Origin of the sequence: Methanofollis sp. W23 (genome assembly GCF_017875325.1) — an archaeon.
GTDB lineage: Archaea > Halobacteriota > Methanomicrobia > Methanomicrobiales > Methanofollaceae > Methanofollis.
In genome coordinates this window covers 922,744-980,414 of the sequence record NZ_JAGGMN010000001.1, presented here as the reverse complement: position 1 = coordinate 980,414, position 57,671 = coordinate 922,744, and the positions used below count along the sequence as shown (strand labels likewise).

Annotated in this window: 37 protein-coding genes (3 of these 37 cut by a window edge); 15 read left to right on the top strand and 22 right to left on the bottom strand. The window is 56.3% G+C overall.

Annotated features, from left to right (window positions below; all coding sequences use genetic code 11):
• Positions 1-18, bottom strand: the start of a protein-coding gene (locus tag J2129_RS04045) for a helicase-related protein (RefSeq protein WP_209629649.1). The gene continues 2,565 nt to the left of window position 1, outside the view; the window shows 18 of its 2,583 coding nt (coding positions 1-18); it begins with the start codon at positions 16-18; its stop codon lies off the left edge, out of view.
• Positions 1-2,617, bottom strand: the 5' portion of a protein-coding gene (locus J2129_RS04040; protein WP_209629648.1) for a DNA methyltransferase. The gene continues 23 nt to the left of window position 1, outside the view; the window shows 2,617 of its 2,640 coding nt (coding positions 1-2,617); it begins with the start codon at positions 2,615-2,617; its stop codon lies off the left edge, out of view. Before J2129_RS04040 ends, J2129_RS04045 begins: the two co-directional genes overlap by 41 nt.
• 1 nt (position 2,618) lies before the next feature.
• A complete protein-coding gene (locus tag J2129_RS04035) occupies positions 2,619-6,296 on the bottom strand; it encodes a DUF6079 family protein (RefSeq protein WP_209629647.1) in 3,678 nt (1,225 codons plus the stop codon).
• A gap of 1,387 nt (positions 6,297-7,683) precedes the next feature.
• On the opposite strand from J2129_RS04035, the gene J2129_RS04025 reads away from it, so the two are divergent.
• Genes J2129_RS04025 through J2129_RS04010 form a run of 4 tightly spaced genes read left to right on the top strand, consistent with a single transcriptional unit; the run spans position 7,684 to position 15,423 of the window.
• Positions 7,684-8,778, top strand: coding sequence for a Wadjet anti-phage system protein JetD domain-containing protein (locus J2129_RS04025; RefSeq protein WP_209629645.1), 1,095 nt, complete (start codon positions 7,684-7,686; stop codon positions 8,776-8,778).
• Positions 8,756-10,300: a hypothetical protein gene (locus J2129_RS04020; RefSeq protein WP_209629644.1), complete on the top strand. Its 1,545-nt coding sequence runs from the start codon at positions 8,756-8,758 to the stop codon at positions 10,298-10,300. The genes J2129_RS04025 and J2129_RS04020 overlap by 23 nt, the downstream gene beginning before the upstream one ends.
• The gene (locus J2129_RS04015; RefSeq protein ID WP_209629643.1) at positions 10,290-11,039 is read left to right on the top strand and encodes a DUF6063 family protein; all 750 of its coding nucleotides are present in this window, start codon (positions 10,290-10,292) and stop codon (positions 11,037-11,039) included. The genes J2129_RS04020 and J2129_RS04015 overlap by 11 nt, the downstream gene beginning before the upstream one ends.
• A complete protein-coding gene (locus tag J2129_RS04010) occupies positions 11,032-15,423 on the top strand; it encodes a hypothetical protein (protein WP_209629642.1) in 4,392 nt (1,463 codons plus the stop codon). The genes J2129_RS04015 and J2129_RS04010 overlap by 8 nt, the downstream gene beginning before the upstream one ends.
• Positions 15,424-15,769: 346 nt before the next feature.
• Here J2129_RS04010 and J2129_RS04005 read toward each other — a convergent pair whose 3' ends face one another.
• From J2129_RS04005 to J2129_RS03995, 3 genes are all read right to left on the bottom strand, one after another.
• Positions 15,770-20,218, bottom strand: coding sequence for a hypothetical protein (locus tag J2129_RS04005; protein ID WP_209629641.1), 4,449 nt, complete (start codon positions 20,216-20,218; stop codon positions 15,770-15,772).
• A gap of 112 nt (positions 20,219-20,330) precedes the next feature.
• Positions 20,331-23,927, bottom strand: coding sequence for a helicase-related protein (locus J2129_RS04000; RefSeq protein WP_209629640.1), 3,597 nt, complete (start codon positions 23,925-23,927; stop codon positions 20,331-20,333).
• 721 nt (positions 23,928-24,648) lie between these two features.
• A complete protein-coding gene (locus J2129_RS03995) occupies positions 24,649-25,512 on the bottom strand; it encodes a hypothetical protein (RefSeq protein ID WP_209629639.1) in 864 nt (287 codons plus the stop codon).
• 124 nt (positions 25,513-25,636) lie between these two features.
• Between J2129_RS03995 and J2129_RS03990 the strand changes: the two genes are divergently transcribed.
• Entirely contained in the window at positions 25,637-26,620 is a 984-nt protein-coding gene (locus J2129_RS03990) for a hypothetical protein (protein WP_209629638.1), read from the top strand.
• A 48-nt stretch (positions 26,621-26,668) separates the two neighbouring features.
• Here the strand turns inward: J2129_RS03990 and J2129_RS03985 are convergent, their stop codons facing one another.
• A complete protein-coding gene (locus tag J2129_RS03985; protein ID WP_209629637.1) occupies positions 26,669-29,371 on the bottom strand; it encodes a HEAT repeat domain-containing protein in 2,703 nt (900 codons plus the stop codon).
• Positions 29,372-30,647: 1,276 nt separating this feature from the next.
• Here J2129_RS03985 and J2129_RS03980 point away from each other — a divergent pair.
• The 5 genes from J2129_RS03980 to J2129_RS03960 all read left to right on the top strand — a co-directional run bounded on the left by J2129_RS03980 (position 30,648) and on the right by J2129_RS03960 (position 36,120).
• Positions 30,648-31,502, top strand: a complete 855-nt coding sequence (locus J2129_RS03980; RefSeq protein ID WP_209629636.1) for a hypothetical protein — start codon at positions 30,648-30,650, stop codon at positions 31,500-31,502.
• Positions 31,503-32,354: 852 nt separating this feature from the next.
• Positions 32,355-32,840 (top strand): hypothetical protein, encoded by a 486-nt coding sequence (locus J2129_RS03975; protein ID WP_209629635.1) that lies wholly within the window; start codon positions 32,355-32,357, stop codon positions 32,838-32,840.
• Positions 32,837-34,327 carry an N-6 DNA methylase gene (locus J2129_RS03970; RefSeq protein WP_209629634.1) on the top strand — a complete coding sequence of 497 codons (1,491 nt, stop codon included), beginning with the start codon at positions 32,837-32,839 and terminating at the stop codon, positions 34,325-34,327. The genes J2129_RS03975 and J2129_RS03970 overlap by 4 nt, the downstream gene beginning before the upstream one ends.
• A gap of 203 nt (positions 34,328-34,530) precedes the next feature.
• Complete coding sequence (locus J2129_RS03965; RefSeq protein WP_209629633.1) at positions 34,531-35,151, top strand: HAMP domain-containing sensor histidine kinase; 621 nt, start codon at positions 34,531-34,533, stop codon at positions 35,149-35,151.
• A 171-nt stretch (positions 35,152-35,322) separates the two neighbouring features.
• Positions 35,323-36,120 carry a hypothetical protein gene (locus tag J2129_RS03960; protein ID WP_209629632.1) on the top strand — a complete coding sequence of 266 codons (798 nt, stop codon included), beginning with the start codon at positions 35,323-35,325 and terminating at the stop codon, positions 36,118-36,120.
• Positions 36,121-36,494: 374 nt separating this feature from the next.
• On the opposite strand, the gene J2129_RS03955 is transcribed toward J2129_RS03960, so the two are convergent.
• From J2129_RS03955 to J2129_RS03940, 4 genes are all read right to left on the bottom strand, one after another.
• Entirely contained in the window at positions 36,495-37,352 is an 858-nt protein-coding gene (locus J2129_RS03955; protein ID WP_209629631.1) for a hypothetical protein, read from the bottom strand.
• Positions 37,352-38,452, bottom strand: coding sequence for a hypothetical protein (locus J2129_RS03950; RefSeq protein ID WP_209629630.1), 1,101 nt, complete (start codon positions 38,450-38,452; stop codon positions 37,352-37,354). Before J2129_RS03950 ends, J2129_RS03955 begins: the two co-directional genes overlap by 1 nt.
• Positions 38,453-38,703: 251 nt before the next feature.
• Positions 38,704-39,924, bottom strand: a complete 1,221-nt coding sequence (locus tag J2129_RS03945; RefSeq protein ID WP_209629629.1) for a hypothetical protein — start codon at positions 39,922-39,924, stop codon at positions 38,704-38,706.
• A gap of 108 nt (positions 39,925-40,032) precedes the next feature.
• Positions 40,033-41,244, bottom strand: coding sequence for a hypothetical protein (locus J2129_RS03940; protein ID WP_209629628.1), 1,212 nt, complete (start codon positions 41,242-41,244; stop codon positions 40,033-40,035).
• A 196-nt stretch (positions 41,245-41,440) separates the two neighbouring features.
• On the opposite strand from J2129_RS03940, the gene J2129_RS03935 reads away from it, so the two are divergent.
• On the top strand, positions 41,441-41,671 hold the full coding sequence (locus J2129_RS03935) for a hypothetical protein (protein WP_209629627.1): 231 nt from the start codon (positions 41,441-41,443) through the stop codon (positions 41,669-41,671).
• Positions 41,668-41,940, top strand: coding sequence for a type II toxin-antitoxin system RelE/ParE family toxin (locus tag J2129_RS03930; RefSeq protein WP_209629626.1), 273 nt, complete (start codon positions 41,668-41,670; stop codon positions 41,938-41,940). Before J2129_RS03935 ends, J2129_RS03930 begins: the two co-directional genes overlap by 4 nt.
• 398 nt (positions 41,941-42,338) lie before the next feature.
• Here J2129_RS03930 and J2129_RS03925 read toward each other — a convergent pair whose 3' ends face one another.
• The 9 genes from J2129_RS03925 to J2129_RS03885 form a co-directional block, all read right to left on the bottom strand.
• Complete coding sequence (locus J2129_RS03925) at positions 42,339-43,082, bottom strand: class I SAM-dependent methyltransferase (protein WP_209629625.1); 744 nt, start codon at positions 43,080-43,082, stop codon at positions 42,339-42,341.
• Positions 43,083-43,119: 37 nt separating this feature from the next.
• The gene (locus J2129_RS03920) at positions 43,120-44,058 is read right to left on the bottom strand and encodes a hypothetical protein (RefSeq protein WP_209629624.1); all 939 of its coding nucleotides are present in this window, start codon (positions 44,056-44,058) and stop codon (positions 43,120-43,122) included.
• A 461-nt stretch (positions 44,059-44,519) separates the two neighbouring features.
• Positions 44,520-46,265 carry an ABC transporter ATP-binding protein gene (locus tag J2129_RS03915; protein WP_209629623.1) on the bottom strand — a complete coding sequence of 582 codons (1,746 nt, stop codon included), beginning with the start codon at positions 46,263-46,265 and terminating at the stop codon, positions 44,520-44,522.
• A complete protein-coding gene (locus J2129_RS03910) occupies positions 46,258-48,048 on the bottom strand; it encodes an ABC transporter ATP-binding protein (protein WP_348632285.1) in 1,791 nt (596 codons plus the stop codon). The genes J2129_RS03915 and J2129_RS03910 overlap by 8 nt, the downstream gene beginning before the upstream one ends.
• Before the next feature lie 190 nt (positions 48,049-48,238).
• Positions 48,239-48,652 (bottom strand): hypothetical protein, encoded by a 414-nt coding sequence (locus J2129_RS03905; protein ID WP_209629622.1) that lies wholly within the window; start codon positions 48,650-48,652, stop codon positions 48,239-48,241.
• A gap of 169 nt (positions 48,653-48,821) precedes the next feature.
• On the bottom strand, positions 48,822-48,992 hold the full coding sequence (locus J2129_RS03900; protein WP_209629621.1) for a hypothetical protein: 171 nt from the start codon (positions 48,990-48,992) through the stop codon (positions 48,822-48,824).
• The gene (locus tag J2129_RS03895; RefSeq protein WP_209629620.1) at positions 48,989-49,795 is read right to left on the bottom strand and encodes a hypothetical protein; all 807 of its coding nucleotides are present in this window, start codon (positions 49,793-49,795) and stop codon (positions 48,989-48,991) included. The genes J2129_RS03900 and J2129_RS03895 overlap by 4 nt, the downstream gene beginning before the upstream one ends.
• A gap of 25 nt (positions 49,796-49,820) precedes the next feature.
• Positions 49,821-50,708: a PepSY domain-containing protein gene (locus J2129_RS03890; protein ID WP_209629619.1), complete on the bottom strand. Its 888-nt coding sequence runs from the start codon at positions 50,706-50,708 to the stop codon at positions 49,821-49,823.
• Positions 50,709-50,727: 19 nt separating this feature from the next.
• Positions 50,728-52,017: a hypothetical protein gene (locus J2129_RS03885; protein WP_209629618.1), complete on the bottom strand. Its 1,290-nt coding sequence runs from the start codon at positions 52,015-52,017 to the stop codon at positions 50,728-50,730.
• Positions 52,018-52,448: 431 nt separating this feature from the next.
• Here J2129_RS03885 and J2129_RS03880 point away from each other — a divergent pair, with 431 nt between their 5' ends.
• From J2129_RS03880 to J2129_RS03870, 3 genes are read left to right on the top strand one after another with little or no spacing between them, the layout of a single operon-like run.
• Positions 52,449-53,795, top strand: coding sequence for an acetyl ornithine aminotransferase family protein (locus J2129_RS03880; protein ID WP_245320604.1), 1,347 nt, complete (start codon positions 52,449-52,451; stop codon positions 53,793-53,795).
• A 13-nt stretch (positions 53,796-53,808) separates the two neighbouring features.
• The gene (locus tag J2129_RS03875; protein ID WP_245320603.1) at positions 53,809-55,377 is read left to right on the top strand and encodes an aldehyde dehydrogenase family protein; all 1,569 of its coding nucleotides are present in this window, start codon (positions 53,809-53,811) and stop codon (positions 55,375-55,377) included.
• Positions 55,378-55,426: 49 nt separating this feature from the next.
• Positions 55,427-56,224: a proline dehydrogenase family protein gene (locus J2129_RS03870; protein WP_209629616.1), complete on the top strand. Its 798-nt coding sequence runs from the start codon at positions 55,427-55,429 to the stop codon at positions 56,222-56,224.
• Here J2129_RS03870 and cutA read toward each other — a convergent pair.
• Both cutA and J2129_RS03860 read right to left on the bottom strand, forming a co-directional pair.
• Entirely contained in the window at positions 56,192-56,548 is a 357-nt protein-coding gene (gene cutA / locus J2129_RS03865; RefSeq protein ID WP_209629615.1) for a divalent-cation tolerance protein CutA, read from the bottom strand. The two genes, J2129_RS03870 and cutA, sit on opposite strands and share 33 nt — an antisense overlap.
• Positions 56,549-57,671, bottom strand: partial view of a Glu/Leu/Phe/Val dehydrogenase gene (locus tag J2129_RS03860; RefSeq protein WP_209629614.1) — the 3' portion only. 125 nt of this gene lie beyond the right edge of the window; the window shows 1,123 of its 1,248 coding nt (coding positions 126-1,248); the start codon falls outside the window, past its right edge; it ends in the stop codon at positions 56,549-56,551.

Below are 57,671 nucleotides of genomic sequence, written 5' to 3'. Positions count from 1 at the left end.
GGTCTGAACCAGGTCCATGCTGGGTGTGCCCCTGCCGTGTCTGGGCGTTGTCGTAGTACATCAGGAGGACGTCGTCTTCCTGAAGGATCTTTGACGGGAGGCGGTTGCCGGTCGTGATGATGGTGGCGTAGTCACGCTCTGACCAGCATTTCTTGAAGCCTGCCCTGACGGCCTCGGTCCTGAAGGTCTTGAGTCTGCCGCTCGTGGTGAGGTATGCGGTGAACTCTTTGAGGAGGGCCTTCTCCCGGATTTTTTCGAGGTCCGACTCTTTGGTGGGGTCCGGGACGTACCACCGGCCGTCTTTGTCCTTGAGGAAGTTTTGTTCGAGGATGTCGCCGAGTTCCGGGAGTGACTCGTGTTTGTCGGTGTTCCTGGTCTCGATCATAAACGCGGGCTGAATCTCCTGGTAGGTCTTGGGGGCGTTGTCGAGTTCCTGCCTGAGCCACTGGATGGCGCTCTTCTCGTCGTGGACGAAGAAACTCATCTGTTCGACGCGGTCGGCGGCGAGGCGTTTCTGCTCGTAGAGGGGAACCTGCTCGGGGAGGAAGTACATCCCGTCGCGTTCAGGGAAGCGCTGGTAGAGCCCGAAGTAGAAGTCGGCGGCCGAAATGGGGACGATGATCCCGCGCTGCACATGGAAGGCGACCATGCGGTCGAAGAGGAGGTGTTTCTGCCTCTCCGGGACGTACTGGAGGACGCCGTCCTTCTCAGGGGCGGGCGGCAGGTGTTTGAGGTGCTGACGGACGAAGTCCCAGACGCCGTCCTCGGTGCCGGCGGTGAGTTTGAACCGGTCTTCAAGCCCGCCGTTGGGTTTGTAGGCGGAGATGATGAGGTCCTGTTTGACCGATTGGTTGGAACTGGATATCTGGTTGAAGGTACCCTGCTTCTTGTCCAGCGTCCTTACGTCGGCGATCACGAACCCGGCCCGCGTCAGCGCCTGCTGGATCGCCATCCAGACATTGTTTCTGGAGTTGTGGAACTCCACCGTCATCCAGCGCCCGGGCTTGAGGATCCGGTAGTTCTCACTGAAGCACTGCTCCATCAGCGCCTGATACTCGGGGAGTGCCTTGCGCTGGACCTTATTAACGATCGCCTCGGAGTGGTTGTTCGTGAAGACTCTATACCATGCTTCGTGAAGGAAATTCAGTTCGGAGTACATCAGGTTGCCACCGAAGGGGGGATCGGTGAAGATGTAGTCGATGGAATTTTGAGGGATATCGTTTATTTTCGATGATGATTGGGTCGTAATGCAGATATGTGAACTGAAGTTTTGGTATGACTCAAGGATCTTTTTCAGCCTCTTTATCTTCCCATCAATTAGATAAGGGAGGGACACTTCAGCAATTTGAGATCCAATGTACAGCGTTCCGCTTAACATTCTGTTGACTTGAGAATAATGGGTTGGGCCATACCGGTTTAATCTGCTCAATCCTGAAATCGTTTGGTCGAAAGTATACTTCAGATAACTTATGTTTGGGGATTGAGTAGTATTAAGCATTGAAAATATCTTGGATAAAAGGTAGAGAGGACGCTTATAGTAGAACTGATGCACATGGGTGACGCCGGCATTTCTCGGGTCTGACATCTTTTCCCCATCAGGCAACTCATCTGTCGGGAACCAGTATGGGATCCGCTCCCCCTCGATCCGCCTGATCAGGGCGAGGTCTTTCTCGTCGGGCCTCTTTTCAAACCGCTTTTTCTTCCCATTCACCATGACGGTGTAGTTGATCAGCACCGGCACCTGCTTTGCCCGCCGCACCGTCTCGCCCAGGGCGTCGTCATGGACATACTCCCATGCCCGGTCAAGGGAGCGCTTCGTCGTCACCGCGCCGCAGTGCGGGCAGGGGAACTCGGAGCGGACCTTCCCCTCGGCCGGGTCTACCGCCGCCTCCCAGAAGACGATCTCCTCTGAACACGAGGGGCAGACGAAGACATCGCTCCAGACCGTGTAGTTAATCCGCCCCTTCACCGGCGTCGTGGTGCCGTGCACGTCCTTCTTCACCTGCACCTTGCCGTCCACCACGTGATCGGTCTCGTACATCCAGCCGCATTCCTCTTCCACCTCGGCAAGGATGTGCTTCGCCTCCTTCTCGAAGGCCGCGGGGTCCACCGGGTTGTTGTAATTGTAGGCGATGAAGGTCGCCGCCGGTGAGAGGTCGCAGAGGATTGCCCGGCGGGCGCCCCACTCCACCTCGGGCATCTCCGTCTCGACCTTCTTGCGGTACGCCGCGTCCGGGTTGCCGCACATCTGCGCCGCTACCCCGGTCATCCCGGTCCCGCAGAACCCATCGAAGACGATGTCGCCCGGCTTCGTGTAGTGGAGAATATAGCGCATGATCGCCTTGTGCGGCACCTTCGTGTGATACGAATGGGCATTATAGATCGGATCGTTCTTCCCCTCGCTCACATCCGCCGCAAACGGTTCGCAGTCGTACTTCTCCTCGGGATCGAACTCCCGCCCGTACTTCTCGATAAACTCCCCGATCCACGGGTTCGGACATGCCGTATAATACGGAGGGTCCGAAAGAGCGATGATGTCCCTGTCCTTTCCCTGAGGGAATCCCTCAATCCTGCGAACGGCATCGAGCCGCTCCTCTGTCAGTTCATAGTCAGTCATCTTATTCCACCACCAGACGCACCTTTCTCTCGTCCTTGTCTTTCACCAGATCTTGAACATACTCGTCAAACCGTGTCTCGATCTCATCCACCGAACACGCCGACCCATTTGCCATCAGCGCATGCTGCAGATCGTCAGTCCTGATCGTCACCTTCACCAGACCGGAAAGCGCCTCCTGCAGCGCCCGCACCAGGTTCGCCGACACCGGCGTCGGCAACTCTCCCTGCTCGCGGAAATCGGTCACCAGAGCCCGGTCCTTCGGCTTCAGCAGTTCGAGGTTCGCCTGCACCGTCGGATCGCTCAGGTTCTCGACCAACGTCTCGGTCCACCCGGTATAGATCGCATCAAGCTGATCCTCCAGGTGGTCCAGCACGGCGTCCGGCGAAGGTGCGCCCTCCTCGTCTTTCGGCCTGAAGTTACACGAACAGACCGGATCTCTCTCAAGGTCCTTCTCGGTGAGAGTAAAACACGGCTTCAGAGTGGCAAGAACCGCTTCAAACTCGTTCAGGGAACGCTTCGGCAGGATCTCGATACCGGAGAGGGCTCGCAGCGCCGTAAGACGCGGGTCGGCCATCAACCGCTTCTTCCGCTCGTCCCCCTCATGGCCCAGCCTGGCCAGCCGGTGGAGACGGAGGTACTCGGCGATGTAGCGCTTCTTCTGGTTCTCAAGTTCTCGCTTGAGATCATTCTGGAAGGAAGGCGTGATCTCCTCCCCCTTCTCAAGCTGCACAAATATCGAACGCTTCAACTCAGAAAGAGCATCCAGACACTCGTTCCCCTCAGGGAGCACCATCTCGGCCTGCGAGAGATACGACGTCAGAGGCGCAAGGTTAGAACAGAACTGCGCAAGGTCATCGATCTCCTTCATCAACGCCAGTTGCTTCGCATGACCCCGCACATCAGCCTTCGTCCCGCTGTAGTTCTTGAGTTTCCCCTCAGTCTTGAACCGTTGAAGCGACTCTAGAAACACCTTCAGACTCTCAAGGTCCTGCTTCTTCTGCTCCTTCGTCTGCTCATCATAGAGGTCACGACCCCACAGAAGAAGCGAATTATCCAGCCGCTGCTCTGCCTCCACCACCTCAGGGATCAGCTTTTTCAGCCGGTCCTGGAGCTGCTTCACCGCCTCGCGGTGGGTGGCCGTGTTCTTCACCAGGCCGGGGGTCAGACCGATCGTCTTGAACAACTCGGCAAGCACCTCAAGAGGCGGCTCCTTCGGGAGTTCCACATGCTTGAACCCTACCAGGTCTGACCCGCTCTTCTTTGTCATCTCGTCAAGGTTTGCGGCCGTGATCTTCGCATCCGGATAGGCTACCACCGCATCGCCGTGATAGACCAGCGCCGCCAGGAGCAGACCGACATACTCGGGCTCAAGCCTGAACCGACGTCCGTACTCAACCCCATGCTCACTGCTGATGATCTCGCTGCGGTTCAGCACCTGACCGAACGCCTTCTCTTTGAGGAGTGTCACAATGTGCTGGGCATACATCGACTCTTCCGGATTGATCTGATCGCCCTCCAGAAGACCGAGAGCATCGAGCACTGCCGCACCCCGCTGTGTCTTCAGGCCACCGCGGATATAAGTCAGGGCATCCTTCACCGCATCCTCGCGGTCGGCACCCCGGATCGTCTGGGAAAACTGCGGATAATCGGGCGCCAGGTCCTCGAAATGCGGGGCCAGACAGTAGGCGGCGATGCCGTTGATCATCGCCATCACATCGCCCCCCGTCGGGACCGCTCCTTCCTTCGCCCATTCAAGCAAGTTCTTCTCGACACCGCCATAGGTGACAAGATACGCCGTCACCATATTGTCCCGCAGCCACCGCATCATCACGGCCAGGTGTTCATTTGCCTTCTTCTCATACACCCCTCGGTTTGTCGCCGACGCCGTGCTCGCCATCTCACGAGCGCCTGCATATCGTTTCAGGGCCTCATAGAATTCATCATCCCACTTCATCAGTCTGAAGAAGACCTCATCAGGCCGCTGCTCGTCATCGTACTCCGGCGGAGCAAACGGCTGAATGAAATAGATATAGAACTCTCGTTGCGGCTGTGCGGTCGAACGCTCGTTCGGCGCACCGAAGAAGAGATACCCTGGCCGGCCTGCTTTCCGGTCTGCCCAGACCACCTCATGCTGCCAGATCCGATACCCGCTCACATAGGTGACGTCAGCGGCCTTCATCACCCTGGCCAGGGCATCGAAATAATAGGAATCCAGTTTCCACTTGTTGAGCGACTCTGCTCTCTCCTCGATCTTGGCATCATAATCGACGTCCTTCTCGACGTCGAGATAGTACATGTCGTTCCCCTCATTATGGGAGATGAATTGACCACTCACCGTCCTGCTGATCTCTCGGAGCGCCGTCTCGACCGTCGTAAGCAAGAACTCAGAGTCCTGCTCAGGAATATCCAGATACAGGCAGAGATCGTCCCTCAGGTTCTCGGGCGTCAGCCCGATTGGAGACTTGAGATCGCCGGTCGTCAGGCGGTGGACACAGAGGGCATGAATGATCCTGACCGCCGCATCGAGGTATTTTTTCTTCTCAAAAGAACGTTCCAGAATATTCTGAAGGATATGCCCTTTTTCAAGAACTCTCCTGATATCCTGATTTGTCCGAACAGACCGGTCCTCCGCGAGAGAGTACCAGTACCCATCATAGGACAAGATCCCTGGGCTATCTGCAGGCACCTCGACATCGATCAGGCGTTTCACATCGCGGCTGACCGTCTTGAGCACCTCTCGCTTCTCCACCATATAGAGTCTCTCGAACGTCTCCAGATAACGCGGATGCACCGGGAAGAGCGCCACGTACTCATCAAGACGCTCGTTCATATCCCCATAAAGAGGTGCGAACTTCTCCAGATGAGCACGGATCTTTGCCTCCTGCTCAGGCGTCTTTTTAAGCAGACGCTCGGAGACGACATAAGCAATATCCTCGCCATAGATACTGACCGGTTCAAACCTCTTCTGCACACGCCGCATTGAATCGGCCACAAACTCAAACCTCGGATTGTCGAAGAGAGCTTCCTGGACACCGGCCATAAAACGGAACTTGCTCAGGCGGCACGACTCCCCGATCTCCCGCATGAAGTTGAGGTCAAGCACCAGATCGGTCTCCTGGCGGGTACGGAGATAATCCAGGAGTTCGTCCACGATAAGAAGCAGTCCCTTATTCGGATACTTCTCCTCGAAGGCATGCATCATTTCGACGAGCGCATCCTTATGGTTGACAATCTGGTCGTCCGGCGGGAAAGTATAGGAGACTCCCAGTGCTGCAAGATTGCGCTCGAGTTCCCCGCAAACGATATTCCGGAGCGACTGCTTGACCGCACCGATCTCGGTCCTGATAATGACAAACTGACCGGCGATCCTCTGCGCCGCCTCTCGCACCTCATCATTCTGGACCTGGGAGACCAGATCGGCATGCTCTGCAACGGCACTGATCACCGACATCAGATGCGATTTGCCGGTGCCGTAATTGCCGACGATCAGGAGTCCTTTTTTGTCCAGTGTCGGATCGAGATCAAGAAACGGGATCAGGTTGGAGGTGATCTTCTCGGCCATACCGTCTGAGATCACATAGGTCTGCACGAGCCGCTCGGCCTCGCGCCTGTCGTCGGCCTCCCGCAACTGCACGATATCTTCGATCGGATCGAACTGGACGAGGTCTCCGTACTTCATAGAGCACTCGCCTCGTTCACTGAATAGATAGTCACGCCACGGAGGTCGGCGGGGGAATATACCCGATATTCATCATGGCCTGGCACGGCATAAGATAGATTTGAACCATCCCAGGACCCATCCCACGCTGCAACGACCGTCTTCGTGCGAGCCGCCTGTTTGAGAAGACGGAGAGGATCGAGGGAGAGGTCGGCGGCGAACAGAAGTTCGAGATTGTCACAGAGGGCCACGTCTCCCTCTGCGCCATCGATAGTATCTCGAAATTCGCGTTGGACCGCCTCCGGTCGATCTCCAGAGGGGGATCCAATTGTCTGTTCGCTGATCAGGGAGTTGATATTGAGATAGGGTATACCATGTTGCTCTGTCCATTTTTGGAATAAAGTCGTTTTACCACTTCCATATTTGCCATATACAATGATTAAACCGTTATTTTTTCCGTTGAAAGTAAACAAACGCCTTGAAGGCATCAATATAGAGTATAATACATAATATAATTATTTTGTGGTTTATCGACGAATTAATTTCCCATATATTTGATAAATAGGCCTTAATTCATTAATAAATTGAAAAATACAGAAAAATTGAAATATTGGTTGACATCCGTGCCAGAAAGATTAAGTATGCCATTAAGATCCAATTTTGATTTGACCCATATCTGAGTGTATAATATGAGTCTCATTCATTCTGGTCTGATTAAAATTCGTGGATCTTGAACTGGCCATATATCTGGCCAGCATGTAGATTATCAACTACATAGCCAGGTGCCACGGATCGATATCCATACTTGATCATGACTTCCTTGAATTCTAGCACAAAATCACCTTGCCCAGTCAACGCGATCGAGATCGACGGAGATCACCAGCGTCTCATCCCCCTATCTCATACCAACGATTTTTATTTCTCAACGATGTGGATCCCGACCATACAGATTTCTTAGAGATTTTTCCACTATATAGAGAGCCTCTGGATGATTCTCTGTCGCGGGAGACGTATCATCCAATAATTGGAAATTTACTCAAACTCATTCACGCTCGCACTCCAAGATCCCTCGAAGTCCTGCGAGTCTTCTCAAGCTCACATCTCTCGCACTCCACCTTGATCTCACAATAAATCAAGGACAGCACCCTCTCTTCATGATCGTCTATGCCACCCCCAGCCTCATCATGGACCCAGGGCTACCTGGGGATGCGAGCATCAGCGAGATTGAGAAGATCTTTGATCTTCGATAGAACACCCAGTGTGACCGATGTGGGAAGGTGGACAAGGCACGGTCTCATACCTGCACTCTACATCAAGGAATCCCAGAACCCTCTCTCCAGCAAAATCACTTCCCCACCCCAGATCGAACCCCTTATCAGAAGCAAAACAGATAGAACCAGATGATCGCATGCACGACCAGATCCGGACGCTCCTCCTCCACCATAAAAACAAACGAATCGCCCTCCACGACATGGACATCCTCCTCAAAGACGCAGGGATCCACCTCTTCACCGACACCGAACAGCAGAAGCAGTTCATACGCACGGTCCAAAACCTCATCAAAGCCGGCGTGCTGGTCCCGCTCAAGAGCGCACGGCCGCTCATCGAGTACGGAGGGCTGCCGGCAAAATATACCCTCCGCCGGGACCTGCTCACCGAAGAGGAGGCACCCCTCTCCGCAGAGCACCGAAGCGAACTCTTCTCCCTCCCCACCCCGATCTCCATCGATTACTACGCACACCACGCAGACGACTACCGCAGGGATCGGGACGCCATCCTCAGGATCAGGGACATGATCGAAGATGACGACGACGAGGTGCTGACCGTCAACGAACGCTCCTACGAGATCTTCGGCGACGAGAAGGCGATCGATGCACCCCGGCACGCCGCGGTCGACGGCGAGGCGGTGCTCAGGAACCTCGGTCTGACGCTTGGAGACATCAGGGCGAAGAAGGTGTATGAACCATTCTTCTATTTTGAGAAGGACTTCGGCGCGCTGGAAGGGACGACAGAGAGGACGGTCCTGATCGTCGAGAACAAGGACACCTTCTGGACCATGCAGCAGGCGGTGACCGCTGGCGAGGTCGACGGGATCAACCTGGTCATCTACGGCGAGGGGAACGCGATCCAGAAAAAATTCGAGTACATCGAGACCGTGGGCGGAACCCTGGACGACAGGTACGTCTATTTTGGAGACATCGACAGGGAGGGCATCGCCATCTTCAACCGGTTGCAGGCACGCTACCCCAACTATGGCATCAGGCCAGCCACCTCCCTCTACACCGCCGTCCTGAAGAAGGCGGGATACCGGAATGCACGCCCTCTCAGGAACGACCAGAAGAGAGGTCAGATTTCACTCTCCCCCTTCATCGACGCCTTCGACGACGAGAGCAGGGCGGCGATCGAGTGGATCATCACAGAGGAGAGATATCTCCCGCAGGAGGTTCTCACCGCCGTCGACCTCAGGAGGATGAAGGCCTGTGGACTATCAAAGACATTGTAAAGAGATCAACGAACGGATGGAGCACCTGGTGTGCTTCTATCCATTCTTTAAGGCCTTTACCTCGCCTTCGGTCAGGAACCTGGACTATGACGCCCTCTACCTCGGCCTGGGTGTGCTGACATTTCTCATCGAGAAGGGCCGGCTCCAGGGACGCATGGTACCGCCCGAAGAGATCCAGGGATATGTCATGGGGATGATGGAGGAGATGTACCCCAGGCGGAAATTTGACGACCGGGCAGTGACGCGGACGGTACTCGGAATCCTTGAGACCACCCCTGGAGGAGAACTCTACGACTTTCAGTACCTTGACCCGGTGAGACAGCAGCAGGTCGACCGTTATGTCCACTATGTGAGGTACGACGTGAACGAAGGGGCATATGAGATCACCGACGCCGGGCTTGAGTTCATGATCGCCATCAAAGAACTCCCTGAAGAGTCCAGGGTCACGGTCACCCTCATCCTCTTTAAAAAGCAGATCGAGAGCGGTGCATTCAGAAACGCCCTTGAGACGGTGCGTGACCTCAACCTCGAGGTCCACCGGAAAAAAGGGAAAAAACAGGCATTGCTCGACAGCATGATCTTCGGCGACCCCGACGTCGTGAAAAAATTCACTGACTACACCAGGGACGTCATCTCCCAGCTTGAACAGGAAGATGAACTCTTCAGGCAGGTCAGGGCAACCCTCCAGGAACTCTCAGACGATGCCACGCAGGTCACCGATCATGCGGCGTCATTTGGGGAAGAAGAGGACTTCATCGTCATCAAAAAACTCGCAGACGAACTGGACTACGGCTACAAACTCCACAACACCCTCCTCAAAGACTACACCGGGATCCCTGCCGAATATAAACGGATCACACAGATCAGGTTGCACTCGCTCTTTGACCGCCGCTACAAGTTCCAACAGATGCTTGAAAGCCACGTCCAGGCCAACCTTCCAAACGACGTGCACGTGGTGGAGATGCTCCCCCTCCTCCTCCCAAACGCAAGGAAAACCTTCAGCCTCTACAGGCTCTTTGAGCCCCAGAGTATCATCGGGAAAAAGACCGGGACCACAGAGACGCGGGTGGCAGAGGAAGACTGGGGCGACACGAAGTCCCCTGACAAGATCGTGCATGAACGGCAGAGCACGGCCTTCACCCTCTATGCGTCGGTCCTGGTGGAGGGGCTCGAGGCCGCCGGCGGAACCCTCGACCTGCCCGCGTTCCTGGACCTGATCCTGGAACAGTACGGCGACGAAGGAATGGACCACATCGACCTCATCCCCTTCCTGATCGAACTGAATCGGGGCGTACGGCAGGAAGAGAAAGAAGCCTACGAGACCGTCTTCGACCTCCACGCACCAGAAGACCGACTGAGCCCCATCGAGAAGGTTCTGGTCTCGGCCGCGGCCGAGAAGCAGGCGGCCATCGACGTGATCAGAGTCCGGTCCAGACCCGACGTCAGGGTGCGGCTCACCGACGAAAGAGACGTGTACGTCTCTCATCTTGACTTTATGGGAGAACAAGAGAATGAAGTTTGACGAAAAGAACCTCGGGGTCGCCCTGGAGATTTTCTACTGCATCCTGGAGAACGGGTCGCTCACACGCTCCGACCATCCAGGGGAATTTTTGCGGTACGAGCAGGAGGCCGAGGTGAGGGAGGCGCTGGCCTTCTGCGCAAAGGGACAGCGACTGGTCCTGTGCAGACATCACGACGCCCTCTATCTCAGTCCCGGGATACATAACCCGGTCTTTGGCCTCTCAAACACCGAGATCAAACAGGCTCTCGGGAGCGGGTTCAACAACCCCGAGATGTACACGGTCTTTTTTATCATGCATGTCCTCATCACCGAGTTCTACCAGGACTCCGCCCACGAGCCTTATCTGGAGAAGGTGCCGAAAAAGCATCTCATCGAGGTGGTGGAGAAGAAGATGAAGGCAATGGAAGCGCTCGAATACCTGGAGAAAACCAGCGAAGACTACCAGTTTAACTTCAAGGTGATCGCCGACCTCTGGGACAGACTTCCCCCGTCTGAATTCAGAACAGACGAGAGCGACAAGATCAAACAGCGGGGCTCGGGCTCGAAGCACGCCCTGGTAAACAGCACCATCATGTTCATGGAGAAGAACCAGCTTGTCAGGGAACACGACGACGCCGTCTACCTCACCCCACGGTGCAAGGCGATCATCGCCGAGATCTACAGCAACGAGGAGGTCCAGACCGACCTGAGGACATTTATCGAGGGGCTTGGCGAGGTCGGGGAGGGAGACGATGCCTAAACTCCGCCAGGTACGGATCATCAATGCCCAGTTCGACGACGGGAAGAGCATATTCGAAGATTTTCGGATGCCCTTCTTTGGCAGGAACGCCACCTACGAACTGAGAAACGGTGGCGGAAAATCGGTCCTGCTGATGCTCATGCTCCAGTGTGTCCTCCCCAATGCCTCGCTCGACCCAAACCATCCGTTCAAGGACATGTTCCGCGGCGGGGACCCGAACCGCACCACCCATATCCTTGCCGAGTGGGAACTGGAAAAGGAGATTGCAGATGAGAAATATCTTCTGACCGGTTTTTGTGCGAAACGGCAGTCTGACCCGGACGAAGAGGGAAATGACGACGGGATCAAATATTTTTCATATCTCCACCTCTATAACGGGCCAAACGATCTCGACCTCGAAAAAATCCCCCTCTGCTGGAGAGAGAAAGGCGAGTTTGTGGTCAGGGACTATGCCGACACCAGGAAGATGCTCAAGGAGAAGAAAGACCATGACATCTGGATCGCCAGGAACAGGAGAGAGTATCTTGAACGGCTCAAGAGATACTGCCTCCTGGAATCTGAATGGAGATTTATCAAAGAGATCAACAGGCAGGAAAACTTCCTGAAATCATATTTCAGGGAGTTCAAGACCTCACGGTCACTGGTGGAAAAACTCCTGATCCAGACGGTCGACCGGTGCCTCCAGGACAGGCAGGCTCTTATCACCGGGGAGAAGAAAGACGAGTCGAGCACGAAAGCGCTTGCCGACGCACTCTGCCAGTCCCAGAACCAGCTCAAAGAGTTGCAGGAGAAGCAGAGTCAACTACACGACTTTGAACGCCTCCATGCCGGGGTCACCACGCTGCAGGAGACAAACCAGGAGTTGATCGATTCGTTCCAGGCCTTCGAGGCTTCGAAACAGACGGCCGCATCGCAGTATGCTGCACACCAGGATGCCCTTGTCCATAAGGAGGAGGAGATCTGTGGACTCAAGGAGAAGTGCACGGAAAAAGAGGCGGCACTCCAGGCCACGGACACCGAGATCGAGAGGAACGGGCTCATCATCCTGAATGTTGAGGTCAACCTCCTCAGGAAGGCCGAGAAGCGGGCTGAGGAGGAGAGGGCACGACGTGCTGAGGCGGTGAAAGAACAGGAAAAGAAGGTGGACTTTTCATGGGCGGTGAATAAATATCTCGGGTACAGGAAGGCCCTGGAAGAGATCCAAAGGAACGAAAAGATCATCGAGAACACCGCACGCGACCACGAGGAAATCTTTTCCAGGGTCCGTCTCCTTGGAAAGACGCTCTATGTCCATGCTGCAGAGGAAAAACAGAAGGTCGTCGAACGGCTGCAGAGGAAAGAAGAGGAGGCGGCCGTCCTCAAAGAGAAAAACAAAATCCTTGCGCAGAACCTTGGCCGCGTCATGGAGCGGGTACAGGGATATGAACAGGACATTGCCGATCGCAGGCAGCAGGTCACCGACCTCGAAGAGCGGGAGGCAGACCTTCGCCAGCGCCATGAGGGGTGTCCCAGGGTCGACGCAGGTCTCTCGGTACATGTCCCTGGCCTCATCGAGGCCACCGGGAGACGGATCGAGCGTGAGCGTGCGGCGTGTGCTGATCTCTTTGCAGCGATCGAGGAGAGAAAAGAGCGGCTCCACAGGAACGAAGGTCTGGTAGAAGGGTTGAACGGTCAGATCACAGTTCTTGAGGGAGCGATCGCCCGGGTGAAGGTTGACCTGGAGACCTATACTGACATGGAACAGGAAGCCCTCCAGATCGCCGGCCTCTATGAGATGGGCGAGGTCGAGCCCTGCATCACTCACCTCGACGGGCAGGTCGTTCAGCTGCAGGAATCACTCGCAGACCTGAAGTCAAATCATGCCTCCCTGATCGGGAACCTGAAGGCCGCAGAGAAATATGGTGTCGTCCCGGGGCAGGAATATCTGGACGCCCTCGAAAGTCTGCGTGAGCACTATCCGACCGCCATGAGCGGGGCCAAGTACCTGAAGAGTTCCCCTGAAGAGAGAAGAAAAGAAGACCTGGCCAACGCCCCCTGGCTCCCAAAGGCCATCCTCCTGCTTCACGGGGACTACAAGGCCATTGCCAAGGATCCATCTCTTCTCCCTGCCCGTGTCCAGGACGCCCGGGTCATCCTCACCAGTTTCGACCATCTCAGGGAGAAGAGAATGCTCACCTCTGGAGACGTCTGTATCCCGTCAAGGCCACCGGAACACACCTTCCATGCCCTCGAGAGCGACCGGGCGGCGGCACACCTCAAAAAAGAGATCGCCAGGGTCGAGGAGGAATGCACTCTTACCGAGGAGAGGGTGGAAGGACTGCAACACGACAGAAAAGCCCTCGCAAAATTCACCTCCCGGTTCTCTCCAGGATACCGGGAGGAACGAGAGGCCGCACTCCAGGAGGATGTACAGGCACGTGATGCACAGGTCTCACGGCATGCCACGCTCAGAAAAAAGATCGATGAAGACCACCATGCCCTCCCCGAACTGCAGGCACGCCTGGAAAAGAAAAATGAGGATATCGATCAGTTCGAAAAAAAGCGTCTCCTGCTCACAGAGATCCTTGCAACCTCAGAGAAGATGAAGGAGGTCTCGGCTCATCTACAGCAGGGAATTTTGCAGAAGAAAACGTGCGAGGAGGCACAGCAACAGACCCGGGCCAGGATCGACGAGGGCACCCTTGAACTGAAAGAGAAAGAGGCTTCAATCCGGCAACTGGAGGGGCACCTCCGTGCGGTGAAGAAGGAGTGCGAAGAATACGAGAAATATGATCGTGACGGGGTCGAGGTCCTCCATGGGGTGGAAATTTTCCCGCTCAGGGCCGAGTACCAGGCGGCAGAGCAGGTGCTCCAGCGCGTTGCCGGAGATCTCAACCAGGTTCAGGATACGATCGCCATATGGAGAAAACAGGCCAAAGATGCTCTTGATGATATCAAGAAGGTAGAGATCCCCCTCGCCGAGATCGAAGCAGAAGATCCGCACGAGCCCATCCCCTCAAGGACCATCGAGGAACTCAAAGAGAGGGTGCAGACCCTCAAAAAATACCTTGAGGAGGCGGCCGAACGGCATGAGGCTGCAAAGGGGGAGCACCGCCTCAAGTCCATCGACATGGAGAAGGCGGAGACCGACTTCAACAGCCACGCACCCACGCCCTATAGCAGAGACCTGGCTCTCCTCGACGCCTCGCCATATCAGGCCGAACTGAACCGGCTGCAGGATCTACGTGTGCACACCCATGACGAGATCACGGCCCTCCGTGCTGCATACACAGAGGCGGAAAACGGACAGAGAGAGCTGGAGACTCAGTGTCGGGGCTATGAGGTGCTCAATGACACCTACCACTTTGCCGGGAGAGTTCCTCTCCAGGCCGGCGCCCTGGTCCCCTACAAATCCCTCCAGGAGGAACTTGCATCACACCACACAGAGATCACAAAACGCAAGAAAAAACTGGGAGCCACAAAGGAGCAGGTCATCGACGACCTCACCGGGGTCACGGCTGTCTCAGGGCACATAGAGGAGATAAAGAGAAAATTCAGGGTGGCGGAGACCATTGAGGAGGCGATCGCTATCCGGCAAGGCCTGGACGATGGTGCCGAGATGATCATCTCAGAGATCGCCATGACCACAAGGATGATGGACGGGCTGCTCGCGGCCCAGACCAAGATCGTTGTCCAGGCCCTTGGCATGGCGATGCAATACCTGGAGTACCTGAAGACGTTCCCGGCAGCCTCGAAGATCGAGATCGACGGGCGGACGTACGAGATGGTGCAGATAAACTTCGACACATGCGCATACACCGGTGAGGTGGCAGAAGGAAGAATGCACCAGTACATCCAGGACCTCACCCATCATATCCAGACCGAGAAACTCGGGCCAGAAGAGGTGGAGAGGGCACTCATGCCAGACCAGCTGGTGGGTCGGGTGCTGGACATGGGGCAGATCCGCGTCAAGATCCGCAAGGTCGATGTAAGCTCTCACCGCCCTCAACAGTGGGACCAGGTCAAGGCCTCTGACGGCCAGGAGAATACGATGTATATCATCTTCCTGGTGACCCTCATGTCTGCGATCCGGAGTATCGTCGTCGACCGGTATGATATGAAGACCGCAAAGGTGCTCATCATCGACAATCCCTTTGGGTCGACGGGGGCACACTATCTCTGGGAGAAGATCGGGTCGATCCTTGAGCGCAACAATGTCCAGATCATCTGCTCTGGACATAATATCGGTGCAGATGTGCGGGAGTTCTTCCCGGTCAACCATATTCTCACTGAGGAGAGGTCGGCGTCGGGCAGGACCAGGATCGGGATCCGGTTCGAAGGGGTGGGGAAGGAACTGGACCAGAAGGAACGGCAGAAGCGGGGAGATATTACAGCGTGGTGGTGATCGGGAGAAGATGATGTCATCTTAGTTTCGGGTATCCAAAAGTATCGGGGATATGAATCATCTTCCTGATCAAACACCTTTATTCCAGGAATTCTGAACGCATGTCTTCCACCGGGGGGCGAGCGCCCCCCGGCCTCCCTCCACCTATGAAGATTAGTAAGAAACAGTACCTGCGAAGAGTTGAGGGTTTTACACCATCATTTGTCTCTATCTTCAGTGGTGGGTGTGGGAAAGAGAGTTTCTGGATGACCTTTAAGATAGATTATCATATGATTTTTAAACAACCAGATTGTCTATTTTGCTCAGATCACGGAAAATTATAGAGAAAATTATGGGAGAGAACGATTCAATCTTGCTCCTCTCCATGTGATGATTTTTCAGAGGCGATCACAGCCTTTAGGTCCGCAATATGGGTTTTCGTGAAATAGAGTTTTCTGGGTTTCTTCGCAAGAACGATCTCCATTTCATTCCCCTGCATCTTTTCAAACAACTCCCCCATCACATCACGCGATGCGTTCGCATGTTGAAACATCGCACTGTGGTTGGGGCATAACGCCAGATAGTTCTGATAATGACGTTTCTTCAGATCGGTTAAAAATTCAACCTTCTCTGTATAGTAGGATCCATCGTCAAGTTTGAAGGGAAGCACGTTTTTGCAGATCTGACAGATCATCACACCGTCTTCATTTGTATATTGGTCGCGGAGATATTGCTCAGCTTCCAGTTTGACGTCATCCAGACCTACTGATACTGAACGTTCTCGCACTTCAGAGATCCGGAGTGGAGCGTTTGCAGCCATCTGTTCAACATGTGTGGCCCTGAAATCTGGATGACGGGACTCATGTTCTGGAAGTTCAACTACCAGAGGATTGTGATGCTCCACCAGGGGCTGATTCGTCCCCGACCCCGAGCAAGACGGCGATTTCATTCCTTCATAACTCCCATCACCATAATTCTGGCTGAGGTCATCGTTTGCAGTTCTGTCGCTGGGGGTATGATATGTCGGGGCGCTCCCTTCGCTGGAAAGGATTCCTGTGGATACAGCCTCTGCAGGGGGGGGACAGGGTATATTTTCATCCTGACCTCTATCGGTCATCCCGGGAGTCTCGGGTTCTGGAACGAGGACAATCTGATCTTCTCTCCGGGAATCCATCCACTCCTTGATCTCATCTGGGATGTTCCAATTATTATCCTGAATTCTGAATTCCCAATCATCCTCTCCAAGAACCAGTTCGATCCAGTTAGATAATTCCATGGAGGCATGGTTCGGCATTAACCCGCGAGCAAGTGCCCTTGCAACAGCGTTTTTGGTGCGCCCACATGAGGTCTTTGAAATTAGTAGCCTGCCTGAATCGACATCCCAGAATGCATCGCAAGACTTTTTGACCTTGGTATATTCTAAGCAATAGATCACATTCAGGTCATCGGTCAGAGCCTCGGTCGTGTTCAGGAGCGATCCAAGAACATCTCTATCGAGCAATTTTTTGTAATCATTCTGATATTTCTCAAAGATCCAGGTTGCAATGAGGATTTTTGCGGGATCGGTCAGCAGTTCAGGTTTGGTTCTGGGTACGTACTCTGCATTGCCCGCCACTGAGCAGGTTAATGCATCTGAAAGATATCTGAGTCCAAGGGTCTGACACACATTTTCCCAATCTAAATGAGAGGCCCTGTGGGGATACCATACCAGGTCGATCTCATTGTTTTGAAAGATCTGTTTCAACTCGCCGTCATCAGGGATATAAACCGATGCCGGTTGTTCAAAAGTTGAATTTTCGGTCCATACTTTCACTTCGCGCTTGAATTCATCCCACCAAGCCGGGCGTTTCTGATTACTCATTGTGCAGACATGACGAATCCTCTGATAAATCGTGGTCAGAATCTTTTCGGTTCTCTGATTGTCACGGTTCGATTCGTTCTGAAGGCACAACCACCGCCGGGCAAAACATTCGGTGTCAACATCCTTCTTGACAGAGAGGGTCTCTACAAAGAATTTTTCGAGATCTGGATAGTATTTTTTGAGGTAGAAGAACTCGTCACCCAGCACCTCACTGTGATCATTCCAGATAACTTGATCAACTGAAGCCCATCTTGGAGTTGTTGCTTCCTGAGGTATAAGGATGAGATTGCCTTTTTTGAATCGTTGGGTCAGCTCAAAATCAAGATTGAGAGAGGCAAGATATCGGTACACCCTCTCTGCAAAATCTCTTGATCCAGATCCATCGTGCGACTTCTGTTCCAGGAGGGTGATCAATTCCCCGGCGGTTGCCTGTGTCCTGATTCCAAGGAGTTGAACAACATGTTCGGGAAGTTCGTCCTCAAAATACGGGGCCGTATCACCGAAAATTTCTCGGATCTGCGGGAGAGGAAGGAACGCCTGGTCAGGACGAACATAACCTTTTGTTGTGGGTAGCCAGGAAGTATTTTTTAGCGCGAAAACAATTTCGGAATCGTATCTTGATACTCTCTGAGAATAGTAGAAATACTCTACTATGGTCTGCAACCATGGTGTATTCTTATTTTGATGCTTCAACCAGTTGATTAAACTCTGTGAAAATCTGATCTTTGCAATTTCATCAAGCGTTTGAAATGATTTCAAGGATTCAAATGGCCGCCAATTGGATATCCATTTTTTATATAGTGAATAATTATCATTAATATGTTCATCTTCGTATTTTGTTAGTGTACCATATTCATCGTCCTCGTGTATTATAGGTAAAGGATAGCATGTAACTCCAATTCTAGACCATAATTTTTCAAGGTCGGCAGATGAATCCCCATCATTGCTATTTTTAATGTAATGGTCCGAAAGTGAGACAAGATGTTTCCTATCCTCTTCTGTCGCAAAGATATTTTGCCATCCTGTTTCAGGGTCAAGTGCTTCCGGTGTTACCACTACCTGAATTTCATGCAGAGCTTTCGCCTGTGAAAGCAGCATCTTCCTGTTATCTGAGAGCAATACAGGAATATCTGTGAAATCAATATCAGTGCTGGCGAACTGCGAGAGAAAGATCGTTGCAGATACAAGGTCATCATCAGATATCTCTTGATAATGCTTTTTTAACCACTGCAGGACATCTATTGCATAATTTTGCTTTGAGAATGGATGAATCTCCAGTGTTTTACTCATCCATTCACAGATCTCTGTGTTATCCTTTACTCTGGTGTAAAACTCCTTCTGCAAAAAGGCCAGTTTTACCCGAGCACACTTGGGGACATCGCCTAATATCTTCTCACATTCATCATCGCACTCAAAATAGATTGGCTGCTCGCTATCGCAGGAAAAGCGTGTGCCGCTTTCTGTCTCTACCGGAACAATTGGACAACCTGCCAAAGTGTCTTTTGAGAGGCTCTTTTGAGATGAGAGATACTGGTAACTCTTGATTATCCAATCAATATCGTGCTCTTCTATCCACTCTCTGTCCAGAAAACACTGCCTGACAATATCGACTGTGTAACCACTGACCCCGATAAACTGAAGTTGTTTTTTATATTTCTCAATTCCCTGCAGAACAAGCCGGGTAGTTAATAATGCCTCTGGATACGACTGTTCTGAAAGCAAAGAACGGAAGTTCTTTCCCGCAGTCCATGCTTCCGAGGGCTTGCACTTTTTCCCTTCAGGCTCAGTCAGAACAATTTCTCGATCACTCAATGCGTTCTGAATTGAGCTCACGACAGGCTCGAAGAATGTCGCATGGGATTCAAGGGGAATAAAACCGTAAGCTCTCTCGCGGAATTCATCGATATCCAGACATCTCTCAAATGCCTCGACAAAGACTTCAGGAATACAATCTCGAAGCCACTGGTTCCATGGGTCACCCTCATGGATGGCCTCGCGGGAACTTGACAGCAAGAAATCGGCGTTGAGCAGGAATGGCAGGCCAGTATCTTCATGCACGGGAAGATAGGCAAAAACCTTGCCGGCACTTCGGGCCTCGTTATCAAGGGGGAGGGCAATTGAAACGTCTCTTTCATCAATCCGGTTTCGTTTTTCTGAGGAAATATTGTCTGGTTTATGAAACAATCTGGTGTGCACGATGAATTCTTGCGTGCGCTGGAATGAATCTCCCTGATCATTTCCTTCGACTATAACCTGAACACACGGTGCTCTGCTATCATCTTTCCGTATCGAGAGCCTGTACCCAGTTTCTGTTTCTATAACTATTTTTTTCAGTTTCGACAGGAATAGAACGGTTACCGGATCGATATCTCTGAGCATCTTCTCGATGGATTCATAAGAAAAATCACTTTTGTTGAGGGGCAGGATAATCGTAGTCCCGGATGTATTGAGACTGTCAGGAATTTCATCGACCCATAGGGGCACGATATATCCCAACTCTGTTTTCTCGTCATGCTCAGGCAGGCGGAACCTGTAGCCGTTGGAAAAAATATGAGGATCTGTTGTCACCCTGAATACGGATTTAAAACCAATCCCCTTCTCTCCAATATATCCCTGGGTCTTGTCAGTCTTTGTGGACTGACCGACCTTACAGATCGCACTCACATTTTCTGAGGAAAAACCGACCTCGTTATTTTGAATGATCAACGCTCCATCTGAAACCGGCGTCCCGGTCGGATCAGATCTCACCAATTGAAAGGACAGAGATGGCTCCAATACATTGTATGAGTTATCTTCTGCATTCTGGATTAACTCAAAGATAAAATGGGTATCCTTGCTGTATAAATCGTCAGCAAGGGCATGAATTGAAGAATTTAGGCTGTCCTTGACACGCTGACTTGCTTCAAAATCATTCCGTATTTGTGTAATGTAATTCTGTTGATCACTGACTCTCATGTTCTTCACTCTGGGTCAACTGAAAGACTCTGAATTCAAAATGTTCATTCTCAGTACGTGGCTCCCTGATTGAAACGTAAAAACTGTAATACGGTTTTTCCCCTCTCATATCTCATTCCTGAATCTGAATGATCCCAAACATCACCGCAGTGGCGTGGATGTCCCCGCTGCTTGCTGCTTGTCGAAGATCCTTCATACGCCTCTCAAAATCAGCGTTCGCTCTTGTCAGTTCGCCCTGTTTCATCAACCTGATCTTCTCATTCGAGGTTCCCTCGAGTTGGTCCTTAATTGTCTTACATCGTGCCTGATGACTCACATTCAAGCTCTGGATCCGGTGCTCGACCTGCTGACGGTTTTCGGCAATGTGATCCGCCCGTGCAGCATTCCACTTGGTGTAGTGTCTGGCCTCTAAAGCGTCGAATTCAACAGGGTCAAGGAGTTGGGCATCTTTGAGTTCTGTAGCAGACCGCAGGATCGAAAGCATGACTCCTTCAATCGCTGGATCAGAAGCCACCGGGACGAGTTCCTCATCGGGCTTCACGCCCTGCTTTTTCCAGAGGTAAATCCCGAAACGATAGGTGCCAGGTGAGGCCTCTGCACTCTGCGCAGAAAGCATAGTGTAGACCACCTGGCCGGGTTGTAGGAAATGGGCCGCCTGCCTGACCAGCGGGTGGACTACTGAGAGATACACAATTTTTGTATCCTCCACCGCTGCTTTTTGATCAAAGGTTACTGACAATGTAGGCTGATCGCCCTTGAGCCACTTCTCCCACTCTCGAGCGACAGGTTCTGAAGAGCGAGGCAGACGTTTGTAATCATCGAGCAATCTAGATCTGGCCTCTATATTGAGCCGTAAAGTCTTGTTTGCCTTTTCTCCAAGCAGGTGCTCTGTTTCAGTGCCAACCCGTGCTGCGAGATAACTTGATACACACTGCTGAATCCCTTCAGGAGATAACCAGTAACTTTCAGCTTCCTCGATTTCCTGAAGCCAAGTGTGATTTGGAACATTCAGTCCGATCAGTTCGGACTGTCTTGTTTCAAGTTCCTGTTCCTCCTGGATCCGGCGGATGCTGTTGTCTGCAAGCTGGCGAAGCCTGCTTTCGCGTTCTTCCTCGGTCAGGGAAAACCGATCGGCAATTTCGTGGATTTTTCGGGTGATATCCCCAAGGATCTCCTCGTTCCCCCCAACAGAATGCTGAAAAACACCGATACGCCATAAGCAACGCACGTAGATCTCAGCATCAATGGTACCAGGTGTGACAAAGTTGACAATGGCGATAGTCTCGCTCTTCTGCCCGTGGCGATCGATACGGCCGATACGCTGTTCGATTCGCATAGGGTTCCATGGGATATCATAATTGATGAGGAAATCACAGAACTGGAAGTCAAGACCTTCACAACCCACCTCCGAAGACAGGAGAATATCGATGGCCAGAGGGTCTTCTTTGGGTAAAGCAAACCGGCGGCGCAGATCAGCACGTTCTTCATCAGGGACATCACCATGAATCAGTCCATAGCGTAGTTCCGTGTGTTTCACATATTCGGTCAGGTAGATCAGGGTGTGGCGGAATGTGCTGAAAACCAAAATTTTATTGTTTGGCAAGGTATTCTTTTCTGTGATGATCCTGACAAAAGCCTCGATTTTGGGATCATGATCATCTAAATTCCGGGCTTTCTCCAGCAAAACCTCAATGTCTGCTCGCAACACGTCAATGAAGCCTAGATCAGGTTCATCATCACTGTCACTCACCTCCATAAACTCAAGTCTGTCGAGGTGACCATTCAGGATGTCTTCGAGGAGTGGGGCCAGCCCATAGAGACAACTCGCCGCTTGCCGGCGAATAGTCGTCATCATAAACTTTACGTTCTGTTGGTCGTGGCTGTAGGATAAGATCCGCTTGATTATGTCGAGAAGACTGTCATGAAGCTCCTGTTGTGCAAGGGTAAATTCGACGATCACTGTTTCAGGTTTACGTGTGGTAAATTCCCCGATATCACGCCGGCGAGTACGGTTGATCATCGAACTGAATGTATATAGTTCTTCGACAGAACGGGTCAGTTGAACCCTGTCAGTATCAGTGAGCATTTTTTCCTGCAGACGATCATAGACTGTCTGGAATTCAACTGATTCTCGCAGAAACCATCGACCCCATGTGGTCTGGGCAGTCTTGTCGAGGGAGGAAAGGGTTTTTTCCTGCCAGCCTTCCTCCCCTCTGCGACAGAACTGCGCCGCCTCTGTAATATAAAAATTCGGCTCTGCCATCTGGTCATAACTGACCGAGTCAATTACCAGGTCGGGTCTCAATACATTGAGCAGGGTGTAGAGATCCTGGCTGCTCAGTTGAACAGGTGTGGCAGTGAGGAAAAGAACGGCCTCGGCATTGTCGCAGAAGTAACGTATTCCCTGATGCAGATAGGTCTCTGGATTTCGTATGTGGTGGGCTTCGTCAACGATGACCAGATCGAATTTCGGTGGGGGATCAAGAGCCAGTAAACCCTGTTTCTTCTGCCGACCCGACCGCTGGGATCCGAACAGAAGTCTTTGGTCGAAGAGTGAAAAAGGCAAAATAGCCTTTGCGTACTTCTCAGGCCACTCTCCTTCAACAGAAGTTTCCTGAAGACAATGTCTGAGAAGATCTCCGTTGAGAGTAGTGAAGTCTTCATCAAAACGCTTCATCTCCAGATCCCACTTTCGTTCAGCGACAAGTGCCCGGGGACAGATGATCAGGACAGAGGACAGATCCATTCTTGCCTGCAGTTCCTTAATAATAAGGCCCGCTTCAATGGTTTTGCCAACTCCTACTTCATCAGCGATCAAGAGGCGAGGACGGTCGGCCCGGATCATCTTCAGGACGGGTCGATATTGGTATGGTACAAACTGAACCCGTCCCGCACGCAGAGAAAAGAGGTTGGCAGTAGAAGGTGACAGGATCTGGATGCTTGTCAGATAGGCGTGTACTTCACTGGCCGTCAAAATCTTGCGATCATCACTCGCGCTAGATACTGTTTCTAACTGGCTTTCATAGTAAGTAGCCACGTTAGAATCCTGAAAAACGCGATAACGGCACTCGCCGCCACCAGGGATAACTTCGATCACTGGCACCACTTTTTCGGGGTTCGAACGCAAGGAGACCAGATTACCCACCTGGAACTTCGAAGCGAGAGGAAGAGGAACATTCGTATCAGGTACAGGAACATCAGGATGTTCACACGAAGACAGTGTGCTTGATGATGGGACAGGTGCCGGGGTATCACCAGAATTGGCTCTTGCCATTGCACTGACTGCCGCCGCTTTGAATGATTCTACCGCTTTCAGGGAATCTTCCGATGCCTCAATCATCATCAGAAGGTGATCCAGAGTATCTGCATCTCGATACCTCTCGCTTACGGGCATCGCTTCTATCGCTTCTGAAGATAGATGAGCCCATTTATTACGTACGGTCTGAAGTTCCTTTACCCAACTTCGACCTTCACGGGGCAGGAGAAGTGTGGTGGAAAGTTCGTACCAGTTCTGGTCCAGCACCCTCAAGAGCGCTGCAAAGTCAAGTTGTCGGAGAGAAGTATAGCCCTGCTCCTCTACAATCCTCTGCTGCTGAAAACTGAGACGCTCAACAACATTTTGCTGCCACCAGTCTGATGATTGATCCGGCAATTTTGAATCGAGAAACTGAGCCAGTTCCACTGTTGCCATCTGGATAAGTGTGTTCAAATTTTCTCCTCGTTCCGATGATTATCGAGTATCTCTTAACCTATGCTGTAAGATACAAATTGTTGCAAGTTCTCAGATTTGCCACTGATAATTTTAAGGTGTTTTCTACCTTCTTTGAGTCTTTCCGGAAAGGATTTCTCGGATATAATTTTCAAAACGCTTCATCTTCAGATTTTTAAACTATATTATTCCTACATCAGGCAATCGCCATCGTAGAGCCACATGGATTGCCAAACTATCATATGAATATACTATTTATTTAATCTACCTAAATTTCGATTAAAATTAGAATTAATTCCTTTTTAAACTTTTGATTTGATTAAATTCGGAATTATCGTATAATTGTCTGGATCCCAGACCATATGTATGCCAATTATTAAGAAAATGCGACCTTTGCTTGAATACCGATGTTTTCAGCAACATTGAGATCTCCTTTCAAATAGAGCAGATTTCGAACCTTCCACCCCCATATCGAATAAATTGCGAGGAGATCTTTCGACATGGATCAGATAAGAAGAGGTAATGCTGGATCTGGAGAATGACTCTCCTGAAGTGAAAAAGGGGGAGAAAGACTCTCCAAATTCTCTCCGTCGAATCGCAATCCAGGGGATCCAGGGGATGCGACCGGAAGGAACTTTCTATAACGTCCCCTGTGCGATTGATATGAGAAGGTGAGCGTTCAGAAGGGGCACTGCTACCAAAAAAGTGAACCCCCTCATCATCACCCCACCAACCCCCGACAAAACCCGATCACCTCCCCGACCCTGTTCTTATGATGGATCTCGGGGTTGATGATCATCTCCTGATCAAAAGTCCTGATCTTCGCGAAGATCTTCTCCCACGGGATCGGATCGTCGAGGGAAGGGGCGCCGTGTTTCCGGTGGATGTGGAAGCCCTTGAGAAAGCCCGGCGGGATCTCATCGAAGGAGGCGAAGCACCTCTCCTTCGTCACCGTGTACAACTGCTGGACGTCGAGCACACACCCGAATGACGCCTGGAGGTCGTCGGACTCCTTCGCCACCTCGTCGGCAAGGTTTTTGATCGTGTTCCCGTCCTGGATACACTGCCCGGTCCGGTTCTCAAGGAGGACGTCGGGCCGCGTCCCGAACGCACTCTCATAGGCGTCCTGGAGAAATATGACCGAGTCGATGAGGTCCTGGTTGTGGTTCCTGCGGTCGCCGGGATGGATCTCGATCCTGGCCGCAGGTTTGCCGAGGAACTCGGAGACTTCGAGGACCATCCGGACAAAACGCTCCCTCCACTCCGGGTCGTACCACTTGAGAAGGGCCTGGGCGGAGATCCCGTAGCCGTCGGTCCTCCGGAGGGAAGGTTCGGTGTGGAGGATATACCTGACGTCTTTGATGCAGCGTGCATGGTTCTCGTACAATGTCTTGATGGCGGCCTGGTCGGGGACGGCGCAGAGGTCCAGCCCGGTCCTGCTCACCTCGGTTTTGTTCTTGATGAAATCAGCCGGGACCTCGATGTAGGTGCAGCCATGCTCCTGCGCCAGCTCCCAGCGTTCGTCAAATCCGCCCCGCTGTTGCAGGCTTGAGACGTTGGGATAAACATAGGAAATATTCGCCATTATGTAGAGAAAGGAACTGTAAAAAATAATATTTAACCGTATGAGATTTTTTCAAGTTCTCTATTGAAAAATAGATTGGCTTTAAGGTCGTAAACGTTAATCGGTCTCAATCCAATCCAGATATATGATACTCTCCTATGACATCGAGAAAGGGCGACAGGTCGCCCCGATTCTGTACGAGGCATTCAGGACAACCGGGATTCACGGGAGAGTGGACATGCCCGAGGACCGGCCGCCGGCCAGGGTCGAGACGGGATCGCGGGAACATCTGCTCTTTCTCACCCTGGCCGTCTCCCTCGATTACCAGCGAGACGCGTACGCCCTCTGGGAGAGTGCCAGACGCACCTACGAGGACCCCGAGACCAGGTACCTCTTCGACCCCGGGGCACTGCACGAGGCGTCCTATGCCCGGGTCTTTGCAGACCTGGAGAAGTACAACCTCTCGAAAAAGCATCATGCGGACACCACCATCTGGCGCACGGTGGGCATCTCGCTGTACAAAAAATGGGACGGAGACCCGCGAAATTTTCTGGCCGACTGCGGGTATGACGGCCCGACGATCCTCAGGCGGTTGAAAGAGGACCGGCACCCTGCCAACGGCCGCATGACCTGGGACTTCCCCTTCCTGCGAGGGAAGAAGATCGGGCCACTCTGGCTGCGGATGCTCAGGGACAACGCCGGGATCGATTGCATGAAAAATCTGGACCTGGTCCCGATCCCGGTGGACATCCACGTCGCCAGGGCCTCGCTCTGTCTCGGGATCGTCCGCGGGCGGTATGAGGGGAGGCTCAAGACGATCTTTGAGGAAATCAGGCATGCCTGGGCAGAGAGTGTCATGGGACACGCGGCCGGCGACCGGCCGATGATCGCCCTGGACGTGGACGAGCCCCTCTGGCACCTCTCCAGGTTCGGGTGCGCAAAGAGAGATCCAGAGGCCGGTCGCTGCCCGTTCAGGGCGAGATGCGAACTGGGTGCGTTCTGCGTGGAGGGGAAGGTGGCGATCGAGAGGCAGATGGTGTCACTGGATACGGGGAAGTCTGAGGAGGATGGATCTTCGGGAGAGGAGAGAGTGGCGGTACAGAAGGGGAGATGCCCTGGGGAGACCTGAGAGAAAGGGATCTCGCACCCTGGGAATATTTGGGTTCAATTTTTTCTCTTACCAATAATATCCCCGCAGCATCCTCAACGCCCTTCCCGCTGCCTTTCTCACCTGTTTGGCAGGATCGCGCTGCATCTTCATTAGAATACGCCTTGAATAAGTATCATTCAGACGGCCAAGTGCCAACACAGCCTGTTTCCGCACATTGGGATCAGGATCCCGAAGGTATGGACGTATAGGGGATACAGCCCTTTGAGAACCAATCTGACTGAGGACAGCAATCGCACATTTCCGAACTTCCACATTTTCATCCTTAATCAGGTCAATCAAGAGATTGACCGCAGGAGAACCAATTTCGAGAAGTGTTTTCATTGCTTTTTTCTGTTCCTTATCTGAAGTACTTCTTTTCAACGAGATGATAGCTCGTTCAACAGGATCCTTAGGTGTACAACCTGATGACACACACCGTTTAGCGCCCTTGCGGGATTTTTGCTGCTTTGATTTCTTCTTTTCACCCTGAAGAGTCCTACAGGACACCTTCACCGTTCTCTCCTCATCAGCCCCCCCATATCTGACGATCAGGTCCCTGATCATGGCCGGGTCGCGGTCAGCGATGATCAAGAGCCAGCGCTGGCTCGGGATCTCAAGCATCTGCTCGTCTCCGTACGCCGACCTAAGCATCCGCGCCCACTCCTCGTCGGTGAGAGGGCCGGTCATCTCGCCGAGGAGGCGGACCAGACGGTGCCGGGCCTCGGGGAGGATGGCGTCGACGATGGTGCGGACCTTGATCACGCCGAAGTCGTCGGTCACCAGGCGGTCGTGACCAGTATAGTAGTTGCGGACGGCGTCTTCTGACTCGCGCTCAAATGTGGAGAAGTTCTCGGATTCGTCGGCGGTCTCTGTGATCGGGATGCCCATCTTCAGGGCCACATCGGTGATCCAGGCGAGGTCGTTCTGGTATGTGAACGAGTCCTCAGAGACGATGTACTGGCGGGGGACCGCGACGAAATGGTGGAAGACCGGGCGCTTGTTCGGCCGGTTCCGCAGGATCCTGCCCAGGCGCTGGATGAGTTGGAGTTTGGTCTTGGAGGACGCCACATTGATCCCGACCTCGGCGTCCGGGATGTCGATCCCCTCGTCGAGCATTTTCGGGGCGATGAGTACGCCGTTCTGGACCGACCTGAACCTCTGGAGCGCATGCCTGACCTCGATGTCCTTTAATTTTGAATGAATGAGAAATGCCGGCACCGAACCAGAAAGCCGTCCATAGATCGTCTCGCAGGTCGCAATATCCATCGCGAAGAGGACGCACTTCTTTGTCCGGCCCAGGTCCAGGGCGAGGGCGATCGCCTCTTCGAGTTTGGGCGACGAGCGGTGGATGACCCACCGGCGTTTGTTTATCAGGCCGATCAACTGGAGCCATTCTTCCGGGATATCTTTGCTGCGATACCTGAGGTCGGTCATCAGGCGGACAAAATCCCTGAGATTCTCGAACCGGTTCAGGCGGTTGCCGGAGAGCGCACGGATCTCCCTGGTCTGGGTGGCATTGATGAAGTTCAGAGATTTTCTGATGCTCTCGGTGATCGATACAAACTCTTCCTCCTCGGCGATGTCGAGGAAGGTCTTGTGGATCGTCAGGGTGAACTCAGGGACGATCCCGTCTCGCCGTGCATCGGCCAGGGTATAGGTGAAGGCCGTCTTTCCGAGGCACCGGTCCAGGACCGTGGTCCGCTCCCGTCCTTCCACCGTCGCCGAAAGCCCCATCTTCCACCGGCAGGGAACATCGAAGGCGCTCCTGAACTTCAGGCCGGCGCCGTGATGGACCTCGTCGACGATGAGGAGGTCGGTCCGGTACCCTCCGGGATTTTTCATCACCTTCTGGATGGTGTTAAAGGAGATCACAAACTTCCCCTGGTAGGAGACCGGGTGGGTATAATCGTCGTCGGGATCGCCTACAAACCCCAGTTTTTCGATGGACTCCCGGCGCCACTGGTTCAGGATCGCCCGCGAGTGGCAGAGCACCAGCACCTGGAGAGAGCCGAACTTTTTGAAGAGGTGATAGGCCGAGGCAAGACCGACCAGGGTCTTTCCGGTGGCGGTGGCCATCTCGAGCACTCCTCTCCCGCCGGCACCGAGCCAGCGGTCACGGGCCCTGACCTGGTGGTCCCAGAGCGAGAGGAGGATCTCGGGCGTTTCAGCGATCTCATGGAGGTCTCGATCTGATCGTGGCCAGGCCCGGTGAAAGGTCTCCCACCTCTTCGCCTTCTTCAGGGCGAGATAGAACTCCATGGCAAAGAGCGAACTGCCCACCGAAAAAAGCCGGGCACTCTCGTCGATCCCGGTCGGTGACAGACCACTTTTTATAGAAATTTTTTTGAGGATCTGGGCCTTCTGGATCTCAGGGAAGGTATGAAGGGCGGTTACCAGGTGTTTCCTGAATGCTGAATATTCTGCCAGGGAATATTCCTGGTCAGGTCCGTCGGTGATCCGCTCAGAGAGCACTTCTACAGACATCTTTGCAACATATTCCTCAAGGTTCTGGTACGCAGAACCCGCCGTGTCGAGTTGGGGAGCAAAGAGGGTGTGATGATAAATGCGGTTGTGGTAGTCGTTGTCATAGTGGTTGAGGAGTTCTTCGTCGGCAAGACTCAGGGCGACCGGCGCCGACTGGGGATCGAGTTTCTTCTCCCTGAAATATTCAAAGGTGAAGTGTTCCGGGTGTTCAAGATATTCCAGTTCATATGCTGAGAGTTTCTTCATCTGCAGACTCCTGAAATAGCAGTCATTGGTCGACATTTGGCAATTAAGAACATCTCCAATTATTATTTCACTATTAATGTCACTTTCGAAATTATTCTGTAAATCTAAAATAAAATATTGGAATAATCAAAGATAGGAGAGATGATCGACCAGATCCCTGATACTTCGCCAGAGGGTGGCAGAGACAGCACCCCCTCACACCTAAGAAATACCCAATTTACCCGTATTTTCCGGAATTCTCCTCGTTCCTGAAGGCCAAGATCGTCCCCTCAGGAAATCGGCATATCTTCGTTAGATCCTAGAAATCATAAGAATACACATATTATATCGCAAATATATGAGGGCAGATCGCAGGAGGATAGAAACCCCTAGCACCCTCACGGACGGTCACTAGAAGGCATTGAGAGAGGGGATTTCCTGGGAGAAAGACAAAATCTTCATTTTTTCTGGCACTCTGGGACTTTTCGCCAGATAGATCGTGTAAAGAATATATAATACCTATTAAAAACGTCTGAAACTCTCGACATAGGTTATGAGAACAAACACCTCAATCAGGAGACCTCTGGAGTACTAGAGGTGCCACCCTCGAGATGCCTCACCCTTCACAACTCGGTCTAGGTAACTGCAGATGAGATCCCCATAAGAAGGTCGATCAGATAGATCATCAATGTTGGAAATGTCGAGATCTGTGCAGAAAATAAATCATGGCAATATTATTCAATATTGACGATAATATGCTCTCTCATGGCGGGAACATTCCAGAGATAGAGAGAGATCGTCTCCCCAGACCATCATCACAGTTCAAGATGAAGAGCACAAGTTCTGGATCAGGTGTGGCGTGGGGGGCCACAGAGGTATGGGCCTCAATCTCCATCTGACACGCCCTGAAACTCCTCAACCTCTCAGTCTCAGACGTTGGAGGAGAGGGTTTGTAGAATATCTCTGGATGAATCTCTCTGGCTGAGGGGGACACAACCCCTGGGGCCCTTGAAGATCAAAGATCTTCGAGAGAGCCGCCGGTCCAAAGAGGGGAGGAGGCAATTGGGGCACGGTCACACCAAGAAGAAGTCCGAGATCAGGACCCTTCCGTGATGGTACCATCCTGACAGGAACCCCCTGATCCGTATTTTGCAGACGGCGGCGAGGACCACACGCACGTGAACACGAGCAAAGAGCGCAGAACCTGATCTGAGGTGAAGTATGATTGAAAAATGGGGTATGATCCGTAACGATGCCCCTTGAAACGAAGAGAGAAGAGAAGCAACCCGGAGGTAAAATGTGTAGAGAATTTAGGAAGGCCTGGAGGCATGTGCTTGACCTGATCGTCCCTGGGAAGAAGGTCCCTGGGTTCGAGGAGGTGAATAGCACGCTCGAGGACGCCATGACGCGGGGCGTCCTCCCTCAAGGTTTCGTCCGCGACCTGGAGGTGGAGTGGGATCTCTACTGCAGGGTCACAAAGATGCTCAGGAGATGGCCGGCCTGCACCCCCGCCGAGTTTGTCGAGCACCTCGCGCTGGCCGAAGGGAAGGTCCCGCCGGAAGACCATCCTGCATGGTCGGCCAGGGTGTCGGTGATCGTCCAGGCCTTTCTGGAGCATGACCGCACCCTCTTCCTGCAGGAGGGCGAGGCAGATGGCATGCCGGTCCCGTTCGAGAGCACCGACCCGCGGCACCACATCGCCTTCTTTCTCTCGCAGATGGCCCCAAGACATAGACGCAAAATACCTCTCAAGAGATTTCCTGGTTCGAGTGAGGAGAAAGAATGGAGACATCTGTGGGAGAGTGACGAGATCGATGAGATCTTCCCCCAACTAAAAGAGGTCTATCACTATGTCCTGCCACAGAAGAGAGACCCGAGCGGTCTGAACCGAAGGCAGAGCGCCGTGATCGTCCGCGGGGTCTACTGGGCGGTGCAGGGCTATTATACAAAGACGCAGACGATCCCGCCGTTCAGTGTGGTCGGTGCAAGACTCGGGACCGGCGTGGGCACGCGGCACTTCCCGATGGCTCTCTATACCTGGGTGGCGATCAGGGACCTCCACCGCGAGATCGAGTGCCAGATGGCGGCAGTGCACGAGGGGAAAGACGACGCTACCCCTGCAACGCACCTGCAGCAGGAGAACGACGGGTGAGCATCCATGTAAAGGGAGAGAAGACGCACATGGCTGTGTTTTTTCTTCATACCCCTGGTTGGTTCTGTGCTCTAAGCCTTTATCCATGAGGTCCTGCTCCATGTCCTCAAGTCAGGAGGGGCTCATAAGGTAGGGCGAGAAGAACATCTCTTTTTTGGTGGTTATCTGGATGGATCTGAGGAGGAACCGGGATGGCCATGAAGGGGCCCCATCCCACCCGCCCCAAGAAGTGCTCAATTTGCCCGTATTTCCCGGTGTTCTCCTCATTTCTGGAGGTCGAGATCGTCCCCTCAGGGAATCGGCACATCTCCGTTCGATCCTGAAAATCATGAGAATACACGCATTCTATCGCAATGATACAGGGTCGGATCCGCAAGAGGATGGAAACCCCTGGTACCTTCACGGACGGTCGCCAGAAGCCATCGAGAGAGGCGGTTTCCATGGGATAGAGAAACAAAACGCTTCACTTCTCCTGGCATTCAGGGGTTCTCGACCGGGCTGAATGCTTGATAAACAGATAAGATCCATCCATTCGAGAGAAAGATCCTTCACGCTGGCGATACCCCACTTCAGGGGCCTTAGAACAAACCGTTCAATCAGAAGGTATATATTCTCCTACGCCAACCATTATTTCGGCCCATCCCTTACACGTGTAAGGGACAATGGCCACGCCGCATGTAATGATATCAGGAGGTTCCAATCATACCACACAACCACCAGACCCGGGCCAGGCCAGGGCACCACGAGGGCCCCTGCACCAGCCCGATAAAAGATCTCCTTGTCGGAGGGAAAGCCATCCGCGGCGCCCGCACCGGCGCACCCCGCTCAGAGGACGACCGCCTCTATCCAGTGGTGGGCATCAAAGCACTGAGGGAAGACGGCACCGTCGACTTCGACGCCGTCGAGGAACTCGCGGCCAGGAACGAACGGGACATCGAACGCGCCCGCATCCACGCCGGCGACGTCCTCCTCTCGATGCGAGGAAATTTCAGAGCGGCCCTTGCCGACAAAAAATGCGAGAGCCTCCTCATCTCCCAGAATCTGGCACTTCTCAGGTTCAGGGAAGGCATCGACCCCGGCCTGATGGCCGCGTATCTCACCAGTCAACAGGGGAGAGACGCCCTCACCCCTCTCGCCCGCGGGAGGGCGGTACCTGTCCTCTCCCTCGCCGCCCTCGAAACATTGGAAGTCCCGGTCCTCAGCGAAGAGGCCCAGGGCCGCCTGGCCGCGTGCCTCGCCGCCTGCCGGGAGTATGAGGCGCTCGCACGCACGGAGGCGGACCTGGTCGACACGATCAAAGAGGCGTTGATCGCCGAACACCTGGGGGTGCGGCGGTGACCGACTCGCGGACACGCAACGACGACCTGCACCAGATCGTGAGCATGCTGCATGCCGACCCGGCCACCGCACACTCGCCTCTTCTCTTCACCTCCCTCCTCACCCTCAAAATGGTGGCCGACCAGAGAGCAGAATGGGAAGACGCGGCAGCGAACCATCGTCGCCCCCATCTCATAATGAGGATAGGACAGGAGTACCAGGCAGACGACCTTCCTGGCTTTCTCGCCTATGCCCCGGCGTGGGACGAGATCTGCGCCGCAGAAAGCCCCGGAAATGCGCTGACCGAGGCCTTCGCCCGTCTCGAACAGGCCCATCCCGGCGAGGAGACATGGTTCGACGCCCTGGTCTTCAGCCCCGACCAGGACACCCTCTGGGCCGAGGTCGTCGAGAAGATCTCCAATCTCTCGTTTCTCGACGATGATCTCACCGCCCGCAGACGACTCAAGTCCCGGGTATATAACGGGATCAGGCACGAGGTCTGGAGAGGCGGCGACACCTTCGCCATCCCTCCGATTCTCCCCTCCCTCCTTGTCCCCCTCCTGGCGCCCGGGGAAGACATGGCGGTCTTCGATCCCTTCTGCCAGGACGGCACCATTGTGAACGAGGTGGCACGGTACGCCAGGAGGGATGGAATGGATGGCGGGGTCGCCCTCTATGCCCAGACACCCAACGACTACACCAGGCTGGTCACAGGCCTCACCCTGCTGGCACACAACTGCCCCGACGTGCACATCGCGACCGGCGACCCCATCCTGACGCCCGGGTTTGCGGAGGGGAGAAGCCTCGCCGTATTCGACCGTGTGGTCGGCACCATCCCTGCAGGGGCCATGGACTGGGGGTCTGAGGCACTCCAACCCCGCGACCCCTATGACCGGTTCATCATGTACGGCGTCCCGCCGCGGACGAGCAGGGACTACGCGTACCTCGTCCATGCCATCGCCTCCCTTGCCAGAGGCGGGAGGCTGGTAGCCTTTGTCCCGACTGGCGTCCTCGACAGGAGCGCGAGAACAGAGAAGGATATCAGGGCGAGGATCATCACCCGCGACCGCGTCGAGGGAGTCATCGCCCTCCCGCCCCGGATATCTCCCTCGAGGACAGTGGAATATGCCGTCCTCGTCATCGCCGCAGGGAAGACCGCGGACCGGCAGGAGAAGACCGTCTTCATCGACGCCTCAGGGTTGTTCGAGCAGGGCGGGGTAATAGGTCAGGGCATTTTGGAGCGAGACATCACGACGATCCTCGACGCCTACACCGCCTTTTCCACGGTCGAGGGCTTCAGCGCCGTGGCGACCATCGACGAGATCGCGGCACAGGACTTCAACCTCGAGGTCTCGCGGTATGTCCAACCGGTGCGGTCAGATGAACAGGCCGAGCCGTTCGACCTCGACGCGGCCATTGCCGAACTCAAAACGATCAGAGAAAGAAAAGAAGACGCCCTGAACCGGTTCCTGGAGAGCGTCACGCGCCTGGCGCACGAGCAGAGATAGAGCAGGAGAGACCCCGAGGCGAACTATGGTCTCTGGAGTACCGGAGGTGCCGCTTCGAGGGGCACTGGCAGGAGAAACGAAAACAGAAACCCGATTAGAGGTGAATCATGAAGAAAAATGATGGTAAGAAGAGCGAAGGCGCTGTTCTGGAAGAGTATGGCCGCCTTCGAGTGGCACATGAGAAGATGACATTGATGAGTGGCATGACCTTTCACGACATTCTCAACCTGCTCTCTGCAGTCGATGGATACAGAGAGATTCTTGACAGCGAGATGCAGACACACCCTGAACTTCACCGGCCCTATGAATGCATGGGGAAGGCGGTGGACGGCATACGGTGGCACGCGGAGACCGCCGAGTCCTATATGGCCCCGAAGGTGCCGCCCTCGAGATGGCTCAATCTCCACGACCTGGTCCTGGTCGCCGCCGATGAGGTCCCCCATGAGAGGGTCGATCTTGTCATCGATGTCGGAGATGCCGAGATCTATGCCGACACATTGATCAGAATGGTACTCTTCAACCTGATCGAGAATGCCTTGCACCATGGCGGCGGAAATGTTTCAGTTCTACAGATCGTCTTCTCTGAAGATGAGAACGGGGGCGTCATCGCCGTTCAAGATAACGGCTGTGGAATCCCCGAAGAGCACAAGTCCCGGATCTTCAGGTACGGCTTCGGGGACCACACGGGCATGGGCCTTTTCTTTACCTGGCGAGCTCTGAAACTCCTCAACTTCTCGATCTCGGAAGTGGGGACAGAGGGGCATGGCGCACGCTTCGAGATCAGGATCCCTCCTGGGCGGTATCATTCCAACAGGAATACCTGATCACATCGTCCGGGTGGCGGCAGGGACGCACGCACCAAGCACGAGCAAAGAGCACAGAACCTGATCTGAGGTAAATTATGATAGAAAAATGTGATGTGATGAGCGGAGCCGCCGTCTGGTGCGGCGACGCCTCTCGAAACGAAGAGAGAAGAGAAGCGATGAGGAGGGCATATGTATAGACAGCGATGGTGGAGGATCCTCAAGCATGCGTTTGACCAGATCATCCTTGAAAAGAAGGTACCGTGTTTTGAGAGGGTAAACGGTACATTCGAGGACACCATGAAGTGGGGCGTCCTCCCTGAAGGTCTTGGCCGCGACCTGGGGGAGGAGTGGGATCTCTACTGCAGGGTCACAAAGATGCTCAGGAGATGGCCGGCCTGCACCCCCGCCGAGTTTGTCGAGCACCTCGCACTGGCCGAAGGGAAGGTCCCGCTGGAAGACCATCCTGCATGGTCGGCCAGGGTCTCGATGATCGTCCAGGCCTTCCTGGAGCACGACCGCACCCTCTTCCTGCCCCGATATCCCTCAGGACAGACATGCAAAAACGATCGCACCACAATGTTTGGTGTAGAAGAGAAGAAAATATGCAGAAACCTGTGGGAGAGTGACGAGATCGATGAGACCTTTCCTCAACTGGAAGAGGTTAGTCACTGTGTCCTGCCGCAGCACCACCCTCCGCAGAAGAGAGACCCAGGTGAATTGAACCGAAGGCGGAGCAGCGTGATCGTCCGCGGGGTCTACTGGGCGGTGCAGGGCTATTATACAAAGACGCAGACGATCCCGCCGTTCAGTGTGGTCGGTGTGAGACTCGGGACCGGCGTGGGCACGCGGCACTTCCCGATGGCTCTCTATACCTGGGTGGCGATCAGGGACCTCCACCGCGAGATCGAGTGCCAGATGGCGGCAGTGCACGAGGGGAAAGACGACACCTCTCCTGAATCGCACCTGCAGCCGGAGAACGAAGGCTGAGCATATGGCGGCGTGAATCCTTTGAGAGGCGTTCTGGTTCTGGTGAGGAGGGAGGCGGGGTTCAGGGGAGAGATCTGGGATCCCAGGCGAGGGGAAGACGCCCCCAATCCCTCTCAGAATACGCCTGATTTGCCCTTCTTTTCCGGAATTCTCCTTCTTTTCAGAGGCCGAGTCTGTCCATACCAGAACCCTGCATATCTCCGTCTGATCGAGAGAATCGGGCAGATACTCCCACTACATCCCAACGATTCCGGCCCCGATCTCCCGGAGGATGAATCCCCCCACCCCTCCAGGAAGCGCCCATCTGGAGGCGTTGTGAGAGGTGGTTTCCTCGGGCTATTCCCGGTTAAAACCCGATATGGCCGTTTTGGGATCTATGGCTCCTCCTCTTCAGTGGCCAATTCTTCACCATACCGATATCCCCCTTCGGCCTGCCCGGTCACGATCATCGAACCGTACCGCAGGAATGAATACTGCCACCACACAACCCCGAGGCAGACGAGGAAGACCACGCTCCCGATCATCAGGGCGCCGATCCACCCAAAGGTGCGCAGGAGCCAGATCCAGATCGCCGCCCCCACGGCACAGACGAGGAGCACGCCGGCACCGGTGCAGAGGCGGACGAGCAGGTCGCCGGGTGCCCTTCCTGCAAGCACCTCGCCGGTCACCCCGTCGATGGTGGCCTGGTAGGCACGGCCCTGGTAGGTGTAGCGGGCTACCCAGAGCGGATAATAGACGAGCGTGCACGCAAGGAGATCGAGGGCGAGCCGTTTTGGGGCGGAACTGTAGTCTTTATCGACTTCCTTGATGATCGCATCCTCGGTCATCTTCCGCTGCCTGGCCACGCTCTCGTCTTCAGGGACGCTCACGCCGAGTTCGCGTACCACGCACCTCTCGTCTGGCACGGTCTCGCCCTGAAGAGTGGGCAGGAACGAGACCCCGACCTCGCCGGGATCGCAGGCGACATCAGTCCAGGTACGGCGGCGCCCATAGACGACCTTGACCGGCGAACGCCTGAAGGTCTCTTCAAGAGAGACATCGACATAGACGGTCGCCTCCCATTCGGTGCACCAGAATGGTACATAATAGGGAGTGCACGCCTCGATCTCCCCGGCCACCTCAAGCCCGCGGGCCTTCGGGCCGTCCTGCCACCAGTCCTGGAGCACCTCGACCGCCTCCGGACGGTCGAGGACACTCTTGAACCTGCGTGATGGGGGGCATGAGGCCATCATCACCACTCCTCCTCTCTCTGCAGGGGACTAGTATCCCTGCCCTCCCGCCTGCCCGCCGTCTCCCATGCAGGGTTGTACCGCGAGGTGCAGGCGATGAGGTAGCCGGTGCCTCCTGCCACGGCCACGACCAGTCCCTGCCACATCCCCCAGTGGGAGAAGAGCAGTACTCCAAGGATCATGAAGAGGAACCCGAGGACGACACCGGCGGTCAGGGTGGTCTGCTCAGGGGGTGGAGTCTCAGGATGACGGCGGTAGCCGCCATAGAGATCGCCGGCGGTGATCTCGGCGCCATGGCGGGAGAAGGCGAAGGCGTCGAGGACCAGCCCCCAACCGCACAGCATGACCATGGGCAACAGAAGAATGAGAAGACCGAGATCAGAATCAGAAACTGGTCCGCCGTCACGAAAGATCGATCTCTCCAGGAACACGACCCACGCCGCGACCGCAAGGACGCTGACGCCCGTGGCAGTGACGAAGGCGACGATTCTCCAGAATAGATTGCCAGGCGCCCGGCCAGCGACGAGGGTGCCGGTCACCCCGTCGACCGCGGCAAAATAGGGGCGGCCGGCATAGAGATAGCGCACGGTCCAGAAGGGATAGATGAGGAGGGCGATCTCAGGGTGCCAGAGGAATATCCTGTGCCCTGTGACATGGGGGATGCCTGAATACCTCTGCGCCCCGTATTTCAACGCCCTCTTCCCCTCCGCGATCCCCTCGTCCTGCGAGACCGTCACCTGCCCGGTGAAGAGACCAGAGGGCACCGTCTCGCCGAAGAGATTTCTGAGATAAAAAATCCCGAGTGCGCTCGTATCGCAGGCCGCCCCTGTCCAGACGAAATCTCTATCAAAGGTCGTCTTCATCGGTATTTTCTCACGTAAGTATTCGTCATATTCCATCCGGTAGCCCTCCACGCGGCCTTTGACGCGAGCGGTGAGTCTCCAGAATGGGACATATTTCAGTCGGCATTCAATCACCTCGGCCTGGTCTCTCAGATCCCCGGCCATCAACCGCCCGCCCCACCAGGCACGCACCGCGTCGAGCGCCTGACTCCTGGTGGTCCTGCGAGTGAAGAGCAGCGCCCGGGTATCTGGTTCAATCATTGGAGAGGAGGTGTTGCGGTCAGGAGAGGGCCAGGGCTCCCCAGAAAAGATCAGAGCCCCATAGGGGAGGTACGATATCGTCGGCCACCGGTCTGTCATATTCGCCCCAAATGATGCTCAGGGTACTCGCAGACCCCCGCCCTCTCCTGTCATCATACCTGGGTGGGCTCACCATGAAGGATAAAAGTTCTCGAAAGAGTGTATGAGGGGCACAATATACTATAGAGAAAATTCAGGCAGAAGAACGCTGGTCACCCCTTCTCTGCAGGACGGGTGTCCCTGGCCCAGATCCTGCCCACCAACTCCCATGCCGGGTTGTACACCGAGACGCACGAGAGCATATAGACGACCAGCCCTGCCGCCGCCACGACCAGTCCTGGCCAGCGCCCTTCGTTGCAATACACGTACCCGCCGACGACCATCAGCCCAAACCCGAGGAGGATCCCGCCGATCGCCCGGGTGTTTTTGAAAGGCGCATGCTCTGAAGTATATCTGAACCGGTAGCCGCCATGGAGATCGCCGGCAGAGACCTCGGCGCCGTAGCGTGCAAGGGCAAAGCCGTCGAGGACAATGCCCCAGCCGACGATCATCAGGAGCGCCAGGACCAGGGCAAACCACCAGGCATCACCAAAGAGTCCAGAGAAATAGCCCGAAGACCCCAGCAACACCACTTCCATCAGGTAGATCCACACCGGGACCGCGAGGAGGGTGGCGGTCAGGGCGGCGACGAATGCCGCGACCCGCCAGCACAGACTGCCTGGCGCCCGCCCGGCGACGAGGTCGCCGGTCACCCCGTCGACGGTGGCAAAATAGGGACGGCCGGCATAGTCGTAGCGCACGATCCAGAAAGGATAGATGAGGAGAGCGGTCTCACACGCAGAGAAATATACCTCATGCGCCGTGATGGTGGGGATCCTGGAACGCTTCAGCACCCCATATTCGAGGGCGGCGATGCCGTCCGAGATGGCGTCTGCCTGCGGGACGGTCGACTCAGAGACGTGGCCGGTGAAGGTGGTGATGTCGTAGGCCCTGGTCTCACCGCCGAGATTGTGGAGATAGTACACCCCGATCTCGCTCGCATCGCAGGCGGCTTCAGTCCAGACAAAGTCGTCGTCGACGGCCTCCTCCATCGGGACTTCGATCTCAGAGTCCTCGCGGGATTCGGTTCTATGGCCCTTCACCGCGGCGGCGATATGGGCCGAGAGTTTCCAGAAGGGATAATAGTGGAGTCTGGTGTCGGTGACCTCCGCCCGGTCCCGCAGGCCCCATGCCATCAGAACCCCGTCCCACCAGGTGCGTACCGCTTCGAGTGCCTGGTCTCTGGTGACCGTCTGCGTGAAGAGCAGGGTCCTGGTACGCGCTCCGATCTCTGAGAGACAGGCGTCGCATACAGAGGGGTCCTCGTATCTCTCTGATGAGAGGGGACCGCCGCAGTGCGGGCAGGCCGCCGTCTCCTCAAACTCGTCTATCATCACGGGATGATTTGAGACATTCTCCTGGATTAATAAAAGCTCTCGAAAGATCTTCTATGCCGCACCATAGAGTATAGAGAGGGCCACGAGGCCGGACGCCACGCGAGGTCACGCTTCCTCCTCCAGGGGATGATAGTCCTCATGCACCCACCGCCTGCTGGCCGTTCCCCATCTCGGATTGTACAGCGACATACACGCGATGATATACGCGACCAGTCCTGCGCCGGCCGGGACCAGTGCCTGCCATTCTCCCCAGCGGTAAAAAACAAACCCGCCGATGACCATGGAGCAGACCCCAAGAACGATGCCGGCGATCTTTACGGTGTTCTTTGAAGCTACCTCTTCCAGGGAAGAGCGGTACCCGCCGTCCACCTCGCCGCAGGTGATTTCAGCGCCGTACCGGGAGTGGGCGAAGGCGTCACAGGCAATTCTGACGCAGATGAAAATTAAGAATGCTGGATAAATAGCCAGGGTAAGAATAGCAAGCCCCTCCCTGAAGCCGTGAATGTCCGAACCGAACATTAATTTAAGGTACACGATCCCGATCAGGACGGCGAGGGCGCTGACGGCCAGGGCTTTGATGAGCGCAAAGATTCTCCTGAACATATTTCCCGGCGCCCGGCCAGCGACGAGGGTACCGGTCACCCCGTCGACCGCGGCGAAATAGGTGTGGCCGGCATAGGTGTAGCGCACGGTCCAGAACGGATAGACGAGCAGAGCACTCTCCAGATGCCGGAGGCGCACCTCGTGTGCGGTGATGTGGGGTACACGAGAATATCTCAGCGCCCCGTATTCGAGTGCTCTCAACCCTTCTGCGATCCCCTCTGCCAGCGGGACGGTCGCCTCCTCGACTCGGCCGGTGCAGGCACCTGAAGACACCGCTTCACCGATCAAATTGGGGAGATAAAAGATCCCGAGCCCGCCCATATCGCCTGCGGCCCCCCCGGTCCAGACAAAATCGTCGTCGAGGGCGACGTCCATCGGCACTTTCCCGTCAGGGGCCTCATCATAATCGGTCCTGTAGCCGGCCGCATGGCCGACGACGTGGGCCGTGAGTTTCCAGAAGGGAAGATGGTTCAGTCGGCACTCCGTCACCTGCGCCTTCGTCGAGAGGTCGCCGGCGATCAACGGGTCTTCCCACCAGGTCCTGACAATGTCGAGCCCCCGGTCCCGCGAGATCCTGCTCGCATAGTGGACCGGTCGAGCCTCTCTCTCGATCTTTGCAAGACAGGCCTCGCAGAGGGGGGAGGCCTGCCGCTCTTCAGGTGGAAGCGGGGCGCCGCAGTAGGGGCAGGACGTCGCACCCGGCAACGCGGTCATCGGAAAGGTCCTCAGTACTTTTCTGGGGTCCGAGATCGAGGATAAAACTTCTCGAAAGATCTTATGGGCGGGACTATATTCTATAGAGGGTTTTTCGAGGGAAGAAAAGGGGAGAGAGATTACCCTCTTCATGGTGCGTGAACGGATCCGAAGAAATGGAACAACTACTTTATCCCATGGCTACCTATGGGGATCTATGGTTACGACGATTCAGTTGCAGCCAGAGACCAAGGCCCGTCTGGATGCCATAAAGGTACACCCTCGGGAGAGTTATGATGAGGCGCTGAACCGTCTTCTGGATATGGCATATGACCCTGAACCCCTGAGCGACGAGACGCTGCAGAAGATCGAAGAAGCAGTCGCCGATATTCGTGCAGGTCGGTGCCGCCCGTTTGAAGATGTCGTCAGGGAACAGGGCCTTGAATGATCTGGCGGATCGTTATCACGCCGGGTGCGGAGCGAGATTTTACCCGGTTCCAGCTCCATGAAAAGCAGCGGATAAAAAACAGACTCTACCAACTTGCAGAGGAACCGCACCCACGAAGGCACCTCAAGAAATTGAAAGGACACCAGGACTCCCCATTGTATTCCCTCAGGGTTGGGCGTTTTCGTATACTCCTCGCCCTGGAAGATGACACTCTGGTGATCATCGTGATCGAGATCGGAGACCGACGAAACATCTACAAAAGTTACTGAATGTATGGCTGTGGCTTCCGACCCCGAATTTTATATTGTCCAGGTCTTAGACTTCAAGACTGTTTACCTTCTTTTCCATGAGCATATCCTAAAACTCCCTGTGGTTTGATCATCGCCTTGAACTGAAGGCTTTCCTTCCTGGAGTGCGACGCCCTCTCCTCCACTGGGGGGCGTGCCGCCCCCGGCGCGGCGGTGTGGGAAGGCATGAACGCATGGGGGCACACCGAAAAGCGGAGGCACATCCCATCTTCTGGGAGAGAGGCCCAGAGAGTTCTGGGATGACCTCTATATTTTATTGAGGAGGGATCGATCGTCTCCACTTCCCCGGAAGATTTTACACAAACCGATTTACCGTTACGTTTTTGCCCTTGACGGCAGTTAACAGTAAAATCTCCTCCCTACTTCCGCATCACAAAAAAGACATATCCATACTCTGCCGCGTGGTCCTGGTACACCGCGATCTCCCTCTTCACTCCCTCGACGAGTTCCATCGCCTCGGAGTCGCCGGCGTATTCCGCCGCAAACTCTTCGAGCCTCGTTTCAAGCGGGCGGTAGAAGTCATCCCACCAGGCCGCGTCAGGGAGCCTGAACGAGCCGACGAGGTCGAGGCCGCACGCTTTGATGACCGCCCTGTACTCTTCTTCGGTCCTGATCGCGGGGTATTCCTCTGCCCAGAACCCCTTTGCCTCGGGCGAGGGGGCGGCGGTGAACCAGGCCGACTCGGAGACTGCCATATATCCGCCGTCTTTAAGGTATTCCTGCCAGTACGAGAGCCCCTCCTCGAACCCCATGATAAAGATCGATCCCTCTGCCCAGATGAGGTCGAAAGAATCTTTCTCGAAGGGGAGGTCGTCCATCGAGGCCTGGACCGTCCTGACCCGGTCGGCAAGCCCGGCCGCCGCGGCCCGCTCCTCAAGGGCGTCGAGGACAGGACGGTGGACGTCGACGGCCGTGATCCTTGCGTCAGGGCAGAGGCGTGCGAGGGCGAGGGTCTGCATCCCTGAACCACACCCGACGTCGAGAACCTCGGGGTTCTCCGGGAGTTTGGGGATCATATGGAAGGCGCGGGCTGTGCTCTCGTCGTTACCTGGACCCTGCCGTGGCAGGGTCTCGAAGAGGCGGCAGATCAGTGAAATATCCATGGAGAGGATGACACCCCCTCGTCCAAACGTTTTGTGGTCAGGCCTGACGGTCAAAGACGAACTGCTTTGAGCCGTCTGCCCCGTGGGCGGCGACGGCGACACTCACCGGCGTGCCGTTGTTCATGACCGCCGTCCCCTTCCAGGTTGCCTGCGACCCCTGAACCGCCTGCAATCCGTCGGCTGGCTCGACGGTCACGGCAAGACCGCTTGCGGCAGCGGCAGAGGCATTCGAAACCTCGATACCGTCGATATAGACCATGAAGTGCGGGTCGGCGAGGGCGGAGGCGACGGGCACTTCCTGAGCGGTGAGGACGATGGTGTCGGGTGCGGTGCGTTCGAGTGAGATGACGGTCCGGCCGATCGCCGCCCCGGTATTCTCCGTGCCAGGCATCGCATGGGCGACGAGTGGTGGGAGAACCATAAAGACAAGGATGATGAGGACGGTCGAACCGAGGACCAACCGCGATGCCCGGGCATTCTCTTCGGGGGTGGTTGCCTTTTCCAGAGAGGAGAAGAGGATGAGGGCCCCAAGGGCAGCAAAGACCACCATGGTCAGGGTCAGGAACATGAGGGAGAGAGCATGACTGAGAATTAAGGAGGCATGGAAGATGAGATCCCCGACCAGGTCGACGCTCCCGTGACTGAGGAGATCTGAGACCAGAGTATGGACCACGAAGACGAGGCAGGCCATACACCCCGAAACACCGCCCGCAAAGGCAGCCTGCGCCCGGCTCTTCCCGGGGTACAGCGCGACCGCGAGCATCCCGGCAAGGAAGAGGGTCAGGAAGCAGAGCACGAGGGTATGGGCGCAGCCGATGGTGAAAAAAATGCCATGTTCGAAACTGAGGAGATCATACCAGCACCAGTCATACACATACGATCTCAGGAATACAATCATCCCGCCGCCGAGAAGCCCGGCAAGGAGCGAGGCGAGGAGGAGACGCGTGAGGTTCTGGAGTGTCTGTTCTGTGTTCATGATACCACCAGTTGAAAGTCGAAAGGTCGGGGAGAGGGTTCACCGGCACGGCCATGCCGGACACCTCTCCCTGTATTGCCCGGAGTTCAGAGAGCATGTAAGGCCTCAACATGCCCCCGGATGAGGAAGAGTTCGCCAGAGAGGGAAATGAGAATCGAACTCCTATGATTATTCAAGATATAATTTATTCTTTGATATACATTCTGATATAATCACAGGGATTAAATGCGCCCTGCGGAGATATCGGGACATGGCCAGCAAAAAGGATCTTCAACAACTGGTATCGGGGACGAAGAGTGGCAAACCTCACGGATCTCAGTCATGGCAGTCGAGTCCAGCCGTCAAAAAAAGAAGGGATCCCCCACCATCTCTGTCGAGAGGGGGGGAGACGCTCTGATCCTGTTCCAGGATCAGTATAATCGTGTGTGGGAAATCCAATCCGGTTGCATCGCACATCAGTCTTATATCGACCATTCCATACTCTGGCGCTGGAGGGTGCTCATGTGTGTATACAGCCCTCCTTCCTTGAGCAACTCATCAGAAGTGCCCTGCTGTGCCACATATCCCCCGTCCAGCACGACGATCTTGTCGGCATTCGCGACCGTCCGCATCCGGTGGGCGATGACCAGCACGGTCTTGTCCTTGATCAACTGCGAGATGGCGGTCTGGATCTTCGTCTCGTTCTCGACATCAAGAGACGCCGTCGCCTCGTCCAGGAGGACGACCGGTGCGTCCTTGAGCAGTGCCCGTGCAATGGAGATCCGCTGGCGCTCACCGCCCGACAATGTCGAACCATTCTCGCCGATGACCGTCTGGTAGCCCTGAGGCAGGCGAGAGACGAACTCGTCGCACATCGCCGCCTGCGCCGCCGCCCTCACCTCGTCGTCGGTCGCGTTCTTTCTCCCGAGCCTGATATTTTCCATCACCGTATCGTTGAAGAGCACGACGTCCTGGAAGACGATGGCATAATTTCTCAGCAAGGCCTCGGGATCGACCGTCGAGATGTCCACGCCGCCGAGCGTGACCGTCCCGCGGTCGATATCCCAGAAGCGGGCCGCGAGTTTTGTCGCCGTAGTCTTCCCGCCGCCCGAGGGCCCGACCAGCGCCGTCACTTCGCCCTGCTTCGCGGTGAACGAGACGTCGTTCAGGACCGTCTCGCCCTCGTTATAGGAGAACCCCACATGATCGAAGACGATGTCGTAACCGTCCGTTGCATACTCGGTGGCACCCTCCTGCACCGGATGACGCATGATCTCGTTCATCCGGTTGATGGGGACATCGGTATGAATGATCTGTGCGATGTTGGCAAGGATCCCGGTGAGGGGGTCATAGATCCTGGACGCCGCGATTAAGAAGACCAGAAAGACCAGCAAGTCGGTCTGGCCGGCGATCAGCAGACTGCTCCCGACCAGGATCACGGTTGCCAGTCCCAGTTTCAACACCATCTCCGCACTCTTGACAAAGATCCCGGCGGTGAACTCTGACGAGATCTGGAGCCGCTCGGCCTCATCCAGTTTCTGGTCCAGCCCGGCCAGGTAAGCCTCTTCCTGGTGATAGGCCTTGATGTCCTGCACCGTCTCCAGGCACTCCTGGATCCCGTCCGCACAGGCACGTTTCGCGTCATAATGCTTCTGGACCCCTCGCTGGTGAATCTTTTTTGAGCCGAGAATGATCACCAGGGCGACAGGGATCACCCAGAGCAGGGCCACTCCCATCTGCCAGTCAAAGACCAGCAGCCCGATCCCGACCAGGACCGTCGAGATGCTTGCCCCGACCAGCTGCGGGATCGCGTGGGAGAAGGCCGTCTCCAGGGTGGTACAGTCGCCCATGATGGTGTTTGTCAGGTCAGAGAGGTCTTTCTCCCCGAAGTACGACAACGGCAGGTGGCGCAGTTTCTCTGCAAGAGAGATACGACGCGTCGCACTCTCGCGATAGGTGGAGATGAAGACGCTGGCATACTGGTACCAGTGGCAGACAAACATAAACCCGAGGATGAGCAGGCCGAGCACGGTGTACAGGAGAAGGTCTGGGGGCTTACCGGTCGGCACGCCGAGGAGCGGTTCCAGGAGGGCGTCGAGCAGGAGGACCACCAGGCCCAGGGGCACCATCAGGCTGATGTCGGCGAGGGCGCAGTACAGGCTCCCTTTGACGAAGTCCTTCGCCCCCTGTTCACTGAGCGCGAACCTATTCTGCAGATACTTATACATGATTCTCCTCCTTTCCCACTTTCCATTCTACAGAGCGCTGGTATTCCTGCCACATCTCTGCATACAGCCCCTCCTGTGCAAGGAGTGCGTCGTGGGTTCCCTGTTCTTTCACCATACCGTCCTGGATGACCAGGATGCAGTCGACGTTGCGCACAGACGAGAGCCGGTGGGCGATCATCAGCACGGTCTTGTTCGCAGTCAATTTTTCAAATGCACGCTGGATCTGGTATTCGTTCTCTGGATCCGCAAATGCCGTCGCTTCGTCCAGGACGATGATGGGGGCGTCCTTGAGGATCGCACGGGCCAGGGCGATACGCTGCTGTTCGCCGCCTGAGAAATATACCCCGTCTGTCCCGACGACCGTGTCCAGGCCTTGCGGAAATTTGTCGAGGATCTCGGTGCACTGGGCCAGTTCTGCCGCCCTGAGTACCTCCTCGCGGTCGGCACCAGGTCTGGCAAACCTGATATTTTCCAGGATGCTTGCCTTGAAGAGGTGGGCATGCTGGAACACGAACGCGACCTGGTCCATCAGGTGAGCCGAGGCCATCTGCCTCACGTCCACGCCGCCCACTTCGACCGACCCCTCCTGCACGTCCCAGAAGCGGGGGATCAGACTTGCAATGGTGGTTTTTCCTCCGCCTGAGGGCCCGACCAGCGCATAGGTCTTCCCTTCAGGGATCTCGAACCTGAGGTCCCTGACCGCGTAGTCCTTGCTTCCAGGATAGGCAAACGAGACGTTCTTAAAGGCGACCGAATGGTCTTTGGGCTGCTCAGGGCGGGCAGGTTCAGGGAGAGGGTCGTCGTCCAGGAGTTCGGTGACACGGGTGACTGCCTCCATCGCGACAAAATACCCTTCTGCCAGGCGCATGACCTTGTTCATCATCACCGCACAGACCGGGGTGAAGAGGATGTAGAAGATCAGGTTCAGGAGAAAGCCCTGGTAGTCGGGGGCGTGGGCGATGAGCAGCAACCCGGCCGGGATCAGCAGGACGAAGGTTCCGTTGAGGGCGATGGTGTACTTCGTCATCGGGGCGCGGCAATTGAGGGCATAGTCCAGCGTCCAGTCTTTATAGTCCAGGATGGCCTGGTGGAAATTTTTGAACGAGTATACTGTCTGCTGGAAGACTTTGACCACCGGGACGCCGCGCACATATTCGACGGCCTCGGTGTTCATCTCTTCGAGGGCGTCCATGTATTTCTGGATCGAGCCGACCCGATCGCCTCCCATCATCTGTTTGAGGTAATAGATGCTCAGGGCCACCGGGATGAGACTCACAAGCCCCAGTCTCCAGTCGAAGACAAAGAGCAGGGCCAGGATGGCGACCGGCATCACCACTGCACCGGCAAGGTCGGGCAGGAGGTGTGCCATGAAGGTGTGGGTGACCGAGGCATTGTCGTCGATGATCTTTCTCATGCGCCCGCTGGTGTGCTGGTCGAAGAACCCGAGAGGCAGGGTGACGATTTTGTGCATCGCCTCTTTTCTCATGTTCTTCTCGACGCGGAACGCCGCCAGGTGGGAGCATATCAGCGCGGCAAAGTAGAGCACAACGCTGAGGACGGCAAACCCGACTGCCAGCCATCCATACCAGGTGACGCCTGTGGCGGCGGAGAGGTCTGGCCATGCAGCAAAGACGTCTCGAACCACATACCAGATACAGATATAGGGGGCGAAAGAGAGGATGGCACTGATCGCTGAGAGGATGCATGCCATCAGGATCAGGATGCGATGGCCGCCTGCAAGTTCAAAGAGCCATGGGATCCCTTTTTTATCATTTTTTTTCACAATAATTGCTCCAACATTGGGTTATATGCGATGGTCTCTTGATCTGTCCAGGTGTCCTGGGCACGGTGTCGCAGGGCACCGGGGGCCCATTTGGCTCAGGACATGCAATGGTGTTCTTTGAGTGATCGTTTTCACGGGGGTGTACCTTCTTTCCTGGAATTTTACTGCAGAGTTCGCGTCCACCAGGCCCTCAGGCAGGCCCGCGGCCATGTGCATCGACGCGGGTGTGCGAGTGGAGGGATATATCGGTCACACGGACTCTTACAGGGAAATTATGCAATTTGGTTGCAATGAACCAGGCCCGAATTCTTTTCGGAGATGGGGGAATGTTTGGGAATGTTTCGGGAAGGAGAGATAAACCGAAATATGGCCGGGTGACGGTGGCGCCGACCGGGCAGACGCCGACGATGCAGATAATTGCCTCCTGCTTCTCACCACGGGAGATGGCTACACTTGCATCGCGGATGTCACCAAAAACCGCCACACCACTGAGCACCGAGCCCAGATCATAATAGGGGTTGTTATGATTCTCGGCGGCATAACTGCCAAGAGTAAATCCAAGCACGAACTCCTTAGCGATATGCTTCGTGCCGAATTTGTGCACAGTAGCATCTTACGGTTCGCTATCGGCACCGTCGACCCACCCGTCACCATCGGAATCAGGGTTGGTGGGATCGGTACCGTTGCGTAGTTCGTAGGAATCGGTCAGACCGTCGTGGTCTGAATCTCTTGACATTGGGTCGGTGCCGGTTTCATTCAACTCATCGATGTCATCAATCCCGGACACTACGGTCCAGGACCACTAACTCAGAGTCAGAACCATCGGTCCCGTGGGCGATGACGGTGAGGGTCACCGGTGTAGTGTTATTCTCGAACACGGTCCCCCTCCAGGTGGCCTGCGACCCCTCGACGGCCTGCAGTCCGTCGGCTGGCTCGACCGTCACGACAAGGCCGCTCGCGGCAGCGGCAGAGGCATTCGAGACCTTGATCCCGTCGATATAGACCGAGTAGGGGGGTCGGCGAGAGTGAAGGTGGGAGGCACCTCGCGGGCGGTGAGGACGATGGTGTCCGGGACGGTGTGTTCGAGTGAGATGAAGGTCCCCATCAACGCCGCTGAGGAATGAACCCTGATCATCCCGGCACCGATCATCAGGCGGGCGACGAGCGGCGGGATGATCATACAGACGAGGATGATGAGGACAGTCGAGCCGAGGACCAGCCGTGATGTCCGGGTGTTTTCTTCAGGGGTGGCCGCCTTTTCCAGGGAGGAGAAGAGGATGAGGGCGCCGAGGACGACAAGGGCCGCCAATATCAGGTCCAGAAACAGGATGGAGGGGAGATTTATAATGACGTAGGAGATGCTGTCGATGAGGAACCCGATCGGGTCGGTGCTCCCGAGTCTGAGGAGATCTGAGACCTCAATATGGACCATATTAACGGGGAAGACCATACACCCAGAAATCCCGCCCGCAAAGGCAGCCTGCGCCTTGCTCCCTACCTCGCCCCGTTGCAGCGCGACCGCGAGCATCCCGGTAAAGAAGAGGGCCAGGATGCAAAGCACGAAGGCCTGGAGGGTGCTGCTGATGTCGAAAATGCTGTGGTTGAGACAGATGATGTCATGCCAGCACCACGTATCGGCATACGAACTCAGGAATACGAACAGTCCGCCGCCGAGAAGTCCGGCAAGGAGCGAGGCGGGGAGGAGACGTGTGAGGTCCTGGAGCGCCATGTGAGTCTCGGAGTTCATAATTGTACCGTCTCAAAAAGAAAGGTCAGAGATACGGGTCCACCAGCATGACTTCGCCGGTCATCGCATCAACAAGTACCTGTCCACCCTGCGCATAGTTGTCCTTCCTCTTTCCATCCAGGTCAACAACCCACGTGAGGCGCTGCTCATCCTGTTCAGGATACATGACTGCCAGCTGCACATCCACATTGGATACTTCAATCTCTTTAAATTGGGCGATTGCCGTTTTAATTGCATCATGTCTGAAGATCTTGGGTCTGAGATCGACCTCCAGTGCCCTTTCGGTCCCATGGTAGGAAATAACTCCACCGGTGTTTGGGTTGATCGAGACTGAGACATAATTGGGAGTCAAAACGCCGTCGACAATCTCATCCCAGACAAAAAGGTACTCTTTTCCTGCGTCTCCATGATCCAGAAGATCGGACCGGAGAAGGTGCATTTTTTTGTGGGCAAATGCTCTGTATTTGGACCTCGCATACTCTTCTGCGATCTTTCGCGCATTTTCTTCATTCACCTGCACTTCAGTTGAATTTTCGAGCGATTTGTAGAATATTGCTCCTTCAATGGATTTTGTTTGAGAGTTTATGTAAAATTTTTCATCTTCAGATTCAAACAGCATCATCTCGCCCGAGCAAGCAGACAGCACGCCTTTATACTCGATATCGATGTCTTCTTTCTCAAGAAACGCCAGAACCTTATTTTTCGCGTCTTTACAGTCAATGGTGTTGTTCTGGTCACCGACGAGATCATCGACATTTTCCTGTGAGGTTGAGTTTGCGCTGGCCCAGGGCATCATAAATACGGCGCCAGTATTGCAGAATGAAACATAGATCAGGAATACGAGCAGGCCGCCGCCGAGCAGTCCGGCGGGGAGGAGAGGTGTGAGGTTCTTGAGTGTCTGTTCTTTTTTCATGATGTCACCAGTTGAAGGTTCAGGTTCTGGCCCTCTCCACTGCCGCCCACCCCACGAAGAGCACCGCCGCTCCGGCCGCGGCGATGACGACGCCCCTGAGGGTCGAGACGAGGAGGGCAAGCGGAGGGGGAAGAGAGAGGTCGAGCGGATCAGTCCAGAGGACGAGCACCACGAGGTATGGGAAGAGGAGGGTGCCTGAGAGAAGGAGGGCGGGGATGGGTCGTCTCAGCGGGAGGCGAGGCGTGAGAAGAAGGAACGGCACGACCGCCGCGAGGCAGAGGAGGCTGAGGCCGGACAGAAATGTCAGGAGGCTCAGCAGGGCGTCGAGGAGGGGAGGGGCGTCGAAGTACGACCATCCGGGAAGAAAATTGGGCAGGTCCATACGCCTCGACGCCCCCATCAGGGAGGCGGGGACGAGATAGAAGAGGGCGAGGGCGGCGGCGAGGATCAAAAGACGACGCGGCCTGGCCTGCACCTCGGTTCTCAGGCCCTCGAAGAGGAAGGCGGCGGCGCACCCGAAGAGGAGCGGGGTGAGGAGGAGGACGCCGGCGTACCTGATCATGCCGGCGATCTCGGTGATCGGCCCCATGTCAGGCATCCGGAACGTCGGTTCAGGGTCCTCCCCAGGCGGCCTGACCGCAGACGGCGAGAACCGTTCTGCGATCAGCGCCTCCAGCGCACATTCGGGGTCAGGACCGAGGACGTCACCATGGGTTCCATAGTAGACGATAAAGAAATCATCTCCATTGTCGAACGGCCTCTCATAGGTGAGGACGTACCCTGTCGCCGTCTCGTTCGTGAAGCGCAATGTCGGGCACACTTGCTCTGCCGCGGCCTCCGGGAAATGGTCGCGAAGATCGAGTGTCACCAGAGAGATCTCGCCGCGGTCGGCCAGCGACCCGAGGAACACCTTCTTCTCGTCCCTGAAGATCTCTTCGTCGGTGTACCACCACTGGCCTATAAGGTACTCTTCGCCTGACTCTTCCCGCGTGTACACCGCGTGAGCGGCGGTCGCAGCGTGGGCAGAGAACGATGGAATTGGCTGGATCAGGATGTCTTCGTCGAGGCGGTAGTCCCCCTCAAGGGTGTGGACGACAGAGGGCGGGTAGCCCGGGGTGCCCGAACCGTCGGGAATGAACCAGACCTGCTTGAGATAGGGGGAGGGGTGGTCGGGGCCGCAGAGGAAGAGGCCGGGTTCGAGAAAGCCGGGGACAAACCAGATGAGGAGCATACAGAGGAGGAACAAACCCAGGGTCGTGGCCGGTCGCGGGATCTGCTCCTCTGGAAGGGATTCTGTCATATCGCTCATGGTCTGACTCCGGGGGGCGGCGGGCACTCCTGGCAACAATCAGTAGTGGAGAACCGGCAATATAAATAAATCGATATTGATTTCGAGATTATTCGCGCCATAGAACGATATGATCTGATTCTATCTCTGCGATCCCCTGATGTGAGTGATAACGAGTTTGAGAAGATCTCTGATCTTCGATAGACCTCTCTGAGAGAGACCAGGAGAAGGCAGTTGAGTCACGCATTTCGTTTTATCTGCGATCCATCTGGGCCAGACTTCCTGGGGCATGCCTGATCATCACATCTTCCCCCACCCCCGTGCCAGGAGGTTGCCGAAACACCCCGTGTATCCTGCACTCATTGTCGCGTAGTTTCATCATCCCCCGCAAAATTTCGGAACAAATCACTCTGATCCAGATGGGGGTTTGGGCCTCTGATGGTTTTCAGCATATGCTCATTATTATATATCTCGGCGAGATCTTCACCATGGAACCGCTCATCACGACCAGGCCTCCAGGACCGCGTGCCCGCGCCGTCCTGGAACGGGACCGACGGGTCGTCTCCCAGTCGATGGCGCGGGAGTACCCGCTGGTCATCGACCGGGCCGAGGGCACCAACCTCTGGGACGTGGACGGGAACCGGTACCTCGACTTCACGGCCGGGATCGCGGTGATGAATGTGGGATGGAACCACCCGGCGGTCGTCGAGGCGGTGCGGGAGCAGGCGGGCCGCCTCTCGCACGGGGCGTTCCTGGACTTCTGCTCTGAGGTGCCGGTCAGGTTTGCCGAGGAGTTGGTGAAGATGCTCCCCGCCGGACTCGACCAGGTCTATTTTTCCAACTCCGGCGCCGAGAGCGTGGAGGCCGCCCTCAAACTCGCCCGCCGGCACACAAAGCGGAAGTACTTCATCTCCTTCTATGGCGGGTTCCATGGCCGGACCTATGGGGCGCTCAGCCTCACGGCGACGAAGGTGATCCAGAGGAAGCACTTCGGGCCCTTCCTGCCGGTGGTCCATGCCCCGTACCCAGACCCGTACCGTCCCTTCGGGCTCGAGTCGGTGAGCTGCGCCGTCGACGTGATCAGGTACCTCAGGGAGGAGGTCTTCAGGACCGAGGTCTCGCCAGAGGAGGTGGCGGCCATCGTCGTCGAACCAGTCCAGGGGGAGGGGGGATATGTCGTCCCGCCGGTCGGGTTCCTGCAGGCGTTGCGGGAACTCTGCGACGAGTACGGGATCCTCCTCGTCGCCGACGAGGTGCAGGCCGGGTGCTACCGGACCGGACGGTTCCTCGCCTCCGAGCACGAGGGGGTCGTCCCCGACATCGTCTGCCTGGCCAAGGCTCTCGGCGGCGGGATGCCGCTTGGCGCCACGCTCGCCTCAGAGGAGGTGATGGACTGGCCGCCCGGCTCGCATGCCAGCACCTTCGGCGGGAACAATGTGGCCTGCGCCGCAGGGCTGGCGGTGCTCGAGATCATGCAGGCGCCAGGGTTCGGGGCGCATGTGAGGGAGGCGGGAGCCGTGCTCCTCGACGGGCTCCTTCGGCTCCAGGGGCGCCATGAGATCATCGGGGACGTGCGCGGGGTCGGGCTGATGGCAGGGATCGAACTGGTCGAGGACCGGGTGAGCAGGGTGCCGGCGCGGGCGACCAGGAACCGCGCCCTGGTGCGGGCGTTCGAACGGGGGCTCACCCTCCTCCCTGCGGGCGAGTCGGTGATCCGTTTCTCCCCGCCGCTCGTCATGGACGAAGAGGAGATCAGGGCCGGGCTTATGGTCCTGGACGAGGCGATGGAAGGCCTCTGAGGAGTTGATGAAGATGAGAAAAGTTACCTATGTCAGCCTGGAATCGGACGAGGGGATGCACGCCTCCTATGAGGCGGCCCTCTCAGACCTGGAGAGTCGGCTCGGCCACCGCCACCCGCTCTTCATCGGCGGAAAACAGTTTTCGACGACACGGGAGTTTGCGGTCAGGTCGCCGGTCGACCAGGAGGTGATCACCGGGCACTTCCAGCAGGCCGGCGAGGAGGAGGCGAAGGCGGCGGTCGAGGTGGCGAGGGACGCATACCCGGCATGGAGCCGGACCGACCCGGCCGAGCGGGTGGCGGCGATGCGGGCGACGGCAAAGGTCCTTGAGCGCGAGGTCTACTCCCTCGCCGCCCTCATCACGATGGAGGCCGGAAAGACGCGAGCCGAGGCGATCGCCGAGGTCGGCGAGGCCGTGGACATGATCAGGTACCACTGCGCCCTCTATGAGCAGGCCGATGGGTTCGTCGTCCCGATGCGCCCCGAGACGCGGGGGGCGACGAACAGGAGCGTGATGCGCCCGCATGGGGTCTGGGCGGTCATCTCGCCCTTCAACTTCCCGATCGACCTTGCGGCCGGGATGGCCTCGGCGGCCCTGCTCACCGGCAACACCGTCATACTCAAACCTGCAAGCAAGACCCCGCTCACTGGCATCAGGCTGTACGAGGCCTTCATCGAGGCCGGAGTGCCGGCCGGCGCCGTCAACCTGCTCACCGGCCCAGGCCACCCCTTCGGCGAGGTGGTCACCGCCCACCCGGCGGTCGACGGGATCGCCTTCACGGGGTCGCGGGAGGTGGGGATGTGGCTGATGCGCACCTTCCTCGCACGCCAGGCCTACCCGAAACCGGTCGTCGCCGAGATGGGGAGCAAGAACCCCTGCATCATCACCGGGACGGCCGACCTGGAGAAGGCGGTCGAGGGGGTGGTCCGCGCCGCCTTCGGCTACAGCGGACAGAAGTGCAGCGCCACCTCGCGGGTCTATGTCGAGCACGAGGTCGCCGAGGAATGTGCCAGGATGCTGATCAGGCGGGCCGGAGAGTGCGTCGTCGGCGACCCCCGCGAGCGCGGGGTCTTCATGGGCCCGCTCATCTCGGCCAGGGCAAAGCAGACCTTCGAGGAGTCGGTCGCAAGGTGCCGGCAGGACGGCGGCCAGGTGCTCGCCGGCGGGAAGACACTGGAGGAGGGGGCCCTGGCCCGCGGGTTCTATGTGCAGCCCACGGTCGTCGCCGGTCTCCCCGAAGACCACCCCCTCATGAAGCACGAACTCTTCGTCCCCTTCCTCTGCATGCAGTCTTTCAGGGCTCTTGACGAGGCGGTCACCCGCGCGAACAAGACCGAGTACGGCCTGACCGCCGGGATCTTTGCTGAGGACCCTGACGAGGTCAGCACCTTCTTCGAGGGGACCAGGTTCGGGGTCTGTTATGCCAACCGCCAGGGCGGGGCGACGACCGGGGCATGGCCTGGCGTGCAGCCCTTCGGCGGGTGGAAGGCGAGCGGGTCGGCCGGAAAGGGGGTCGGCGGGCCATATTATCTCCTCTCGTACCTCCGCGAGCAGGCGCAGAGCATCCAGCACAGCCCCTGACCACCACCTTTTTCTCGCCCCCCTGCTATTCACCGGCATGCGATTGGCCATGGAGCGCTGGCATCTCCCTGACCTGAAGCAGGCGGTGGCGAGGTGCCAGGAGAGGAACGGGCAGGGGATCGAGTGCACCCTGACCCCGGTCGGTGAGTTTGCAAAAAATGCAAAAGAGGCGAAGGGGCTGACTTCAGAATTTGTCGCGGCCGTTCGTGCCGCCGAGAAACGCGACCTCGACGCTACGGTTGGGGTGAAGTTGACCGCACTCGGTGGGGTCTTTGACCCCGAGGGGGCGCTGGAGCGCCTGGACACGATCGTCGGCGAGGGTGAACAGCGGGAAGTCGGCGTCGAACTCGATATGGAAGGACGGGGGCTGGTCGACCTTGCCATGGAAGCGGCGTACCGCCATGCGGCCGCCGAGCCCCCGCTCACCCTCACCATGCAGGCCTACCTCGACCGGACGGTCGAGGACCTCTCGCGACTTGCGGCGACCGGGACCAGGCCGCGCCTGGTGAAGGGGGCGTACCTCGGGGACGCCGACGACTTCTTCGAGGTAGAGGACCGGTTCAGGAGCGTCGCCGCCAGGCTCATCACCTCGGGCCGTCTCTTCTCGGTCGGCACCCACGATCCCGACCTGGTGGCATGGCTCCTCCATGTCGGCGGGGCCTCGAAGGAGCAGGTCGAGTTTGCGTTCCTGACCGGGCTTGCCGACCGGACAAAGGAGCAGATGGCCAGGCAGGGATGGAGGGTCAGGGAGTACATCCCCTTTGGCAAGGAAGCGGGGGCCTATGTGGAGCGGCGGCGGCGCTACCTTGCGACCCTACGGGCACTCGGGAGGATGCCGCTCCCCTGACCTCTCCTCTCTCCGCGTCTCGCCGGCGACCCAGGCCAGGTAGTCGGCGTCGCCGTCGATAATCGGGAGGGCGATGATCTCTGGGACATCGTAGGGGTGCGCCCCCTTCAGGGCGGCGGTGAGGGCGGGGAGAAGATCGCGTCTTGTCTTGATGACCATGAGTTCCTCACGCTCGCGGGCGACCTCCCCCTCCCACCAGAAGACCGACCCCACCCCGAAGAGGTTCACGCAGGCGGCCAGCCGTTTCTCGACGACCAGTTCGGCGATCGCCTCAGCGTCCCCCGAGGGGGCGGTGCAAAGGACGACGACGATCCCGGGGTCCATTCAGACCCACCCCCGTGTCTGCATCGCCTCCAGGGTGTTGCTCACCGCGATGGCGTAGGCCGCCCGCCTGAGCGAGGTGCCGGTGATGAGGGCCTTCTCGTGGACCGCATGATAGGCGTCCTTCATCTGCCTGCGCAGTCGCCGGTCGACCTCGGCCTCGTCCCAGTGGTCGAGGGTAGCGTTCTGGACCATCTCGAAGTACGAGACGACCACCCCGCCGCCATTGCAGAGGATGTCAGGGAGGAGGAGCACCCCGTGCTCTTCGAGGGCGCTCTCGGCCCCCTCGGCCACCGGGCCGTTCGCAAACTCGGCGACGATCCCGGCCCGCACCTTGCCGGCATTCTCCTCGGTGATCGCGTTCTCAAGGGCCGCGGGGATGAGGAGGTCGACGTCGAAGGCGAGGAGGTCGCGGCCGCTCACCTCTCTCCCACCCGGAAACCCGGCGACCCCTCCGGTGGCGTGTTTGTGTTCGGCAAGGCGGTTGATGTCGAGCCCATCCCTGTTCATCACCCCGCCCTGACTGTCGCTCACCGCCACCACCTTTGCCCCGGTGAGGACCGAGGCGAGGCGGGCGGCATGGCTCCCCACGTTCCCGAAGCCCTGGACCGCCACCGTCGCCCTGGCAAGATCGATCCCGGCGTCCTTTGCCGCCTCTTCCACGACATACCACCCGCCCCTGGCCGTGGCGTCGACCCGGCCTTCCGAACCCCAGACCGCGAGGGGTTTGCCGGTGATCGCCCCGAAGGCGTTTTTCCCGGCGATCCTGGAGTACTCGTCCATCATCCAGGCCATCACCCGGGCGTTGGTGTAGACGTCAGGGGCGGGGATGTCCTCGTCTGGCCCGATGAACCGTGAGACCGCCCTGATATAAGCCCGGCTCAACCGTTCGAGTTCGGCCTCCGAGAGTGCTTTTGGGTTGCAGACCACACCGCCCTTCGCCCCGCCGAGCGGGAGGCCGAGGAGGGCGCACTTCCAGGTCATGATCGCCGCAAGCCCCCGGATCGACTCCAGGCTCTCGTCGGGGTGGAAGCGGATTCCGCCCTTCGTGGGGCCGCGTGCGTCATTGAACTGGACCCTGAACCCCTCGAAGACCCTGATCTTTCCTGTGTCCATCCTGACCGGG

Coding starts and splice junctions, on each gene's coding strand:
- J2129_RS04015 (WP_209629643.1), top strand. CDS start 10,290: ATGAAGTTTGACGAAAAGAACCTCGGGGTCGCCCTGGAGATTTTCTAC.
- J2129_RS03950 (WP_209629630.1), bottom strand. CDS start 38,452: ATGATTGAACCAGATACCCGGGCGCTGCTCTTCACTCGCAGGACCACC.
- J2129_RS03915 (WP_209629623.1), bottom strand. CDS start 46,265: ATGTATAAGTATCTGCAGAATAGGTTCGCGCTCAGTGAACAGGGGGCG.
- J2129_RS03890 (WP_209629619.1), bottom strand. CDS start 50,708: ATGAAAAAAGAACAGACACTCAAGAACCTCACACCTCTCCTCCCCGCC.
- J2129_RS03995 (WP_209629639.1), bottom strand. CDS start 25,512: ATGGCGAATATTTCCTATGTTTATCCCAACGTCTCAAGCCTGCAACAG.
- J2129_RS04025 (WP_209629645.1), top strand. CDS start 7,684: ATGCACGACCAGATCCGGACGCTCCTCCTCCACCATAAAAACAAACGA.
- J2129_RS03980 (WP_209629636.1), top strand. CDS start 30,648: ATGTGTAGAGAATTTAGGAAGGCCTGGAGGCATGTGCTTGACCTGATC.
- J2129_RS03940 (WP_209629628.1), bottom strand. CDS start 41,244: ATGACCGCGTTGCCGGGTGCGACGTCCTGCCCCTACTGCGGCGCCCCG.
- J2129_RS04010 (WP_209629642.1), top strand. CDS start 11,032: ATGCCTAAACTCCGCCAGGTACGGATCATCAATGCCCAGTTCGACGAC.
- J2129_RS03985 (WP_209629637.1), bottom strand. CDS start 29,371: ATGAAGAAACTCTCAGCATATGAACTGGAATATCTTGAACACCCGGAA.
- J2129_RS03925 (WP_209629625.1), bottom strand. CDS start 43,082: ATGGATATTTCACTGATCTGCCGCCTCTTCGAGACCCTGCCACGGCAG.
- J2129_RS03880 (WP_245320604.1), top strand. CDS start 52,449: ATGCTCATTATTATATATCTCGGCGAGATCTTCACCATGGAACCGCTC.
- J2129_RS03875 (WP_245320603.1), top strand. CDS start 53,809: ATGAGAAAAGTTACCTATGTCAGCCTGGAATCGGACGAGGGGATGCAC.
- J2129_RS03990 (WP_209629638.1), top strand. CDS start 25,637: ATGATACTCTCCTATGACATCGAGAAAGGGCGACAGGTCGCCCCGATT.
- J2129_RS03920 (WP_209629624.1), bottom strand. CDS start 44,058: ATGAACACAGAACAGACACTCCAGAACCTCACGCGTCTCCTCCTCGCC.
- J2129_RS03965 (WP_209629633.1), top strand. CDS start 34,531: ATGACCTTTCACGACATTCTCAACCTGCTCTCTGCAGTCGATGGATAC.
- J2129_RS03945 (WP_209629629.1), bottom strand. CDS start 39,924: ATGATAGACGAGTTTGAGGAGACGGCGGCCTGCCCGCACTGCGGCGGT.
- J2129_RS03960 (WP_209629632.1), top strand. CDS start 35,323: ATGTATAGACAGCGATGGTGGAGGATCCTCAAGCATGCGTTTGACCAG.
- cutA (WP_209629615.1), bottom strand. CDS start 56,548: ATGGACCCCGGGATCGTCGTCGTCCTTTGCACCGCCCCCTCGGGGGAC.
- J2129_RS03955 (WP_209629631.1), bottom strand. CDS start 37,352: ATGATGGCCTCATGCCCCCCATCACGCAGGTTCAAGAGTGTCCTCGAC.
- J2129_RS03930 (WP_209629626.1), top strand. CDS start 41,668: ATGATCTGGCGGATCGTTATCACGCCGGGTGCGGAGCGAGATTTTACC.
- J2129_RS03885 (WP_209629618.1), bottom strand. CDS start 52,017: ATGAGCGATATGACAGAATCCCTTCCAGAGGAGCAGATCCCGCGACCG.
- J2129_RS03935 (WP_209629627.1), top strand. CDS start 41,441: ATGGTTACGACGATTCAGTTGCAGCCAGAGACCAAGGCCCGTCTGGAT.
- J2129_RS03895 (WP_209629620.1), bottom strand. CDS start 49,795: ATGAACTCCGAGACTCACATGGCGCTCCAGGACCTCACACGTCTCCTC.
- J2129_RS04005 (WP_209629641.1), bottom strand. CDS start 20,218: ATGAGAGTCAGTGATCAACAGAATTACATTACACAAATACGGAATGAT.
- J2129_RS03870 (WP_209629616.1), top strand. CDS start 55,427: ATGGAGCGCTGGCATCTCCCTGACCTGAAGCAGGCGGTGGCGAGGTGC.
- J2129_RS04035 (WP_209629647.1), bottom strand. CDS start 6,296: ATGAAGTACGGAGACCTCGTCCAGTTCGATCCGATCGAAGATATCGTG.